This is a genomic window from Tumebacillus lacus, assembly GCF_026410385.1.
GTDB lineage: Bacteria > Bacillota > Bacilli > Tumebacillales > Tumebacillaceae > Tumebacillus > Tumebacillus lacus.
The window spans coordinates 115,343-173,013 of record NZ_JAPMLT010000008.1; the positions used below are offsets into that span (position 1 = coordinate 115,343).

53 protein-coding genes (2 of these 53 running past the window's edge) are annotated in these 57,671 nt (G+C 58.3%); 13 read left to right on the forward strand and 40 right to left on the reverse strand.

Going from position 1 to position 57,671, the window contains the following annotated elements:
- Window positions 1-1,475 carry the 3' portion of a non-ribosomal peptide synthetase/type I polyketide synthase gene (locus OS242_RS14035; RefSeq protein ID WP_267152311.1) on the forward strand. 7,483 nt of this gene lie to the left of the window's left edge, so only the last 1,475 of its 8,958 coding nucleotides appear in the window; its start codon lies off the left edge, out of view; it ends in the stop codon at window positions 1,473-1,475.
- Window positions 1,472-2,233: a thioesterase II family protein gene (locus OS242_RS14040; RefSeq protein WP_267152312.1), complete on the forward strand. Its 762-nt coding sequence runs from the start codon at window positions 1,472-1,474 to the stop codon at window positions 2,231-2,233. Before OS242_RS14035 ends, OS242_RS14040 begins: the two co-directional genes overlap by 4 nt.
- 69 nt (window positions 2,234-2,302) lie before the next feature.
- Here OS242_RS14040 and OS242_RS14045 read toward each other — a convergent pair whose 3' ends face one another.
- The 22 genes from OS242_RS14045 to OS242_RS14150 form a co-directional block, all read right to left on the reverse strand.
- Window positions 2,303-3,067, reverse strand: a complete 765-nt coding sequence (locus OS242_RS14045; protein WP_267152313.1) for a flagellar motor protein MotB — start codon at window positions 3,065-3,067, stop codon at window positions 2,303-2,305.
- Window positions 3,051-3,848: a flagellar motor protein gene (locus tag OS242_RS14050; protein WP_267152314.1), complete on the reverse strand. Its 798-nt coding sequence runs from the start codon at window positions 3,846-3,848 to the stop codon at window positions 3,051-3,053. The genes OS242_RS14045 and OS242_RS14050 overlap by 17 nt, the downstream gene beginning before the upstream one ends.
- A 50-nt stretch (window positions 3,849-3,898) precedes the next feature.
- Window positions 3,899-5,185 (reverse strand): PDZ domain-containing protein, encoded by a 1,287-nt coding sequence (locus OS242_RS14055; protein WP_267152315.1) that lies wholly within the window; start codon window positions 5,183-5,185, stop codon window positions 3,899-3,901.
- 92 nt (window positions 5,186-5,277) lie between these two features.
- Complete coding sequence (locus tag OS242_RS14060) at window positions 5,278-6,690, reverse strand: S41 family peptidase (protein ID WP_267152316.1); 1,413 nt, start codon at window positions 6,688-6,690, stop codon at window positions 5,278-5,280.
- A 79-nt stretch (window positions 6,691-6,769) separates the two neighbouring features.
- Window positions 6,770-7,978: a murein hydrolase activator EnvC family protein gene (locus OS242_RS14065; protein ID WP_267152317.1), complete on the reverse strand. Its 1,209-nt coding sequence runs from the start codon at window positions 7,976-7,978 to the stop codon at window positions 6,770-6,772.
- 47 nt (window positions 7,979-8,025) lie between these two features.
- Window positions 8,026-8,910, reverse strand: a complete 885-nt coding sequence (gene ftsX / locus OS242_RS14070) for a permease-like cell division protein FtsX (RefSeq protein WP_267152318.1) — start codon at window positions 8,908-8,910, stop codon at window positions 8,026-8,028.
- A complete protein-coding gene (gene ftsE / locus OS242_RS14075) occupies window positions 8,900-9,586 on the reverse strand; it encodes a cell division ATP-binding protein FtsE (RefSeq protein ID WP_267152319.1) in 687 nt (228 codons plus the stop codon). Before ftsE ends, ftsX begins: the two co-directional genes overlap by 11 nt.
- 221 nt (window positions 9,587-9,807) lie before the next feature.
- Window positions 9,808-10,986, reverse strand: coding sequence for a copper amine oxidase N-terminal domain-containing protein (locus OS242_RS14080; RefSeq protein WP_267152320.1), 1,179 nt, complete (start codon window positions 10,984-10,986; stop codon window positions 9,808-9,810).
- A gap of 158 nt (window positions 10,987-11,144) precedes the next feature.
- The gene (locus tag OS242_RS14085; RefSeq protein ID WP_267152321.1) at window positions 11,145-12,023 is read right to left on the reverse strand and encodes a metal ABC transporter permease; all 879 of its coding nucleotides are present in this window, start codon (window positions 12,021-12,023) and stop codon (window positions 11,145-11,147) included.
- Window positions 12,024-12,025: 2 nt separating this feature from the next.
- A complete protein-coding gene (locus OS242_RS14090; RefSeq protein ID WP_267152322.1) occupies window positions 12,026-12,835 on the reverse strand; it encodes a metal ABC transporter ATP-binding protein in 810 nt (269 codons plus the stop codon).
- A 60-nt stretch (window positions 12,836-12,895) separates the two neighbouring features.
- A complete protein-coding gene (locus OS242_RS14095) occupies window positions 12,896-13,891 on the reverse strand; it encodes a metal ABC transporter substrate-binding protein (protein WP_267152323.1) in 996 nt (331 codons plus the stop codon).
- A 126-nt stretch (window positions 13,892-14,017) separates the two neighbouring features.
- A complete protein-coding gene (locus tag OS242_RS14100) occupies window positions 14,018-15,004 on the reverse strand; it encodes a metal ABC transporter solute-binding protein, Zn/Mn family (protein WP_267152324.1) in 987 nt (328 codons plus the stop codon).
- Window positions 15,005-15,151: 147 nt separating this feature from the next.
- On the reverse strand, window positions 15,152-15,658 hold the full coding sequence (locus OS242_RS14105; RefSeq protein WP_267152325.1) for a DUF3231 family protein: 507 nt from the start codon (window positions 15,656-15,658) through the stop codon (window positions 15,152-15,154).
- Window positions 15,639-15,803, reverse strand: a complete 165-nt coding sequence (locus tag OS242_RS14110; protein WP_267152326.1) for a hypothetical protein — start codon at window positions 15,801-15,803, stop codon at window positions 15,639-15,641. The genes OS242_RS14105 and OS242_RS14110 overlap by 20 nt, the downstream gene beginning before the upstream one ends.
- Window positions 15,804-15,844: 41 nt before the next feature.
- A complete protein-coding gene (locus tag OS242_RS14115; protein ID WP_267152327.1) occupies window positions 15,845-16,660 on the reverse strand; it encodes a GAF domain-containing protein in 816 nt (271 codons plus the stop codon).
- A gap of 75 nt (window positions 16,661-16,735) precedes the next feature.
- Window positions 16,736-17,473 (reverse strand): 4'-phosphopantetheinyl transferase family protein, encoded by a 738-nt coding sequence (locus tag OS242_RS14120; protein WP_267152328.1) that lies wholly within the window; start codon window positions 17,471-17,473, stop codon window positions 16,736-16,738.
- Between the two features lie 141 nt (window positions 17,474-17,614).
- Window positions 17,615-19,006, reverse strand: coding sequence for an argininosuccinate lyase (gene argH / locus OS242_RS14125; RefSeq protein ID WP_267152329.1), 1,392 nt, complete (start codon window positions 19,004-19,006; stop codon window positions 17,615-17,617).
- Entirely contained in the window at window positions 19,006-20,235 is a 1,230-nt protein-coding gene (locus OS242_RS14130; protein WP_267152330.1) for an argininosuccinate synthase, read from the reverse strand. Before OS242_RS14130 ends, argH begins: the two co-directional genes overlap by 1 nt.
- 23 nt (window positions 20,236-20,258) lie before the next feature.
- A complete protein-coding gene (gene argF / locus OS242_RS14135) occupies window positions 20,259-21,251 on the reverse strand; it encodes an ornithine carbamoyltransferase (RefSeq protein WP_267152331.1) in 993 nt (330 codons plus the stop codon).
- Between the two features lies 1 nt (window position 21,252).
- Window positions 21,253-24,468, reverse strand: a complete 3,216-nt coding sequence (gene carB / locus OS242_RS14140) for a carbamoyl-phosphate synthase large subunit (protein ID WP_267152332.1) — start codon at window positions 24,466-24,468, stop codon at window positions 21,253-21,255.
- A complete protein-coding gene (locus tag OS242_RS14145) occupies window positions 24,449-25,534 on the reverse strand; it encodes a carbamoyl phosphate synthase small subunit (protein ID WP_267152333.1) in 1,086 nt (361 codons plus the stop codon). Before OS242_RS14145 ends, carB begins: the two co-directional genes overlap by 20 nt.
- 334 nt (window positions 25,535-25,868) lie before the next feature.
- The gene (locus OS242_RS14150; RefSeq protein WP_267152334.1) at window positions 25,869-26,063 is read right to left on the reverse strand and encodes a hypothetical protein; all 195 of its coding nucleotides are present in this window, start codon (window positions 26,061-26,063) and stop codon (window positions 25,869-25,871) included.
- A 179-nt stretch (window positions 26,064-26,242) separates the two neighbouring features.
- Between OS242_RS14150 and OS242_RS14155 the strand changes: the two genes are divergently transcribed.
- A complete protein-coding gene (locus OS242_RS14155) occupies window positions 26,243-26,476 on the forward strand; it encodes a hypothetical protein (protein ID WP_267152335.1) in 234 nt (77 codons plus the stop codon).
- 131 nt (window positions 26,477-26,607) lie between these two features.
- Window positions 26,608-27,504 (forward strand): TIGR01777 family oxidoreductase, encoded by an 897-nt coding sequence (locus OS242_RS14160; protein ID WP_267152336.1) that lies wholly within the window; start codon window positions 26,608-26,610, stop codon window positions 27,502-27,504.
- A 39-nt stretch (window positions 27,505-27,543) separates the two neighbouring features.
- On the opposite strand, the gene OS242_RS14165 is transcribed toward OS242_RS14160, so the two are convergent.
- From OS242_RS14165 to OS242_RS14175, 3 genes are all read right to left on the reverse strand, one after another.
- Window positions 27,544-29,187 (reverse strand): glutamine--tRNA ligase/YqeY domain fusion protein, encoded by a 1,644-nt coding sequence (locus OS242_RS14165; protein ID WP_267152337.1) that lies wholly within the window; start codon window positions 29,185-29,187, stop codon window positions 27,544-27,546.
- A gap of 209 nt (window positions 29,188-29,396) precedes the next feature.
- On the reverse strand, window positions 29,397-30,527 hold the full coding sequence (locus tag OS242_RS14170) for an Ada metal-binding domain-containing protein (RefSeq protein WP_323372954.1): 1,131 nt from the start codon (window positions 30,525-30,527) through the stop codon (window positions 29,397-29,399).
- Window positions 30,528-31,211: 684 nt separating this feature from the next.
- Window positions 31,212-31,973 carry a DUF3050 domain-containing protein gene (locus OS242_RS14175; protein ID WP_267152338.1) on the reverse strand — a complete coding sequence of 254 codons (762 nt, stop codon included), beginning with the start codon at window positions 31,971-31,973 and terminating at the stop codon, window positions 31,212-31,214.
- Between the two features lie 208 nt (window positions 31,974-32,181).
- Here OS242_RS14175 and OS242_RS14180 point away from each other — a divergent pair, with 208 nt between their 5' ends.
- Window positions 32,182-33,237: an EAL domain-containing protein gene (locus OS242_RS14180; RefSeq protein WP_267152339.1), complete on the forward strand. Its 1,056-nt coding sequence runs from the start codon at window positions 32,182-32,184 to the stop codon at window positions 33,235-33,237.
- Between the two features lie 72 nt (window positions 33,238-33,309).
- On the opposite strand, the gene OS242_RS14185 is transcribed toward OS242_RS14180, so the two are convergent.
- Window positions 33,310-35,499 carry a hypothetical protein gene (locus OS242_RS14185; protein WP_267152340.1) on the reverse strand — a complete coding sequence of 730 codons (2,190 nt, stop codon included), beginning with the start codon at window positions 35,497-35,499 and terminating at the stop codon, window positions 33,310-33,312.
- A gap of 102 nt (window positions 35,500-35,601) precedes the next feature.
- Between OS242_RS14185 and OS242_RS14190 the strand changes: the two genes are divergently transcribed.
- The 4 genes from OS242_RS14190 (at window position 35,602) to OS242_RS14205 (ending at window position 39,044) form a co-directional block, all read left to right on the forward strand.
- Window positions 35,602-35,916, forward strand: coding sequence for a hypothetical protein (locus tag OS242_RS14190; protein WP_267152341.1), 315 nt, complete (start codon window positions 35,602-35,604; stop codon window positions 35,914-35,916).
- A gap of 462 nt (window positions 35,917-36,378) precedes the next feature.
- The gene (locus OS242_RS14195; protein WP_267152342.1) at window positions 36,379-37,368 is read left to right on the forward strand and encodes a peptidyl-prolyl cis-trans isomerase; all 990 of its coding nucleotides are present in this window, start codon (window positions 36,379-36,381) and stop codon (window positions 37,366-37,368) included.
- A gap of 50 nt (window positions 37,369-37,418) precedes the next feature.
- Window positions 37,419-38,144 (forward strand): N-acetylmuramoyl-L-alanine amidase family protein, encoded by a 726-nt coding sequence (locus tag OS242_RS14200; protein WP_267152343.1) that lies wholly within the window; start codon window positions 37,419-37,421, stop codon window positions 38,142-38,144.
- 168 nt (window positions 38,145-38,312) lie between these two features.
- Window positions 38,313-39,044 carry an N-acetylmuramoyl-L-alanine amidase family protein gene (locus OS242_RS14205; protein ID WP_267152386.1) on the forward strand — a complete coding sequence of 244 codons (732 nt, stop codon included), beginning with the start codon at window positions 38,313-38,315 and terminating at the stop codon, window positions 39,042-39,044.
- A gap of 83 nt (window positions 39,045-39,127) precedes the next feature.
- On the opposite strand, the gene tsaD is transcribed toward OS242_RS14205, so the two are convergent.
- The 10 genes from tsaD to OS242_RS21405 all read right to left on the reverse strand — a co-directional run bounded on the left by tsaD (window position 39,128) and on the right by OS242_RS21405 (window position 45,561).
- Entirely contained in the window at window positions 39,128-40,213 is a 1,086-nt protein-coding gene (gene tsaD / locus OS242_RS14210; protein ID WP_267152344.1) for a tRNA (adenosine(37)-N6)-threonylcarbamoyltransferase complex transferase subunit TsaD, read from the reverse strand.
- 6 nt (window positions 40,214-40,219) lie between these two features.
- Window positions 40,220-40,699 carry a ribosomal protein S18-alanine N-acetyltransferase gene (gene rimI / locus OS242_RS14215; RefSeq protein ID WP_267152345.1) on the reverse strand — a complete coding sequence of 160 codons (480 nt, stop codon included), beginning with the start codon at window positions 40,697-40,699 and terminating at the stop codon, window positions 40,220-40,222.
- The gene (gene tsaB, locus OS242_RS14220) at window positions 40,696-41,463 is read right to left on the reverse strand and encodes a tRNA (adenosine(37)-N6)-threonylcarbamoyltransferase complex dimerization subunit type 1 TsaB (RefSeq protein ID WP_267152346.1); all 768 of its coding nucleotides are present in this window, start codon (window positions 41,461-41,463) and stop codon (window positions 40,696-40,698) included. Before tsaB ends, rimI begins: the two co-directional genes overlap by 4 nt.
- On the reverse strand, window positions 41,445-41,921 hold the full coding sequence (gene tsaE / locus OS242_RS14225; RefSeq protein WP_267152347.1) for a tRNA (adenosine(37)-N6)-threonylcarbamoyltransferase complex ATPase subunit type 1 TsaE: 477 nt from the start codon (window positions 41,919-41,921) through the stop codon (window positions 41,445-41,447). Before tsaE ends, tsaB begins: the two co-directional genes overlap by 19 nt.
- Before the next feature lie 4 nt (window positions 41,922-41,925).
- The gene (thiL, locus tag OS242_RS14230; protein WP_267152348.1) at window positions 41,926-42,936 is read right to left on the reverse strand and encodes a thiamine-phosphate kinase; all 1,011 of its coding nucleotides are present in this window, start codon (window positions 42,934-42,936) and stop codon (window positions 41,926-41,928) included.
- Between the two features lie 648 nt (window positions 42,937-43,584).
- Window positions 43,585-44,019 (reverse strand): hypothetical protein, encoded by a 435-nt coding sequence (locus tag OS242_RS14235; protein WP_267152349.1) that lies wholly within the window; start codon window positions 44,017-44,019, stop codon window positions 43,585-43,587.
- Between the two features lie 4 nt (window positions 44,020-44,023).
- A complete protein-coding gene (locus OS242_RS14240) occupies window positions 44,024-44,437 on the reverse strand; it encodes a hypothetical protein (protein WP_267152350.1) in 414 nt (137 codons plus the stop codon).
- Between the two features lie 101 nt (window positions 44,438-44,538).
- A complete protein-coding gene (locus OS242_RS14245; RefSeq protein ID WP_267152351.1) occupies window positions 44,539-44,949 on the reverse strand; it encodes a hypothetical protein in 411 nt (136 codons plus the stop codon).
- Complete coding sequence (locus OS242_RS14250) at window positions 44,906-45,460, reverse strand: hypothetical protein (RefSeq protein WP_267152352.1); 555 nt, start codon at window positions 45,458-45,460, stop codon at window positions 44,906-44,908. Before OS242_RS14250 ends, OS242_RS14245 begins: the two co-directional genes overlap by 44 nt.
- Entirely contained in the window at window positions 45,421-45,561 is a 141-nt protein-coding gene (locus tag OS242_RS21405) for a DUF2963 domain-containing protein (protein WP_407702115.1), read from the reverse strand. Before OS242_RS21405 ends, OS242_RS14250 begins: the two co-directional genes overlap by 40 nt.
- A gap of 198 nt (window positions 45,562-45,759) precedes the next feature.
- On the opposite strand from OS242_RS21405, the gene OS242_RS14255 reads away from it, so the two are divergent.
- Window positions 45,760-47,457 (forward strand): glycerol-3-phosphate dehydrogenase/oxidase, encoded by a 1,698-nt coding sequence (locus OS242_RS14255; protein ID WP_267152353.1) that lies wholly within the window; start codon window positions 45,760-45,762, stop codon window positions 47,455-47,457.
- A 119-nt stretch (window positions 47,458-47,576) separates the two neighbouring features.
- Window positions 47,577-49,766, forward strand: a complete 2,190-nt coding sequence (locus tag OS242_RS14260; RefSeq protein ID WP_267152354.1) for a YcdB/YcdC domain-containing protein — start codon at window positions 47,577-47,579, stop codon at window positions 49,764-49,766.
- A 266-nt stretch (window positions 49,767-50,032) separates the two neighbouring features.
- On the opposite strand, the gene OS242_RS14265 is transcribed toward OS242_RS14260, so the two are convergent.
- From OS242_RS14265 to OS242_RS14275, 3 genes are all read right to left on the reverse strand, one after another.
- A complete protein-coding gene (locus OS242_RS14265; RefSeq protein WP_267152355.1) occupies window positions 50,033-51,673 on the reverse strand; it encodes a peptide ABC transporter substrate-binding protein in 1,641 nt (546 codons plus the stop codon).
- Between the two features lie 501 nt (window positions 51,674-52,174).
- On the reverse strand, window positions 52,175-53,464 hold the full coding sequence (locus OS242_RS14270) for a tetratricopeptide repeat protein (protein ID WP_267152356.1): 1,290 nt from the start codon (window positions 53,462-53,464) through the stop codon (window positions 52,175-52,177).
- A gap of 509 nt (window positions 53,465-53,973) precedes the next feature.
- Window positions 53,974-56,151 carry a Tex family protein gene (locus OS242_RS14275; protein ID WP_267152357.1) on the reverse strand — a complete coding sequence of 726 codons (2,178 nt, stop codon included), beginning with the start codon at window positions 56,149-56,151 and terminating at the stop codon, window positions 53,974-53,976.
- A 106-nt stretch (window positions 56,152-56,257) separates the two neighbouring features.
- Between OS242_RS14275 and OS242_RS14280 the strand changes: the two genes are divergently transcribed.
- Both OS242_RS14280 and OS242_RS14285 read left to right on the forward strand, forming a co-directional pair.
- Window positions 56,258-56,722, forward strand: a complete 465-nt coding sequence (locus tag OS242_RS14280; RefSeq protein WP_267152358.1) for a CBO0543 family protein — start codon at window positions 56,258-56,260, stop codon at window positions 56,720-56,722.
- Window positions 56,723-56,728: 6 nt separating this feature from the next.
- Entirely contained in the window at window positions 56,729-57,187 is a 459-nt protein-coding gene (locus OS242_RS14285; RefSeq protein ID WP_267152359.1) for a CBO0543 family protein, read from the forward strand.
- Here OS242_RS14285 and OS242_RS14290 read toward each other — a convergent pair.
- Window positions 57,163-57,671, reverse strand: the 3' portion of a protein-coding gene (locus OS242_RS14290) for a phosphatase PAP2 family protein (RefSeq protein WP_267152360.1). 136 nt of this gene lie beyond the right edge of the window; 509 of the gene's 645 nt are visible here — the last part of the coding sequence; its start codon lies off the right edge, out of view; the stop codon is at window positions 57,163-57,165. The genes OS242_RS14285 and OS242_RS14290 overlap by 25 nt on opposite strands.

The following is a 57,671-nucleotide window of genomic DNA, read 5'->3' on the forward strand; positions in this document are numbered from 1 at the left end:
ACAGGGAGCGGATCGGCATCCATGACAACCTGTTCACCCTGGGTGCCCACTCCGTCCACATCATCCAGGCGGTCGTTCGCCTGCGCCGCGCCGGCTACACCGTCCACGCCCAGCAACTCTTCGAGCGGCAAACCATCGCCGCCACCGCCGAGCTGTTGGAAGGAATGGGGGAGGTCGTTCATCAGGCACAGTCGGCGCACATGCCCGACCAAGATTCGGCAACCGATCAAAACTCTCGAACGCCTCTCGCAACATCTGCGGCGTCTGCGGCGTCAAACCCGAGCACCGGCACCCTGCCACAAGGGCCGACCGCCCCGGCCCGCGCTCTGCTGACAGGGGCGACAGGCTATCTGGGCATCTACCTGTTGCGCGAGTTGCTGCTGCATACCGACCTCACCGTCACCTGCCTCGTCCGCGCCGGCGACGAGGCGGCCGCTGCGGTGCGACTGCTCGAGCGGCTGACGTGGTACTTCCCGGACGCGGACTTCGCCGATCACCTCGGCGACCGCCTGCACGTTGTCGTCGGCGACATCGCTCTGCCGCGCTTCGGCCTCTCCGATGCCGACTGGCATCTGCTCGCGGACGAGACCGACCTGATCTACCACGCCGCCGCCTTGGTCGACCACTACGGCGACCCGGCCCTGTTCCAAGCGGTCAACGTCGACGGCACCCGTCACGCCCTCGATCTGCTGACCCTCGGCCGCCCGAAGAGGTTCCAGCACATCTCCACCATCGGCGTGCGCGGCATCGACGCCTCGACCGGGCTCTTCACCGAGACCGACTTCGACCGCGGCCAAACGTTCGACACCCGCTACGCCGAATCGAAATGGCACGCCGAACGCCTCGTCCGCGACGCCCGCGCGTCCGGTGCACAGGCCAACATCTACCGCCTCGGCTTTGTCGCGGCAGACGCGACAGGAAAATACCAGCACAACATCGAAGACAATGCCCTGTACGGCTACTTGCGCACTACCCTGCGCCTAGGAATCGCACCGTACTTGCCGACGCTGAAACTCGACTTCCTGCCTGTCGACTTCATCGCCGCCGCCATCGTCCGACTGTCGCTGACTCCGGCATCGACCGGCGAGACGTTCCACCTGCTCGCCCCCGAACCGATCACGCACTACGATCTGATGCGCCAGTTCCAAGCGCTCGGCTACTCGATTTTGCTGCTCGACCCGGACGAGTTCCACACTACCGTCTTTGACAGCGCCGACGACCACACCTTGACCGAACTCGACGGTCTGGTCGGCTTCACCGACCCGTCGCGCGCTCTGATCTTCGAAGTCGCCACCGACCGCACCGCCGAACGCATCACCGCGCTCGGCTTGACCTTCCCGCCCGTCACCTTCGACTGGGTGCGCAAAATGGTCAACCACGCGGTCGCCGTCGGCCACTTCCCGGCCCCGCCGTTCCACGGCCGAACGAGCCGGACACCCGCTTTGCTCGAACAGACAGGAGGTTTTCCGCTTTGACCATACTCAATCGCCCCACCAAACCAAATCCGTGGCTGACCTGCTTCACGCCGCATCCGACCGCCACCCTGCGCCTCTTCTGCTTCCCGTACGCGGGAGGCGGCGCACCGGTGTTCCGCGAATGGTCCGCCCTGCTGCCAAACGCCGAGATCATCGCGCTCCAATACCCGGGCCGCGGCGCACGCATGATGGAGCCGCCGATGCAATCCCTGCCGGAGCTCGCCGCCGGCATCTACGAAGCGATCCTGCCTCATCTCAACAAACCGTTCGCTTTCTTCGGCCACTCCCTCGGCTCGCTGGTCGCCTTCGAAGTCGCCCGCCTGCTGCGCAAAAACGGCCACCCGTTGCCCCGCCATCTGTTCGTCTCGGCCCGCAAAGCGCCGCACGTGCCGCGTACCGCCGAAAAACAGATGCACAAACTGCCGGAACAGGAGTTCATCGAGGAACTCAAAACATACAACGGCACGCCCAAAGAAATCCTCGAAAACAAAGACTTGATGGAACTGGTGCTCCCGGTGCTTCGCGCCGACTTCCGCGTCAACGAAACGTACGAATACGGCGAAGAACCGGCTCTGCACATACCGCTTACCGCCCTCACCGGCATCGAAGACTCCCGGGCCACCGAAGCGGACATGACGAAATGGAGCCTCCACACTTCGGACGTCTTCACCCAGCAGACATTCCCGGGCGACCACTTCTATCTCAATCCCTTGCAAAAAGAACTCACCGCCTTCCTCGCCAAACAACTGAACCTCTGAGGAAATCAAAAAGGCGCGCTGTCCACACGGACAACGCGCCTTTTTCTTTTCAACTTTTCCGTTTCCACTCTACTCCAGCGGCGAGATCGGCTCCACCGGATGCGCTCGCAACACGATCAGATTCACCCGGCGGTTCGCCGCCCGGTTCGCCTCGCTGTCGTTGGGAGCGAGCGGCTTCGTATCGGCATACCCTTCCGCCGACAGTCGTCCGTGCGGCACACCGGCCGCCTCAAACGCGTGCAACACATTGATCGCCCGCTGCGACGACAGCTCCCAGTTCGAGCGAAACTGCGCATTGCTGATCCCGATCGGCACATCATCCGTGTGACCCTCGACCGCGACAGGATTGCTCACCAATCGCAAAAACGGTGCGAGCCCGTTCAGCAACCGCTCCGCTTCCGGCTTCACATCCGCCTGCCCGGAAGCAAACAGCGCCGCATCGTTCAACGTCAGCTGCACTCCCCGGCTCGTCTCGATCACATGGACTTGCCCGGCCAGCCCTTGCCCTTGCACGTAGTCCTCCAGCCGCTTTTGCAACTCGTCGAGCCGCTGCTGCTCCTCTTCCCGCTTTTGCTGCTCCGATTTGGAACCCGGGTTGCTGTTCGGCAACAGACTCGGCGACCCTTCGAGCTGAATGCGATCGTTCGTCTGCAACGCCGCACTCAGCGACAGAGACAACGTCTGAAATTTGGTCTGGTCCACTTTCGACACCGCATACATCACCACGAAGAAGATCATCAGCAACGTGATCAGATCGGCGTACGTGATCAGCCAGCGATCATGCGTATTTCCGCCGCCGCTCTCCCGCGTCCGTCTGCTACGCCTGCGTGCCATCGGTATCACCCGCCCCCGCTGCAGCGGCCGAACGGCGCTCCGGCGCCAGGAACGCCCGCAGTTTGTGACGCAGGATGTTCGGATTCTCCCCCGCCTGGATCGAGAGCACGCCCTCGATCATCAGCTCGCGGACGATCACCTCATCCTTCGAACGCCGCTTGAGCTTTGCCGCGAGCGGCAGATACAGCACGTTTGCCGACGCGACCCCGTACAACGTCGCGATGAACGCCGTCGCGATCTGCGGCCCCAGCGTGTCCACGTTCGACAGTCCGCCGAGCACGTGCACCAGCCCCATCACCGTCCCGATGATCCCCATCGTCGGCGCATAGCCGCCGGCCGCCTCAAACGGTTGGGCCGCCTTTTCATGACGGTCTTCCAAAAAAGACAGCTCCGTCTCCAAGATGCTGCGCACCAAATCGCTGTCTACCCCGTCGACGACCAAGCGCAGCCCATTGCGCAAAAATTCGTCCTCGTTGGTCTCCACCCGGTCTTCCAGCGCCAGAACGCCTTCACGACGGGCGACCATCGACAGCTCGACCAGTTCGTCAATCGTCTCATTGGCGTCGAGCGTTTGCGGCTTGAACGCGATCTTCAACGCTTTCGGGATCTGCCGCAGTTGCTCACCCGGCGTCGACAGCACCACCGCGCCGAACGTCCCGCCAAATACGATCAGTGCGGCCGTCGGTGACAGCAAGGCCGCGAGATGACCGCCCTCCGCCGCGAAGCCCAGCAACAGCGCTCCGAGGCCCAACAAGAGACCTATTACGGTCGTTCTATCCATCCTTGCATCCTCCTAACTCCTGACTCCTAACTCCTGACTTCCTGTCTCGATCAATGATACGTCGAGGGTGCCTGCTTCCCTCCGCCGACCAATCGGCCCCACAGCCAGCGCCACGGGGAGATCGAATCGAGCCGCACATACTGGCGCGCCTGATCGTCCGGCACGAGAATGATGCCGAGTTGATGATGATCGCCCATATAGATCGGCGTCGAGGCAAAGCGCGGCTCTCCCTCCGGCGTCAACACTTCCAACTTGGCAAACGCCGGATTTTGATTGAGCGCAAAATGCAGGTCATACGGCGTGTTCACCGGCGTCCCGTTCACGCGGACGATCGTCTCGCCGGACGCAAGACCCATCTCCTGAGCCGGGCTCTGCGGCAAAACGCTGAGGATCTTCAGCCCTTGCAGCGGCCGCACATAGATCGGTTGCCCGCTCTGCTCTTCCCGGATCTCGATCAGGATCAGCACCTCATGCGCCACCGTGCAGAACATCGCCGCCACCCACAACAGCGGCGGCCAATACGCGCTGCCGACCGCCAGGCCGAGCAGCACGAGACTGTAGCCGGCCAGATAGCGGGATGTCGTCGCCGCCTTCTTTTTCGGCGTCTGCGTCAGGGCCACGCCGGAATACCCGAGGATCGACGGGAACGGCACCACCATCAGGCTGCCCAGCGCCCCGAGCGGGATCAGCGGCCACCACGACGGCGCGGTCACGCCGCTGCCCGTGCCGACCACGACAAACGCCGCCATCGGCACCACCCAAAACTTTTGCAGGATAAATCCGCCGATCAGTCGCCCGCGCTTGCCTTCCACAAACACCGGCATCGGCTGCTCCGACCCGTTCAGGTACACGAGCAACGCCTCAACCAGATGCAACACCGCCACCAACGCCATCAACTGCGGGATGTGCAGCCCGCGCAGGTCGGTGTAAATCGTCGCCAGAATGCCTGGAGCCAACTGCCACTCCGGGAGCGCCTGCAACACCAGCGAGATCACGCTCAGCAGCCCTCCCGCATAGGCGAAACAAATAAATCGCGCATTGATCAGCGCCAAACAGAGCGCCACCACCCAGACATAGAGCAGATCGCTCGGATTGAGCACCGCGCCGACAGCCGTCAGCAACGCCGTCGCGAGCAGACCGCCCGCGACCCCGTAGCCCAGCGAGCGGAGAAACTGCTCATTTGGCGAATGGACGCGCACGCCGAACATCCGGCGCTCCATCCCGTTCTGTCTGACATACTGCATGTACACGAGCAAGAGAGCAACGTAAAAAAGAGGATGTGCCAATACTTGCATCAGGCCGCGAAGGACTGCCAGCAAAAATGAGAATTCGGTCATGCGCACGATTCCCCTCTCTGAAATACAAAAATACCCGCAAGAGTCGAGACTCCGCGGGTATTTCATTCGACATCGCAACGCGGCAATCCTGCCTATGGCAACATTTTCCTAAGTGTCGCCTGCGCCTTTTCCAACTGCGTGTCGTTCTTTTGAATCTTGTCTTGCAAGAGCTCCATCATCCGGCGCGTCGTCTTGCCTTCGACCACGCCGTTTGCCGGGATGCTCTCCATCTTTTGGAACGCGAGGACCGCTTCCTTGGTCTGCGCGTCAAAGTAGCCGTCTTCGCGGCCCGGCTGGTAGCCGAGCGCTGTCAGCATGCTCTGAACCGCTTTGATCTCGTTGGAGAACTGTTCCGGCTCGAGCTTTTTCTCCGGATCGATATACGGCAGATCCGCATACTTCGGCAGTTCGACCGCAATGTCCGGCTCGATGCCTTTTTTGTGAATCCAGTTGCCGTCCGGGGTCAACCATTTGGCGATGGTGAACTTGATGTTCGAGCCGTCGGTGAAGTCTTTCGCCGTCTGCACCGTGCCTTTGCCAAACGTCTTTTGCCCGATCAACTGATAGCCGCCCGACTCTTTGAGCGCCCCGGCGAGGATCTCCGCCGCGCTGGCACTGCCGCCGTCGATCAGCGCGACGATCGGCACGCCCGGTTTGCCGCCGGACGAGCGGTAGACCTTTTTCTCACCGTTGCGCGACTCGACCTGCAGGATCGGCTCACCCTCCGGCAGCAGCAGATTGCCGATCTCGGTGGTGACGTCGAGCAGACCGCCCGGATTTTGGCGCAGGTCGATGACCAGCCCTTTCATCCCTTGTCCCTTCAGATCGTCAAACGCTTTTTTAAATTCGTCATACGTCGACTCCGAGAACTTGGTGATCTGGATCTTGCCAAGGCCCCCCTCCATCATCTCCGCGTACACCGTCTCCACCGGGATCGTGTCGCGGGTGACGGTGACCGTCAACTCACCCGTGCCCGGACGGTCGATGACCAGTTGCGCCTTGGTGTCCTTTTTGCCGCGGATGTGCGTGACCGCCTCGCCGACCTTCATCCCTTCGAGACTTTTGCCGTCCACGGAAAGGATCTTGTCGTTCGGCTTGAGACCGGCCTTCTCCGCCGGCGAGCCTTTGATCGGAGCGTCGATGACGATCTTGCCTTCCTCTTCGCGGATCGTCGCGCCGATGCCCTCGAACGAGGAGGAGATGTTTTCATGGAACGACGAAGCTTCCGTCTGATCCATATAGGTCGAATACGGATCGTCAAGCGACTTGACCATGCCGTCGATCGCACCGTTGAGCAGTTGGTCGTTCTTGACGTCCTGGTAGTATTCCTGTTTCAGGGTCTTGTACGTGTCGAGCAGTTTGCTGAACTGCGGGTCGTTGACACCGTCTGACGTCGGCAGCGTCAGGCCTGTCCCGGTCAGCTGCAAAGCCCCGAAAGTCGCGGCGCTGCTCACAACAATCGTCAGGATCAACCCGAGAATCAGGGTGCGTCCTCTGATATACATTTTCCTGTAGCACCACCTTTGTCCTGTCTGCTGTAGTATATGACGGCTCAGGAAAGACTATTAACCCCGATTAGGAAAATTAGAGATAGTTGCGCGGCGAGACGACCTGTCCGTTCAGGTACACGCCAAAGTGCAAGTGCGGCCCGGTGGAACGGCCGGTGCTGCCCACCTTGCCGATCGGCGCGCCTTTGACGACCTGCTGGCCTTCCGAGACGTTGATGCCGCCGTTGACAAGATGACCGTACAGCGACCACAGATTGCCGCCGTGGTCGATGATGATGCAGTTGCCAAACCCGTTGACCCAGCCCGCCGTGATCACCGTGCCGGCCTGTGCCGCCACGACCTGCGTGCCGGTCGCCGCCGCGATGTCCATGCCGTTGTGACCGGTGCGCACGCCGGTGAACGGGTCGATCCGGTCGCCAAACTCCGACGTGATGTTCATCGAAGCCGGCACCGGCCACGCCCAGTTGCCGGTCAACGGCTTGGACGGATTGGGCTGGTTTTGCTTGTATCGCTCCGCATCGATCTGCTTGCGGACGTTGAAGATCGCAGCGATCGCAGCTTCCTGCTGCGCCTCCATCTCCGCCTCGATGCGCTCTTGCTCCGCTTTGTTGCCTTCCAGCTTTTCGTTCAGCGCGACCTTTTGCTCTTTCATCGCGTCGAGCTGCCCTTTTTGCGACTCTTGCTCGCCTTTCATCGCCACCAGCGTCTGCTGCTGCGTCTCCAGGTCCTGCTTGAGCAACGCCACCTTTTCGCGGTCCTCTTTGTTTTTGCGCAGGATCACGTTGTCCTGCTCAAAGATCACCTGCAACGCCTCAAACCGGTCGAGAAAATCGGTAAACGACGTTGAGGAGAGCAACACTTCCAAGTATTGCACTTCCCCTTGTTCGTACATCATGCGCAACCGCTGCTTGAGCAGTTTGTCCCGCTCTTCGACGCGCTTTTGCGCCGCTTCGAGCTCTTGGCCAGCCTGATCAATCTCCTGGTTCTTTTGGAAAATGTTGCCCTGCAAGCGTTGGATCTCCAGCTCTTTCGCGCTGATCTCCGCCAACATCTTGTTGATCTCCACGGCGTTGAGGTCGATCTGCTGCTGATACTGCTCCTTTTTCTGCCGAGCGATCTTTTCACGCTCGCGGGCTTGTTGCAACTCTTGCTCTTTTTGCTGTTGCTGTTGCTTGAGGCTTTCGATGTTGGCACCCGCCGTCGTCGGCACCGCCAGCGTCAGAACCAAAGCGGCGGCGAGGCCCATTTTCCAGGATTTTGATGAGCGAGACTTGCGATCTTGCATGAAGTACACTCCCTTCTTCTCCCCTAGCACTGTCAATCAAACATACGTTACACGCGCAGGAATCGCGAGATCGACATCATCGAACCGATCATCCCGATCAATGCGCCAATGCCTACCAAGATCAACGCCACCGAATAGACCAACGGGTCAAACGGAGCGAACGTAAACAGCATCACACCTGCGACCTTGCGCACCAGATAGTCGTAGCCGATGCCCAGCAACAAGATCGGCAGGATCGAGCCGAACAGCCCGATCAACAATCCTTCAAACAAGAACGGCCAGCGGATAAACCAGTTGGTCGCCCCGACCAGCTTCATGATCTCGATCTCACGGCGGCGAGCAAAGATCGTCACCTTGATCGTGTTCGAGATCAGGAACAGCGCGAGGAAGCTCAGCCCGACGACAAACACCGCGCCGGAGTTGCGGACAAACTTCGTCACCGAGAACAATTTTTCCACGGTGTCTTTCGCATAGTTGACCTTTTCCACCAGCGGGAGTGCGGACAGCTTTTCCGCGACGTAGCCGGTGTCGGTCGGATTTTTCGCCTTGACGATAAACTTGTCGGGCAGCGGGTTTTCCGATTCGAGGCCATTGAGCAGCTCTTGGTTGTCCTTGAGCTTTTCCTTCAACTGTTGCAGCCCGTCCTCTTTGGAGACAAACGTCACTTCACCGACGGCGGGCAAACTCTTGATCTGCCGCTCCAACTCCAGCACCTGCGCGCGCTCGGTGCCGTCCTTGACGAGGACGTTCATCTCGACTTGGTCCTCGATCTGCTGCGAGAACAGTTGAACGTTGTACGCGAGAATGAGGAACACGCCCAGGAGCAGCAGCGTGATCGTGACGGACGAGATCGAAGCGAACGTCATCCAGCCGTTGCGGGACAGATTGCGAAACCCTTCGCGGCCGTGGCGGGCAAACGTGCTAATTTTCATAGCCGTACACCCCCCGTCTCTCATCGCGGGCGATTCTGCCGCCCTCGACGGCGAGCACGCGTTTTTTCATCGTGTTGACGATCTCTTTGTTGTGGGTCGCCATCACGATGGTCGTGCCGCGCCGGTTGATCTCCTCAAACAGGTTCATGATGTCCCAGGAGGTCTCCGGGTCGAGGTTGCCCGTCGGTTCGTCGGCGATGATCACCGCCGGATTGTTGATCAGCGCCCGCGCGATCGATACGCGCTGCTGCTGACCGCCGGACAGTTCGTTCGGCAGCGCAGATGCCTTTTCGGAGAGGCCGACCAGTTCCAGCACCTCCGCGGTGCGCTGCTTGATCTTTTTCTTCGGCGCTTCGATGACTTCCAGCGCGAAGGCGATATTTTCTGACACGGTCAGCGTGGGCAGGAGCTTGAAGTCCTGAAAGACCACGCCGATCTGACGGCGGAGCAGCGGGATCTTGCGCTCTTTCAAACGTTCGATGTTAAAGCCGTTGACAAAGATGGACCCTTGGCTCGGGCGTTCTTCTCTATACATCAACTTGATAAAGGTGGACTTCCCGGCACCGCTGGGTCCGACCACGTAAACAAACTCACCTTTGTCGATGCGCACGCTGACACCTTGCAATGCAACGGCACCGTTCGGATAGGTCTTCCAAACGTCATGCATCTCGATCATCGTTTCACACCACTTTCTACTGTCTGATTTGTCGGCCTTGTGACCGAGTATGACGATGTCGAAACAAACGCCAAAAAAGGCGGCATTTTTAATGCCACCTTCTCGTATTCGACGCGGGCTTGTCATTTCCTGTACTAAATTGCTGGAGAATGAGGTTTTTCGCGTCTGATTTGTCAGAAATGTGAAAGCCCCCGCGCGTGATTTCGCAGGGGCGGAAAGACTTACAGCTCGCTCGCGGACTTCGCGTTTTTCGCTTCTTCCGGGATCGTGATCGTCACCGGGCCATAGGACGCCTTGCCTGTGAGGTCCATCTTCATCGTGCCCATCTCCGGCATCTCCATCTCCATGTGCAGCGAGAGGTTGGTTTGCAGGTAGGACGCCTTGTCGATCTCGTAGTAGACTTTCATCGACTGCTTGCCGCCCTCCATCTGGATCGGGTTCATCGGCATGCCCGGTTGACCGGATTCACCAGCCGCTTTCAGCAGTTTGTCCAGCCCTTTTTGGTCGATCTTGAGCGTGAGGTTGTAGGAGTCCGCGTCTTCTGCCATCGTGAAGTACGGCAGCGCGACGTTCTGGGTCGCTTCCGTGTTGGTCGGCACGCCGCCGGTGCGGGTCATGTCGACGATCTCTTTCCAGTCTTCCTCCGGCAGCACCTCTTTGGTCCAGACGCCGGTCGGATCTTTCATGTACATCCGGCCGTCGCCCATGTACATCGTGAAGCTCTGTTTCTGCGTTTGGTTGAACACCTTGCCTTCGATGTCAGCGCCCATCGCCATCAGCAGAGGATTTTTGCTGTATTTCATCCACATCGGGCCTTCCATCTTCATATCGAAAGTCCCGGTCGGGATCGTGCCTTTCAGTTGCAGGTCGAGCGAGGTGTATTCTTGCTTGTTCGTTGCCTCGGTGGACTTGGTCAGCACGTCGAGGATCGTCGTGCGCTTGGCCAGCGTTTTGGCGGTCGGCAGGACGTTAACCGTCGAGGTGGACGCGTCCCACGTCACTTCGTTGCCGAACGCCTCGGAGATGAAGCGCACCGGCACCATCGTGCGGTAGTTGACAAAGCGCGGCGCCGGGTTGATCTCGATCTGCGCCCCGTTCTTCGTCACCACGCCGGTGTTGAAGTTCAGCTTGAGGACGATGTCATCCTTGGAGATCGTCGCGATGTTGGTATTGCTGTCATATTGAACGTCCGCGCCAAGGCCCTCAGAGAGCGAGCGAAGCGGAACGAACGTGCGATTGTCCACGACAAACGGCTGCGGGTCGACCGTCAGTTCTTTATCTTCCACGATCACGTTAAAATTCACGTGGTTCACGTCGGACGCGTTCGCCTGCACAGCCCCCGCCGTTCCGAACACGAGCCCTGCCGCGAGCAGAGCGGTTGCGAACTTCTTGTTCTTCATCAGAAAGTACCCCCATCTTTTGCTGAATTTCAGTTCTACCACTCTATTTACGAAACGATTGGAAAAAGGTTGCAAGATTTTTTCCAGAAAATAAAAAAGGCACCTTCTCTTCCAAGAAGGTGCCTTCATTCATATGCAAATCTATATGCCAATCGCCCTTACCTCTCCCCGAGCGTCCTTACCACGCCATTTCCGTTCTCCGCGTCCTGCTCCGCACCGACGCGCGCTTGGATCATCGACACGATCCGTTTTACGATCAGTGTCACGACGAGGATCGCGAGCAGCAGCAGGACGATCGTGCCGCCCGGCGGGATGTCCAGCGCGTACGAGGCGGACAGTCCGCCGAGCACCGAGGTCAGGCCGACGAGCACCGCCACAAAGATCGTCATCGCAAATCCGCGCGACACGCGCAACGCAATCGACGCGGGCAGTGTCATCAGCGACGACACCAGCAGCACGCCGATGATCGGCATCGATACGGCCACCACGAGACCTGCCAGCAGAGAGAACGACACCGACAGAAGTTTCACCGGGACGCCGCTGACTTGGGCGGTCTCTTCGTCGAAGGTGAGGACGTACATCGGCCGCCACAGGAACCAGAAAAACAGCCCGACCAGCGCGACCACGCCCCCCATCACGTACAGGTCGGTCTCGCTGACGGCGATGATCGAGCCGAACAGATAGGAGGTGAACGAGCGGCTCACCCCTTTGTTCAGGCTCATCAGCACCACCGCCGACGCAAGGCCGCCCGACATCAGGATCGCGATGGACAGTTCGCTGTACGCCTTAAACGACCGTCTCAGCGTATCGACAAACACCGCGCCGATCAGCGCCGCGACCATCGCCGTCAGCATCGGGTACAGACCGAGCAGCGCACCGACCGCCACGCCCGCCAGCGAGACGTGCGAGAGCGTCTCCGCCATCAACGACTGACGGCGCAGCACGAGATACACGCCGATCACCGGAGCGACCAGCGCGATCATGATCCCGGCGAGGAAGGCGTTTTGCAAAAATCCATACTGAAACATCTCCAGCATACTTACCGAACTCCTTCCTCCACGCGATCCACTCGCTCCGACTTGGCGTCGAGCTGCACCAGTTGTTGCGGCTGATGATCGTCATAGCAGCAGTACAGCGGCACCGGAGCCGGACGATCCGCCAGATCCATCCGCTCGCGGAACTGAACCGGCGTGCCGTCGAAGCGAATGCGCTTGTCGAGCACGAGCAAGCGGGTCAGGCGCGGCAACGTCTCCTCCAGATCGTGCGTCACCATCAGGACGGTGCGCCCGTGCGCGCGCACCTGATGCTCCAGCAGGTCGTAAAACAGTGTCCGGGCCGAAGTGTCCATCCCGGTCGTCGGCTCGTCGAGCACGAGCAGATCCGGCTCGGTGACCAGCGCGCGGGCGAGGCAAACGCGCTGCTTTTGGCCGCCGGACAGTTCACCGATCTTGCGCTTTCGGTGCTCCCACATGCCGACTTGCTGGAGGACTTGCTCCACGCGGTCCGACTCCTCTTTTTTCAATCGGGAAAACCAGTGCTTGCGATCATACAGGCCCGAGCGGACCAACTCCCACACCGTGCTCGGAAAACCGGCGTTGAACGAGGCGATCTGTTGCGGCAGATAGCCGATCGTCATGCGGCGGCCATCGGCGCGACGCCCGTTCAAGGACACCTCCCCCCGCTGCGGGGAGAGCAGACCGAGCAACAGCTTTAAAGTGGTCGTCTTTGCCGACCCGTTCGGACCGGTCAGTCCGATAAACTCCGATGTCCCGATGGACAGATTCATCCGTTCGAGCACCGGCGTCGGCCCATACCCAAACGTCACGTCGCGCATCTCCGCCAGCTTCATGATCTCCTCATCCTTTCTCACCTGTAAAAAACGATGCTCCTGCTTCTATCTTAAAGCCCTCTACTCATTCAGAGCTTTTTTCAACGCTTCCAAATTTTGCTCCATCACGCCGATGTAGTCAAGCCCTTTCGCTTGCTCTTCCTCGGTCAGACCTTCCAGCGGGTTGAGCACCGCCGTCTTGGCACCCATCTCGCGTGCCACCGCTTCCGCCACTTTCGGCGAGACCAGCGTCTCGAAGAAGATCGTCTTCACCTGATGCTCCTTCGCCCACGCGACGATCTCCGCCATCTGGGCAGCGCTTGGCTCCTGCTCCGGCGAGAGGCCGGAGATCGGCTCTTGCGTCAGACCGTACCGCTTCGCCAGATAGGCAAACGATTCGTGCGCCGTCACAAACTCCTTCGATTTCGACGAAGCCAGTTCCGCCTTGTACTTCTCATCCAGCGCCTTCAACTTCGCAAGGTACGCATCCGCATTCTTCTTATACTCCGCCGCGCGCGCTTGATCCAATTCGGCCAGAGCCGCCGCGATGTTTTCCACTTCTTTTTGCACCAAGACCGGGTCGGTCCACACATGCGGATCATGCGCGCCTTTCTCCCCGTGCGCCTCTTCCTTGTGCTCGCCTTCTTTATGTTCTTCTTCCTTCTTCTCGCCCTCATGCTCGTCGTGGTCGTGGCCGCCCTCGATCAGTTCGATGCCAGCCGACGCTTCCACCGGCTTCACCTTCGCGCCTTCCAAGTTGTGCAACACATCCTCGACCCAGCCTTCAAAGCCTGCGCCGTTGTAGACAAACAGGTCCGCATCCGCGATGCGCGCCACGTCTTTGGCTGTCGGCTCCCAGTCATGCGGCTCCGTCCCGCCCGGCACGAGCAACGTCGCGTCGACAAAGTCTCCGCCGACCTGCTTCGTAAATTCATACATCGGATAGAACGTGGTCACCACCCGGATCTGACCGCCGCTCGCCTTGTCTTCTTTCGTGCCCAATTTATCGCCACAGCCGGTCAGCAGCAACGAAGCTGCTGCCAAACTGCCCACTGCCAGTTTCCACTTTTTTTGCATCTCTCAAACTCCTTTGCCCTTGATTGTCACACAAATCGTAACTTTTACGATTATACACCGGAACGATTCCGATTAAAAGTATCCGTACCAAAAAAACACCCTGTCGTCAAAGACAGGGTGTTCTGATTATTCATTCAGACCTTGTTCAAGCCGTTGCAAATTTTCTTCCATCATTTGCAGATACGATTTGTACCCGACCTCCTTGTCAAGGCGGCCTTCATACGTGTTCAGGATCCCCGATTTGTAGCCGAGCCCGCCGACAAACTCCTGCACGCGGGGAGCCGCTTCCATCTCGAAGAAGATCGTTTTCACATCATGCGTCGCGAGATCTTTTTGCACCTCCGCGATCTTGTCCGGCTGGTCTTGCGGGAAATCGTTGAGCGCAATGTACGTCGGCACATAGTACTTCAGCCCGTACCGAGCGGCCAGATACTGATAGGCCGGATACGGTGAGACGAGTTCCTTGCGCTTGGCTTTCGAGATCGCGTCTTTGTACTTCTGATCGAGCGCGTCGAGCTTTTGCTTGTACGCGTCGGCATTTTTCTTAAATTCTTCCGCATACGCCGGCGCTTTCTTGCTCAGACCGGCCAGGATGTTGTCGACCTCCGTCTTGGCATGCACCGGGTCGAGGTAGTCATACGGGTCTTGACGCTCCTGTTTCGCGCCTTCCGGGTCATCCGGATTGATGTAGCGAAGCAGCGGCTTCATCTCGATCCCTTTCGCCGGGTCGACGATGACAAGGTCTTTATTTTTCAACTTCAACTGCGCCATCAATTGATCCGCCCAACGCTTTTCCATCACCCCGCCGCCGCTGGTCACATACACATCGGCCGACTCCAAGTCGCGGGTTTCTTTCAATGTCGGAGCAAACTGCCACACGTTGGTGCCAAGCGGCAGCATCGTCTGCACTTCGACTTTATCCTGACCGATCTCGCGGGCAAAATCGGCCTGTGCTTGCAGGAACGTGTGAACTTTCACCTTTTCACCGGACGGGACCTGCTTTGTATTCGTTTCGGTATTTTTTTGAGCATCGGTGCATCCCGCACCTGCCAACGCCAGCGTCAAGGCGAGACCAACTGCGGCGAATTTCTGGATTTGTTTCTGCCAACGCATGATCGTTCCTCCCTTTTTTCTCTGAATATTCATTTTCTTGTAGTGTATATAAAAAACAGTGATACGTCCAGTGAGTTGGCTTAACGAACTTCGAACACTTTTTGTCTAAAGCAAAACCTCCGCCCAAATGACGGAGGCCCGTTTCCTCTATTCTTGATGATTCACATGCAACGGAGGCGGCACCAGCCACCCTTTTTCCTTCATCATGCGGAGGAGGCGCAGCCCGTATCCGGCCGCCTTGGTGTGGTACTTGCCGAACAGGGCGGCAATGTCTTCCCGAACACACTGTCCCATGATCTTGCTGCACATGACGAGACCGGCCGCGTTGTCTTTTGCCTGCGTCGCCGCCACTTCCATGTCGGTGAAGCGGGCACCGGCCGGGATGCTCTCCAGATCCGCATCGGCGCGCTCCGGCGGCGACGGCGGAAGAGCGACGCCGTTCGCCTTGAGCAGCGCGGTCAGCTCCTCGATCACCTCCTGGGAGGACTCCAGCTTGTCTTTGATATAATCGCGCAGGTCCTTGTCGCCGGTGTGGTTCAGCAACGTTTGGTTGCAGGTGCGCAGCGCCAGTTCCCCGTGCAGATACGTCCAGACCATGTACACTTCGCCGTAATGCATCGGCTCATCCTTCGGATTACCGCTGAGAATCCCCATTTTGATCCCCCTCTTCCTCGTTGGATTGCTTGGTCGCGGTGCCTTCTTGGTAGAGGTTTTGCAGTTCTTCTTGGTCGCCTTTGCCGTTGATCGTCTGCAGGACTTCCATCAGACCGTTGGCTTTCGTTTGCTCGCCTTTTTTCATGTTCGCGGCCCCTTTATAAAGAAATACCCTGACTTATTCTGTCAGGGTTGGCTCTGCATTATGCGGGCCGCTTCTTCAAGCGGAGGTTGTTGCAGTTCAATGTACAAAAACAGCGACAACGCATTGGCGACATACGTGAGAAACTCTTGATCCTCATGCACAAAACTGTCCCGTTCCCGTCCGTCCACGCTCAGCACCCCGATCACGTGCGGACCGCAGCGGATCGGCAGGCAGAGCAAGGAATGGTAGCGCTTCGACGCTTTCGGATTGCTGCAAAACCGGCTCCCCGGCGCGGTCACATCGCCGGAGCAGTACGGCTCTCCCGTGCGGCAGACGTAGCCGGCCGCCGAGTCCGGGGGTAGCACCAACTCCTTTTTCCCCTCGGGAGAAAAGCCGATGCCCTCATGCATCCGCATCGTCCCGTCCGCTGCGGGGAGAAACAACGCCACCCGATGCGCGTTGGCACGGTCCGGTTTGGCGAGCAGCGTGAGCAGGCTCGGGAGCACAAAATCATACACCGCCTTGCGATATTCAGCAGACGTATACCCGGCCTGCAGATGGCCGGAGAGCGCCTTGGACGACTCCATGATGATCGCTTGGAGCAAGGCCAGCATCTGTTGCCGCTGCTTGAGGCTCTCCTGCAGCCGCGCCACCTCGCAGAGCCGCTGCCCTGCCGCCTGATTCGGTCGAAACGTCAACAACCCCAGCACCGACACCTCATCGCCCTGCCGGATGCGGCGGACGACATACCACCCCGCCAGCACGGCCATCGCAGCGAAGAGCAACAAAAACAGCCAGGGGCGGCCTGAGAAGATCATGTTCAATTGCTCAGTGATCCAGGTAAACAGTTTGTCCATGCCCATCACTCCTCCGGGTAGGGAGTACCTGCTAGGATGACTATGCGTTTACCTCTGTCGATATGCCGACGTGATTTACGGCCGCCACTCAAAACATTTCAGCTCAAACTCCTGCCCTTCCACGCAGATCGCCGCCCCGTACTCCGGGTGCACGTCGAGTTCCTGCATGCCCCAGCGCCGGACCTCTGCCGGGTCGTCCACGACGTCGAGCAGCCGTGCCGGCTCACCGGGGGCCAACGTGACGGTAAACGAGCCCAGCGGCTGCGCAAGGCCGCTGCCGAGGGCTTTGAGATACGCTTCCTTGCGAGACCAGCATTCATAGAAAGCCGCATGCCGTTGCTCCTGCGGCAGGTTGAGCAGGACATCGATCTCCCCCTGCGAGAAGAACCGCTCGACGATCATCTCCATGTCGGACAGATCGCGCCCGTACTCCAGATCCACCCCGATCTCCCGGTTCAACGTGATCCCGACCAACGCGAGATCCTTGGAATTGGACAGGTTGAACGGCACCGTGCCATGCCGCGCTTCCGGGTCGAGCATCGGCTTCCCGTGCTCGCCGTACACAAACCGCAGTTCGCGAGGCGGCACCTCCAGATACCGACCGAGCAAGATCCGCAACGCCCCGCGTCCCACCGTATAGGCACGGCGATCCTTCTCAAACCGATACCGGTTCGCCTTCGCCAACTCATCGGCCGACAACAGCGAATACAGCCGCTCCACCACAGCATCCGACTGCACCAACTCTATACGCCACACATGCACATCGTCTTCAGACAACAAATATCGCTCCGGCAACGGATGCCACACAGTCATACAAAACCCCTCCGTCTCAGATATAGATTAGTATTCTTATTATATCTGAAAACAGGAAAAAAGAGTTGAGCCCCCAGCCATATATAACTCGATTAAAAAGACCCGCTGCACGATCACGCACAGCGGGTCTTTTCACGATCTCTATTCTGCAAATCCTGCCAACCATTCCTTCACCTGCACCAACTGCCGCTTTACGCTCTCCGTCCCGGTACCACCGAGCGAGTTGCGCACGTTTACGACAGTCCGCACGTCAATCGCCTCGTACAGGTCCGCCTCAAACAGTTCAGACGCGTCCTTGTACTCTTCCATCGTCACATCGGCCAAAAACTTGCCTTCGGTGATGCAGAACAGCACGAGTTTCCCGATCACTTCGTGCGCTTGGCGGAAGGGGAGGCCTTTGCGGACGAGGTAGTCGGCGAGGTCGGTGGCGTTGGAGAAGTCTTCGCGGACCGCTTTCTCCACGTTTTCACGGCGCACGTGCATCGTCTCGATCATGCCCGCAAACAGCAGCAGCGAGGTCTTCAGCGTCTCGACCGTGTCAAACATGCCCTCTTTATCCTCTTGCAGGTCCTTGTTGTATGCGAGCGGCAGTCCCTTTAACACCGTGAGCAGCCCGAACAGATTGCCGTACACGCGCCCCGTCTTGCCGCGGATCAACTCTGCGACGTCGGGGTTTTTCTTTTGCGGCATGATGCTCGACCCGGTGCAGTACGCGTCGTCCAGTTCGACAAAGCCAAACTCGGTCGACGACCACAGCACCAGTTCCTCGCAAAAACGCGACAGGTGCATCATCAAGATCGAGGCCGCCGAAAGGAACTCCAGGATAAAGTCGCGGTCGCTCACCGCGTCCATCGAGTTTTCATACACCCGCGCAAATCCGAGCTCCTCCGCCACAAACTCGCGGTCGACCGGGAACGTCGTGCCCGCCAGCGCGCCGGAGCCGAGCGGCATCATGTCGATGCGCTTCTGCGCGTCGAGCAGCCGCTCCACATCGCGACGAAACATGCCCGCGTACGCCAGCAGGTGATGGGCGAGCAGCACCGGTTGCGCCCGCTGCAGGTGCGTGTAGCCGGGGATGATCACGTCGAGGTGCGACTCCGCTTTCTCCGCCAGCACCTCGACCAGCCGCACCAACAGCCCTGCGATCTCCGCCACTTCTTCTTTCAAATAGAGATGCATATCCAACGCCACCTGATCGTTGCGCGAGCGTCCGGTGTGCAGTTTGCCGCCGACCGGGCCGATCTCGTCGAGGAGGTGCTTTTCCACGTTCATGTGCACGTCTTCATGCTGGACGGAAAATTGCAACTCGCCCTGCATAAGTTTCGCCTGCACCGCCAGCAGACCGTCCGCGATCTTGGCCGCGTCCGCCTCGGGGATGATCCCTTGGCGGCCGAGCATCTTCACGTGAGCCAGCGAGCCCTTGATGTCTTGGGCCGCGAGCTTTTGGTCGAATTGGATCGACGCGGTAAATTCTTCGACGATCTCATTGGTCGGTTTCGTAAAGCGGCCGCCCCAGAGTTTCGTTTCAGCCATTACTTCGCAGCCTCGACTTTCTCAGCCGCTTCGCCCGCTTGGTTGTTCACCTTGGCGTTGACTTTGGTCGGCAGGCCCCACAGCTTGATGAAGCCTTTCGCCGCGTTGTGGTCGAACGCGTCGGCCGGGGAGTAGGTCGCGAGGTCGATGTCATACAGCGAGTTGGTCGATTTGCGGCCGACCGGCTGGTACGTGCCTTTGTGCAGTTTGACGCGGACGGTGCCGTTGACGGTTGCTTGCGTCTCTTCGATAAACGCGTCGATCGCTTTCTTCAGCGGCGAGAACCAGAGGCCGTTGTACACGAGCTCGGTGTATTTCAGCTCCAAGGTCGGTTTGAAATGCGCCACTTCGCGGGTCAGCGTGATCGTCTCCAGCTCGCGGTGAGCGGCGATCAGGACCAGTGCGCCCGGTGCTTCGTACACTTCGCGGGACTTGATGCCGATCAGACGGTTTTCCACGTGGTCGATGCGGCCGACGCCGTGCGCCCCTGCGATCTTGTTCAGCTGCTCGATCAGATCGACCAGACCCATCTCCACCCCGTTCAGCGACACCGGCACACCTTTGACAAATCCGATCTCCACATACTCCGCTTCATTCGGCGCATCGGCCGGGTTGACCGTCCACTCAAACGCTGCTTCCGGCGCTTCTGCCCACGGATCTTCCAGCACGCCCGCCTCGCAGGAGCGGCCCCAGAGGTTTTCGTCGACGGAGAACGGGTTTTCTTTGGTGATCGGGATCGGGATGTTGCGCTCTTTCGCATACTCGATCTCCTCGTCGCGCGACCAGCCCCACTCGCGGACCGGAGCGACGATCTCTAGGTTCGGGTTCAAGGCGGTGACGGAGACGTCAAAGCGGACTTGGTCGTTGCCTTTGCCGGTGCAGCCGTGCGCGACCGCCGTTGCGCCTTCCAGCTCTGCGTATTCGACCAGCAGTTGGGAGATCAGCGGACGGGAGAGCGCGGCGGAGAGCGGGTATTTGTGCTCATACAGCGCGTTCGCCTTCAAAGACGGCAGGATGAACTCTTTCGCAAACAGTTCGCGTGCATCGACCATGTAGGATTTGGATGCGCCGACTTGGAGTGCTTTGTTTTTGACAAATTCGAGGTCTTTGCCTTCGCCTACGTCGGCCGACAGCGCGATCACATCGTAGCCTTGTTCGGTCAGCCAAGTGATGGCGACGGAGGTGTCGAGACCGCCGGAGTATGCGAGTACGAGTTTCTGTTTGGTCATGGTTCTATCCCCTTTTGCTGAAATTAGTTGTTTTTATGATCGTGCGACATCAAAGCGACGAGGATCGCTTTTTGCACATGCAGACGATTTTCCGCTTCTTCAAAGATCACCGAGTTCGGCCCGTCGATCACGTCGGCGCTGACTTCCTCGCCGCGATGGGCGGGCAGGCAGTGCATGAAGAGATAATCGGATTTGGCGTGCCCGGCCAGTTTTGCGTTGACCTGATAGCCGGCAAAATGAGCAAGGCGCTGTTGCTGCTCCTCTTCTTGGCCCATCGATGCCCAGACGTCGGTGTAGATCACGTCGGTATTTTTTACCGCTTCCACCGGATCATGCGTCAGGACGAGATCGGTGCCGTGCAGTTTGGCCAGCCCTTTCGCCTGCTCGACGACGCGGCGGTCGCATTCGTAGCCCGGCGGCGTGGCGATGCGCAGGTTGAGGCCAAACTTCGGAGCGGCGATCAGCCAGGAGTTCGCCATGTTGTTGCCATCGCCGATGTAGGTCACCGTGCGGCCTTTCAGCGAGCCTTTTTGCTCCCACAAGGTCAGGATGTCGGCCAGCACTTGGCACGGGTGATGCAGATCGGTCAGCGCGTTGATGACCGGCACCGTCGAGTAGCGGGCGTATTCGATGATGCTCTCATGACCAAACGTGCGGATCATCACACCGTCCACATAGCGGGACAGCACGCGAGCCGTGTCGCAGACCGGCTCGCCGCGGCCGATCTGCGTGTCGTGGCCGGACAGGAACAGCGCGTGACCGCCCAGTTGGAACATCGCGACTTCAAACGAAACGCGGGTGCGGGTCGACGCTTTTTCAAAGATCATGCCGAGCGTTTTGCCGACGAGCGGCTGGTAGGCGATGCCCTTTTGCTGCTTTTCTTTGATTTCAATCGCGAGTGTCAGCAGATCTTGCAGCTCCAGCGGCGTAAAGTCGGCAAAGTCGAGAAAATCACGTCCGTACAGCGGGTTTTCCATTTGCGGTTGCGGTTTCAACGGGACAGCTGGCTGAGCCATGTCAACAGACCTCCTTGTGAGTGGCAGAATAAATTGCTTCTATTGATTCGAGCCATGCGCTCGCCGTGTCCAGCGAGGTCAGGCAGGGTATTTTCATCTCCATCGTGTAGCGGCGCATCCGGTAGCCGAGGCTTTCCGGGTCGCCCGGCTGCGTCGGAATGTTCAGTGCCGCCTTGATCTCGCCGGAGCGAAGCAAGGTCAGCACCTGTTCCGGCTCGCGAGAGACGGCGGTGACGGAAAGGCCGTTGCTTGCTAAAAAGAGTGCCGTGCCCTCCGTCGCATACAGTTTGTTGCCCATGCTCGCGAACCGTTGCAGGAGCGGCAACGCCTCCTCCTTGCTGCGGTCGCTCAGCGAGACCAGCACACCGCCTCCGTCCGCAGGCGACGGCAGCGGGATGCCTGCTCCGATGAACGATTTGGCCAGAGCTTGTGCGTAGGTCGCGCCCACGCCGAGCACCTCGCCCGTCGACTTCATCTCCGGGCCGAGCGGGATGTCGAGCCCGGTCAGTTTGCCAAAGGAAAACACCGGCGCTTTGACCACCACATGACCGATCTCCGGGTAGAGGCCCGTGCCGTAGCCCAGATCCGGCAGTTTCTCGCCAGTCTGCACGCGAATCGCCAGTTCCACCAGCGGCACGCCGGTCACCTTCGAGATGATCGGGACGGTGCGCGAGGAACGCGGGTTGACTTCCAGCACGTACACGACCCCGTCCGCGATCACAAACTGGATGTTCAACAGCCCCACGACCGGCAGCCCGGCCGCGATTTTCTCCGTGTACAGGGCGATGGTCGCCTGCTCCGCATCGGTCAGCCCTTGCGGCGGATAGACGGCCATCGAGTCGCCGGAATGAACACCCGCCCGCTCGATGTGTTCAAAGATACCTGGGATCAGCACGTTCTCGCCGTCGCACACCGCGTCGACCTCCGCTTCCCGCCCCATGAGATAGCGGTCGATCAGGATCGGGTGCCCGGCGGCGACGTCGGTCGCCTGCTCCATGTAGCGTTGCAGTTCCTGTGCATCGTGGACGACCGCCATCGCCCGGCCGCCGATCACGTAGGACGGGCGCACCATCACCGGATAGCCGATCTCCGCCGCCACCGCGAGTGCCCCCGCCGTGTCGTGAGCGGAGCCGCCCAGCGACTGCGGGATGCCCAGCCGGTCGAGAAACTGGCGAAACTCCTCGCGATCCTCCGCCCGGTCGATCGCCTGGATCGTCGTCCCGGCGATGAGCAGCCCGCGCTCTGCCAGCGCTGCGGCCAGATTGATCGCCGTCTGCCCACCGTACTGGACAAAGCACAGTTCCGCCCCCTCGCGATGCGCCACTTCCAGCACATCCTCGACGGTCAGCGGTTCAAAGTAGAGCCGGTCGGCCGTGTCGAAGTCGGTGGACACCGTCTCCGGGTTGTTGTTGATGATCACCGTCTCGTACCCGAGCTTTTTGAGCGCCCACACCGCATGCACCGAGCAATAGTCAAACTCGATGCCTTGCCCGATGCGGATCGGACCCGAGCCGAGCACCAGCGCTTTTTTCTTGCTCGCGTCGCCGTGCAGCCCTTCGTCCTCGCCACGATACGTCGAGAAAAAGTACGGCGTCGCCGACTCAAACTCCGCCGCACAGGTATCGACCAGCGTAAACGCCGGCCGGACCCCGTGCTTGTGACGAGTTTCACGCACAAGATCAGCATTTGTATGCAACAGGCGGGCGAGGTAGGTATCGGCAAATCCCTGCTTCTTCAGTTCGATCAGCTCTTCGGCGCTCAGTTCCTCAAGGCTCTTCCCCGCAAGCGAACGCTCCGCCTGAACCAACGCGTCCAACTTATATAAAAACCACTCATCCACCGCCGTCCACGCATGCAACTCTGCGACGGATACCTGCCGGCGCAACGCTTCTGCCAGAACAAACAAACGACGGTCGTCCGGTTCTTTTTTCAAATAGCTCTCCAACTCATCGGCACTCCACTGCGCCACCTCGGGCAGCCAGATGCCGTCCACCCCGATCTCCAGCGAGCGCAACGCTTTTTGCAACGCTTCGCCAAAGTTGCGCCCGAGCGCCATCACTTCGCCGGTCGCCTTCATCTGCGTGCCGAGCGTGCGAGTCGCTTTCGGGAATTTATCAAACGGCCAGCGCGGCACTTTCGCCACCACATAGTCGAGCGCCGGTTCGAACGACGCATACGTGCGGCCCGTCACCGGGTTGAGCATCTGATCGAGGCGGCCGCCCACGGCGATCTTGGCTGCGATCTTGGCGATCGGATACCCGGTCGCCTTGGAAGCCAACGCCGACGAGCGCGACACCCGCGGGTTGACCTCGATCACGCAGTAGCGGTTGCTGTGCGGATCGAGCGCAAACTGCACGTTGCACCCGCCCTCGATCTTGAGCGCCCGGATGATGTCCAGCGCCGCCGTGCGCAGCATCTGGTACTCGCGGTCGGTCAGCGTTTGCGACGGCGCCACGACGATGGAGTCGCCGGTGTGCACGCCGACCGGATCGAGATTTTCCATGTTGCAGATCGTGATGCAGGTGTCGTTCGCATCGCGCATCACCTCATACTCGATCTCTTTCCAGCCCCGGATGCTCCGCTCCACCAGCACTTGCGAGATCGGGGACTGCTTCAACCCGCGCTGGAGGATCGCCACAAAGTCGTCATGCGTCTCCGCGATGCCGCCGCCCGTGCCGCCCAGCGTATACGCCGGACGCAGGATCACCGGCAGGCCGATCTTTTCCAAAAAGGCCAGACCCTCCGCCATCGAATGCACGATCTCGCTCTCCGGAATCGGCTGGTCGAGGAGTTCCATCAAGTCTTTAAACAATTGCCGGTCCTCCGCCCGCTGGATCGACTCCAGCGGCGTGCCGAGCAGTTTCACTCCGCACTCGGCCAGCACCCCGCTCTCTGCCAGCTCGACGGCGAGGTTCAACGCGGTCTGCCCGCCGAGCGTCGCCAGCAGTCCGTCGGGCCGCTCCGCCCGGATGATCGCCGACACCGCCTCCACCGTCAACGGTTCGAGGCAGACCTTGTCGGCGACGCCTTGGTCGGTCATGATCGTCGCCGGATTGGAGTTGACGAGTACCACTTCGTAGCCCTCTTCCCGCAACGCTTTGCAAGCCTGCGTCCCGGCATAATCAAACTCGGCCGCTTGGCCGATCACGATCGGGCCGGAGCCGATCACGAGCAGTTTTCCTTTAGACGGTTGTGGTTCAGACAGTTGTGGTGACAAGATGCTGACCCTTCCTTTCCTTCATCAAGCTCAAGAAATCTTCAAACAACACCTGCGCATCCTGCGGTCCAGGACACGCTTCCGGGTGGAACTGCACAGAAAAGACAGCGAGGTCGCGGTGCTTCAGCCCTTCCACCGAACCGTCGTTCACGTTGCGGTGCGTCACGATCAGGTCGTCAGGCAGACCCGCGTCCGCCACCGTGTAGCCGTGATTTTGCGACGTGATCCAGATCTTGTCGCTCTGCAGGTCGCGCACCGGATGATTGCTCCCGCGATGACCGAACCGCATCTTCTCCGTCCGCGCCCCAAACGCGAGGGCGAGCAGTTGATGCCCGAGGCAGATGCCAAACGTCGGGAACTCCTCCGCCAACTCTTTCACCGTCGGCAGCAAGTCCGCGCAGTCCAGCGGATCGCCCGGTCCGTTCGAGAGCATGATCCCGTCGGGCCGCATCGCCCGCACCTGCTCGGCCGTCGACGTCGCCGGCATCACCGTCACACGGCAGCCGGCAGTTGTCAGCGACCGGGCGATATTTTCCTTCGCCCCAAAGTCCAGCAAGACCACGTGATACTCCCCCTCCGCGCTGAAGGAATAGGAGATCGGCGTCGACACCTTCTTCACCAGATCGCGGGGCAGCGCGGAAAAGTCCGGCTCCTCCGTCGCGGCTTCCACCGGCACGATGTATCCTTTGAGCGACCCGTGCTCCCGGATCACCCGCACCAACGCCCTCGTGTCCACATCGGTCAGCAGCGGCACCTCATGGTGCGCCAGATATTCGTGGAGCGTCTTCTCCTGCAAATAATGATTTGGCAGGCTGCAGGCTTCCCCGGTTACAAATCCGGCCAGCCACGGCCGTTTCGCTTCCGCATCCTGAGCGTTCAGCCCGTAGTTTCCGATCAGCGGGTACGTCATCACCACGATCTGCCCTGCATAGGAAGGGTCGGTGAGGATCTCCTGATACCCGGTCATTCCGGTATGAAACACCACTTCGCCCGCTTTCATCCCCTCGCCGCCAGCGAGGAGACCCGGGAATCTCCGCCCGTTCTCGAGAACGAGAACACCTTTCATCAATAACCCCTCCTTCGTGTGCATGGGCACGTGTGATCCGTTACCCTCAAGCTACGTGTTATTATACGGTTCTATGCATAACTATTCAAGCTAAATTTTTTGCCCTTTTTTTCGTGCCGTGATACGCACCCATTTTTGGCCCCCGACATACTCTACAGTACGAATCGCCCACCAAGAGAGCCGCGCTCCCGTCGTCAGAGAGAAAAGCGAGGTGGCAGAGCACACGGCGACGGTACGCGATGACATAGATTCGTCCCGGCTGCAGACGGGACACCCGCTCTCCTCATACAAAAAGGACGGATGCCGCGCAGGCACCCGTCCCTTTTTTTGCCCGTTACCAAAACAACCCGCCTGCGCCGCCCATCAACGGCCCGACGATTGGCCCGACCGTGCTCCACACCCACCAGAACACGATGGCGATGATAAAGATCACGGCAAACGTGATCGCCCACCCGCCAAAGCCAAACCCGGCGACCACACCCGGCCCGATGCCTTGCGCCGCACCAAACGGAAATCCGACCCCTGCCATCCGTCTCCCCCTTTCGCACAGAACTTCTTGTTCCCAGCGTATGCGCGGGAAGGCGATGGCGTATGAGCATCTGTCCCGACTCTATGAATCAAAATAATTTCTCGTTCTGGGAGGAGTTAATTACACACTTGAAGAATTAAATTACGCAACTGAATAATCAAAGTCCCGGAGGTGTGGAGATGAGATATGACGATCCGCTGTGGCAACAGGTCGAGAACGACCCGGAGATCCTCGCCCTGAAAGCCAAGATGCGCGGGGTGGAACAGCAGCTCCGAGCCGCCGTCGCAGACGGCCCGTGGGCGATTTTTTTGGACTGGGAAGCGCTCTGGGCGCAGTACCTCACCCTCTATGTCGAGCGACTGTACCCGCTTGTCTATGAGAGAGGGCGAGTCTCACAGTTGGAGAAAAAATAGACACAGCATGGCGAGCGAGGGCTTTTGGCCCTCCTTTTTTGTTGGGATTCCAAATTTTCCTATGACTCCTGTGCTACACTGAAGAGGTGAACCGGATTTGATCATCTGATCTCAAAGGAGAGATGACATACATGAAACTCGCCATCGCAGGCGGCAGCGGCTTTATCGGCCAACACCTGATCCACGACTGGTTGCAGAGCCATCACGAAGTGTTTCTCATCTCGCGCTCCCGGCAACCGACCCATGACCCGAAGCTGACCTCCGTGACCTGGAACCAGTTGCAGGAAGACCCGCAGCTCCTCGAAGGCATCGACGCCCTCGTCAACCTCGCCGGGGAGTCGATCAACCAACGCTGGACCGCCGCGGCCAAACACCGCATCATCCAGTCCCGCCTCGACACGACCGGCCGGATCGCCGACCTCGTATCCCGTTTGGAGCACAAACCGTCCGTCGTCGTCAACGCATCCGGCATGTCGATCTACGGCCTCTCGGAGACGCAAACATTCGTCGAGGAGAGCCCCCACGTCCACGACCACTTCCTCTCCGACGTCGTCGAGGAATGGGAGCGGGCAGCCGACCAGATCCCGGTGGACCGCCTGGTCAAACTCCGCGTCGGCATCGTCCTCGGCATGGACGGGGGCGCGTTCCCGAAAATGTACATGCCCTACCGCCTCTTCGTCGGCGGCAAAGTCGGCTCCGGCCGCCAATGGCTCTCCTGGATTCATGCCGAAGACATGGTCCGCCTCATCAACTTCTGCATCGAACATCCCGCGATAAAAGGCCCCGTCAACGGCACCGCCCCGAACCCCCTCACCAACGACCAATTCGGCCGCGTGGTAGGCAAAGTGGCAGGCAGACCGCATTGGATGCCGGTGCCGTCGTTCGTGATGAAGACATTGTTCGGCGAGCTGTCCGTGCTGTTGCTGGAAGGGCAAAAGGTGCTGCCGAAGAAAGTGCTCGATCACGGGTTCGAGTTCAAGTATCCGACGCTGGATGTGGCGTTGAAAGAGTTGCTGCGAAACGAATAAAAGGGAGCCCCGCCATCGGGCTCCCTTTTTGCGTACTCTTTACTTAAACGAACTCTTCAGCGACACGATTAAGTTAAACACTTTTTTCTCATCCGTGCTGTGCTTCGGATCCACGTTGAAGTACCCGTGGCGGAAGAATTGGAACTTATCCTGTGCCTTTGCGTCTTTCAGGTCTGCTGCCACGTATCCGTGCACGACTTCCAGCGAGTTCGGGTTGATCCGGTCGATCAGGTCGCCGTCCGCCGGTTCGCCGGTCAGCAGGCTGTCGTACAGGCGGTACTCGGCCGGGACCGCGCTCTTGGCATCGACCCAGTGGATCGTGCCTTTGACTTTGCGGCCGGTAAAGCCGCTGCCGCTCTTCGTCTCCGAGTCGTAGGTGCAGTGCAGTTCCACAACGTTGCCGTTTTCGTCCTTCACCACATCGTTGCATTTGATGAAGTACGCATGCTTCAGACGCACTTCATTGCCCGGATACAGACGGTGGTACTTCGCAGGCGGCTCTTCCATAAAGTCGTCCTGCTCGATATACAGTTCCCGCGAGAACGGGATTTGCTTCATGCCCATCTCCGGCACTTCCGCATTGACTTCCGCGTCGAGCATCTCCACTTGGTCCTCCGGGTAGTTGGTGATCACCACTTTCAGCGGACGAACCACACCCATCGTGCGCGGGGCCTTGAGCTTGAGGTCTTCGCGGATGAAGTGTTCGAGCTGGCGGTAATCCACATCGCCGCCGCCGACCGTCACGCCCAGTTCACGCACAAACGCCCGGATCGCCTCCGGAGTAAAGCCGCGACGACGTAGACCGGAGATCGTCGGCATGCGCGGGTCGTCCCAGCCGTCGACCACTTTCTCGTCGACCAGTTTCTTCAGATAGCGCTTGCTCATGATCGTATCGGTCAGGCTCAGTCGGCCAAATTCATACTGATGCGACACATGCGGCATCTCGCACTCGCGGATCACCCAGTCGTACAGCGGACGCTGATCCTTGAACTCCAGCGTGCACAGCGAATGGGAGACCCCCTCGATCGCGTCTTCCAGCGGGTGTGCGTACGCGTACATCGGGTAGATGCACCATTTGTCGCCCGTGTTGTGATGCGTCGCATGCGAGATGCGGTAGATGACCGGGTCGCGCAGGTTGATGTTCGGGGACGCCATGTCGATCTTCGCGCGCAGGACTTTTTCGCCGTCTTTAAACTCGCCTTTGCGCATGCGGTCAAACAGATCGAGGTTCTCCTCGACCGAGCGGTCCCGGAACGGCGAGTTTTGGCCCGGTTCGGTCAGGGAGCCGCGGGTTTGACGGATCTCCTCGGCGGACAGATCGTCGACAAACGCGAGCCCCTTTTTGATCAGCAGCACCGCACGATCATACATCTCCTCGAAATAATCGGAAGCAAAGAACAGTCCGTTCCATTCAAAGCCGAGCCATGCGACATCCTCTTTGATCGCGTTGACGTACTCGACATCTTCCTTGAGCGGATTCGTGTCGTCAAAGCGAAGGTTGGTTTTGCCGTTAAAATCCTTGGCGATCTCAAAGTTGATGCAGATCGATTTGGCATGACCAATATGTAAATACCCGTTCGGCTCCGGCGGGAATCGGGTCACGACTTGATTGACCCGGCCGGCTGCCAGATCCTCTTTGATGATCTCCCGAATAAAGTCGGAAGAGTTTGTTGTGTTTCCCATAAGACACACCTTTCGACATCATAATGAGTCCAGTTATTCCTTCTATCATACAAAAAAAGCGCGATCAGGGAAACTCCACCGACCGACAACGCCTCTGCGACCCCAGATACGTATAGAATATCCAATTCTGACAATGTCCAGCCAGCAAGTAAAAACAGACCGACTGCCCGGCAGCATCGCCCACCGCGACCCGAATTCCAGACAAAGTATCAATTCCCTTCAGCCAGACTTCTCCACAAGTAAAACGTCGCGTAGGCTTGCCACCCTTCCCAGCCCTGTGCGAGCGACATCATCTCTTCTCTTGTCGGTTTTCGGTCCATGCCGAGTTGCTTTTTGATCGCATTTTGCAGTCCCGCATCCCCGACCGGAAAAGCCGACGCATCTCCCAAGCACCGCATCGCCACATAGCTCGCCGTCCACGGCCCGATGCCCCGGATCTTCAACATCGCCTGTTCAGCTTCCGAGCCGGAGAGAGCCAGCAGCCCCTCTTTGGTCAGGCTCTTCGTTGCGATCTGCCGGGCGACCTCGATGAGATACTCCGCCTTTTTCCCGGTGAACTGCAACGCTCTCAGTTCGTCCATCGTCAGCTCCGCGATCCGCTCCGGCACCGGGAACAGCCAATAGGTCTCGCCTTCCCACTCCATCCGCTCACCGTACCTCTCGACGAGCCGCTTTTTCAGCGTATAGGCAAAGACCAGATTGATCTGCTGCCCGATCACCGCCCAACATAACGCTTCAAATAAATCGGGAATCCGCACGATTCGAAGTCCGCGATGCGCGTCGACCACTTTTTTCAACAACGGATCATCCCCCGCCATCCGATAAAAAGGCGCCAAATCCCGCTCCAGATCGAGCCACTCCCACACATAATGAGCCGCCGCCATGCGAATCGACTCTTTTGGAATGCCGTTTCGAAAGCGAATTTCAACCGTTTCACCGTCGGCGTCCGGCTTGCTCCCGACCTCGATCAACACCCGCTCTCCGTCGATCTCCAACAACTTCAACAGCGTGTCCCCCACGACTCGGTGCAGACATTCCTCCGACGACCTCGTCAAATACATCAACGCTTCCGATAAAGAAAACTCCCCCTCCACCGAGAGCCGCATCGTGCCTTTCTCATACGTCCACCGTTCCTCCGGCATCTGCGGAAAACACACCTTGCAAGCACGATATCCCGCCCGCTCCGCCTCTCGTCTGGACCGCACATAGACCACATTCTTCAAGTCTGGCCTCTTCGCCCGGCAAGACGGCCGACAATAGATATTCGTCGTCTTCACACACGTGTAAAAGACACCATCGAATTTTGCGTCATTTTGCATCCATGCTTCATTCAAGGTCATTGATCATACGCCCCCTCTCCTTATTAATAAAAAAGCTTCCGCGACGGGAAAGCCTATAGGAAGTAGATCTAGTTTTCAAAAAGCATTTCCAAAGCCATCCCAACACACCTTTTAAAGCATAAAGAACAACTGTTCCTTGTTTCTTTTCACTATGGTAGAATACGAATAACACAATTGAATAGGCTCCTCAAGGGCGGTCGGCTCATCCCCTCGTGAAAGGGGGTGAGATCGGTATGACTGATTTTCAAATGCTCACTGTTATGATTGCTTTCGGAACACTTGTGGCTGCGATCATTATTGGTTTGCTGAACGTGATCATCGGCATACTAAACCTGATAAAAAAGAAGTAGACCTCCCTTGAGCTTCGCGGCTTAGAGGTCTACTTCCTTTTCCGTATGAGCCGACACCCTTGTTGGGTATCAGTTGTGCCAGTCGACTGTAGGTGTGTCCAGCACCTGCAGTCTTCTTTTTATTGTACACCACATTTATACGTTTATTCTAACACACGAATCAAGAAGCTATCAACGTGCCCCAGTGTCGGAATCCAACCCAGCAATTGTACTACGATGCGTTTCGCAATTTGTTAAAGATTCTCTCTTTCCAATCCTTCATCTCAAGAAATGTTTTCTTCTCTTCGAGTTTCGTCATGAACACAGATAAAATATCCCATAATTCTTTATACTCCTACCTTCCTTCCACCTCCCCCAACACCCCGCCCCACAGTTCAATTCGCTTCTCCAGACACTCCTCCGCCGTCCGCTCCGCTTCTGCGATCTTCTGCGGGTCGCCGCCGCAGAGGTGGTCGAGCAACTGCTCGGCCAGCGGTCCGTGCGAATCGCCGTCCAACTCGATGTGCCGCTTCAAATAATACACGAGCCGATCCACTTCGCCGCCTCGCTGCTCGATCTCGCCCACGAGGTGTCCAAACATGTCCGGGATGATGTCCTCCCGCCCAAAGAAGAACGCAGCCGCCACTTCATGCGGTTTACCGTTCATCGCGATGTCCATCGTGAACGAAACGAACTGATGCACCGACTCCGGCATCCCCGCTTTCTCCAGCGCGTGCTCCACGCTCGCCCCCTGCTCCAGCGCAGCGAGGAACTCCTTGACCGGCTCGGTATCCGCCCCGCATTGCTCCATCGCTTGCAGATACAGATCGAAGTGGGAGATGTACCCGCCTTCGCCGTCTTCGTCGGTCTCCTCACCGAGCACAATCTCATTGATAAACCGGGCATACCGGGTCTCTTTGCCCGGCATCCACGGCACGGTCGTCACGGTCAGCAGTTGTTGCAGCCGCTTTAACAGACTCATAAAATCCCAAACGGCGAAGACGTGGTGCTTCATAAAAACGCGCACCTTCTCCGGCGTGTTCAACTCTTTGTAAATCGGGTGCCCGAGCAAGCGGTCGCGCACGCTCGTCAGCCGTTGTGTATCCACAGATTGCATCACTAGCTCCTCCTTCTGTCTTCCCTGTGCAAGTTTTCCCTGTGTTAGTATACCCGATCCGGCAGGTACCAAATGTGACAGGATTCGCACGTTCCTTGTCGGATTTTGCAAGATTATTTCCCTGGTAATCTGTAGGAAATTCAAAGGAATGACCGAAAGTTTTCACGAATAGTTTTGTAAGGGAATTGATGGGGAAGGTGGGAACAGATTGAACGCTCCAAACGAGCAATGCCAGGCCTGCCAGACGGCGGCCGACGGCTATTTTCTGCGATTCGCCGGGGAAGCGAATCTGCAAGCCCTGAACGAATGGCTCACGGGGGACAAGTTCTCTCCCGTTCACCGCATAGAGACCGACATCGTCTGGGCGGCGACGCACGCCGTGCCCGACATGCTTGACTATTTTACCGCACACATGGACGCCGCGCAGATCACCGCTGCACCCGCGCCGGACAAGACATCGCTGCCGACCGCTGCCGAGGCTTGGTTCCCGCTCGCAGACCTGCGCGCGCACCAAGCGGCGCACTGGATCGACGACGTGATCGCCGAGGAACGCGTCCGCACCGTCTACCAGCCGATCGTGTCCGGCTACGGCGAACAGGTGCAGATCGAGGCGTACGAGTTTCTCTCCCGCGCCCTCGACGAGGACGGCACCCTGATCCCGCCTTACAAAATGTTCGACGCAGCCCGCACACGCGGCCGTCTGTTTGCGCTCGACCGCGTCTGCCGCCTTCAAGCGGTGCGCAACGCATCGCGAGTCGGGGACCGACTCGTCTTCGTCAACTTCATCCCGACGGCGATCTACACGCCCGAGCACTGCCTGCAGAGCACGCTGGCCAAGGCGTGGGCATCGGGTGCCGACCCGCACCAGATCGTCTTTGAAGTGGTCGAGACGGAGGAGATCAAAGACCTCGACCACCTGGAAAATATCCTGCTCTTCTACCGCAAACACGGCTTCCGCTACGCCCTCGACGATGTGGGCAGCGGATACTCCACCGTGGAAAACGTGATTCGTCTCAAGCCGGACTTCGTCAAGTTGGACATGCACTACGTCCAAGGCGTCGCCGACGACCCGGACAAACAGCAGGTCGCCATCGCCCTGCTGGAAGCAGCGCGCACCGTCGGCTCCCGCACCCTCGCAGAAGGCGTGGAGACGGAGCGTGACTGGGCTTGGCTCTCGAAGGCGGGCTATGAGCTGTTCCAAGGCTATCTCTTTGGCAAGCCGGAGTTGGAACCGGCACAGAACGTCTTGACCCTCTCCAAATAAAGACAAACAGGCGCGTCTCCCGGAGTCTCCTTCCGAGAAACGCGCCTGTATTTTTATTCACTTTATACATCTTTATGCACTCTGTCTCCAAGCCCCCATCGACCGATGGGCCCCGCTGTCCAGCCACAGCAAAAGCCCGGGAAACGCCGTGTACAGAAACATCAACGCCGCCACCACGATCCCCGAATCGTTGGTCACAAGGCCGATACCCGCCCCGCCCAGCAGCGCGGCGAATGTGCGCATAAACGGAGCATACGGCCCCTTCCACCGCGTCTCGCGTGCGCTCGGGAGAAACAGCCGCCACGCAAACCCCGCGATCAAGACCAGCAGCACCGTTGGCCAGATCGTCGCCGTGAACAACCGCCGCACCATGTCGGTCTTGCGGGCGAGGATGCGCAGCACCTCGTCCCCGCCGCCGTTGATCACCTGATGCGTCGCGGCCGCGATGTGCGACGGCGCGTGACCGCCTCCCATGACGTTCAGCGCCCACAGCGAGGCCAACGCCACGCCGAGCCCCCACAGCATCTTGCCCACCGACTGCCGCCATGACCAGCCGCGCTGCAGGGCGTACGCCAGCGACGCCGTGCCGGCCGCCGTCAGGGCCCCTCCCGTATTTGTGCCGAGCTCCGGCGACGCAAAGAACAGCGTCAACAGCAGGCTCCCGATCAGAAACGCGATCTCCGCCCGCCGCCTGTTCACCCCGATCTGCAACGCGGCCGCATACAGCAAGACGCCCGCGGCGACCAGCACACCCATGTACTCATTGCCGACTCCGTAGTACCGGGCCCCGACGATGGGATCGTAGCTGAGCAGACTTGCCTTCGCCAGCGTCCCGCCCGCCCACACATCGGCGACCACCGCGCAAAGCGTCCACCCCGTCAGCCAGAGCAGACGCACCGGGATGCTCTTGCACAGCCAGCGAAACGGCGCCGCGATCACGAGCAACCACACCGTCAGCACGCCTCCCGCCACATCCCACAGACTCTCCGGCCGCAACAGCGGGAGCAGATACAAACAGAGCGGCATCGAGAGCGTCGCCCAGAGCAACCCTTTCACAACCGGCAGACGGACCGCCACACTCGGCCACGACTGGGACACCGCCCCCCACAGTGCCAACGCTGCGAGCACGCCGACACCGGTCAGCACCGCCGCACGATTCGTGTAGTTCCACACCGTCACCCGGAGCAGGTCAGGCAGTTGCCCCTGCGCGATCTCCTCGGTCTGCCGCAGCGGATACCCGATCATCTCACGAGGGATCTGCGCTCCGAGAAAGTGCAACACCGTCGGCATCACGTCCAGATTGGCCACGATGCCCGCCCGTCGTGTCGTCGCCGATGTCAGCACTTTCCCCGCTTGCCAGCCCCCGCCCGCGACTGCGAGCGGGGCCAGCAGTTCCCCGCGCGCCCTCGCCTCCTTCGACACCTGCGGCGACACGAACACCACCAGCCGACTCGGCCCGGACTCCGCCTGCACGCGGGTGAGAAACTGATCGGTCTCCGCCAGCACCTGCCTCTTCAACGCCCCGTAGCGCTCCTCCGTCAAAGACTCCCGATACGCCGCGAGCCGCCCGAGGTCGCCCAGATCAAACACCACCAGCGACGCGTCGCCTTTCACCCGCTGATACCCGCTCCACATCGCCTCATAGTCGGTGCGCACCCCGTACGGCCGCTCAGTGGCAGCGACCAGCATCCGGTTGCTGACATCGCCGTACGCCGTGCTCCCGAGCCGGTCTGCCGTCAACAACGCGGCAGGTCGCCATTGCACAGGCGCCCGGTCCCCGTTGCCAAACACCGCCGCCGACAGCCCCGCCGTCCGCAGCGCATCGCCCGCGCCGCCGAACTGCCCGGAAAACTCGCGCTGGCTGCGGCTGCGGTTCAACTCGGCCATCGACAGCACCAGCACCTCGCCCTGCGAGGGCACGCCCATCCATCGCTCATACCGCTCTGCCGCCGATCCGTCCGCCGCCCGCTCCCACGAGTTTTGCACATCGAGCGTCGCCTTTAGCTCTCCTGGCACGCCCATCGCCAGCGTCGCGTACGCCGCCTCTTTTCTGCGCGATTCGCCTGTGCTCCCGTTCATCCACCCGGCAGCGCCCCCCTGCGCCAACCGCTGCCACGCCGGGAGTTGTGCCAATTCCTCCGTGCCGACCCGATTCACCAGCACGACGATCGCCTGCCGCGACTCCTTCGCCTGTGCGACCTCGACGCTGCCGAAAACACCTGCCAGCAACCCGCAGAGCAAGAAACAAATCACACCCCGCATCCGAACACCTCCTTTTGCCAATCAGCATGCCCAAATGTCCCGACCGATGCATCATCTTGCCCTCGATGCGGAAAAATAGGCAGGAAAAGGAGGCGTTCCCTCATGAACCGGAACGGTCAACAAAACCAAAAGCCGCTCAACCCCGGCCTCTCCGAACGCGAGATCGAAGAGATCCTCGCCAGCAGCGGCGTGATCAACGGCCAAGTCACCAACGGCGTCAAACTCGGCCTCGCCATCGCCGACATCATCGTCAAAAACAACCAACTGCTGATGGAAGCCGTCCAATCCGGCAACCTCAACAAACCCGCCTTCGACGACAAAAACGGCGAGCACCAAACCGCCCAACCCACCGAAATGTGGGAAGCCGGCACCCGCCCCCAAGCGGGCATGGCCGGCCCCGACGACAACGTCTACTAAACGAGCGACCCCGGCGGTCGCTTTTTTTATGTCCTTTCATCGATTCGACTTGATCCATCAAAATCAGACACATAAATAAATCGACTCGCACAAACAAAAATTCAATTCATCCACACTATCCACATACATATCCACAGGGTAAAATGCTGATTTCTCTACAGAAATCTACAAATTAACATGGTTATCCCCAATCTCCGCCGACACTTTACATAATGGACTGTGGAATTTTGTCGAGAGAAAAAAGCGTTGTTTTCAACAGGTTTCCACGTTATTCACAGACCCTTGTGCATAACTTTTCCAAACTGTTTATAACCCTGTTGATAACCTCAAAAAAAGCCTCTCCGCTCTCCTTTTAAAAATTCTCTGAAAAAAGGCATAAAGTCCTGCCGAATCCAATTGATTCTTCACTAACTATCATCTATCATTATTTATATAAACTTCTAGAAACACGGTGATCAACTCATGAACAAGCCAAAAAAAGCTCTCCTCGCCACCCTCGCCGTGCTCGTACTCGGCGGCGGCGGCACGGTCGCATATGCGGCGACCTCGTATCAACCGCTCCTGTTCTCCGTCGGCGACCAAGTCGTCCGCACCGATGACTGGGCCGTTCTGCGGCCGATCGTGATGAACGGCATGCCCAACTACACGCCGGCCGAAGAGATGGACATGCTCGATCAGCGCAGCAAAGAAGAACTCGTGCTCGCCCAAGCCAAGCGAATCGGCGTTACAGCTGACGAATCGCTTGTGGAAAAACAGTTGGAACAGCTCGGCACCACCCCGGAAGCACAGGCAGAAGCCGCCAAACAGACCGGCCTGACCATCGACCAGATCAAAAACAACTACCGTCGCGCCATGACCTCCTTCCAACTGAAAACACAGGTTACCAAAGACGTGACGGTCACCGAGCCGGAGATCCGTCAGTATTACGAGGACAACAAAACGACGCTTTTCTACGCGCCTGAATTTCGCTCCATCTACTACCTCCGTGCCAAATCGGACGACATCTTACTGAAAAATGTCATGCAAAATGTCTCCAAAGAAGACTTCCCGACGCTGGTCAGTCAGTACAACAGCGAGGAAAAATCTCGCGTCGGCGCTTGGCATGAACTGGTCGGCATCGACCATCTCGCCAGCCACACCACCGCAAACGTTGCCAAAGAGGTGTACAAGACCGGCCTGCATCAGGTCGTCGGCCCGATTGAAGAAGGCGAGTGGACGTTCTGGTTCATGGTCAACGAGATCACAGAGCCCAAGCAGTTCACCTTCGAAGAGTCGCGCCAAAAGATCCTCCAGATCCTGACCAACGAAAAAACCACCGCCCTCTACCGCAGCTATCTGGATCAACACAAAGATGAGCTCAACTACTACGTCGATCCGGAAAATCTCAAACGCAAACCCTTCGAAGCTTTCTGGACCGATCTGCCGCAAAATATTCGCCTTCTGTTTTCCTAATCTTCACAATACACAAATATTTCTTAACACACTCAAGGAGAGATGACACCATGACACTCAAAACCACCCTGCTCGCAACCCTGGCGCTCACCACCCTGTTCACGGCCCCCGCGATGGCGGCCAACCCGCAAAAACAACCAGAGATCGCGCCAGAAGCGCTCTCCACCGCCGAACAACCCCCGTCCAACTACGACGCTGCCGCCAAATCGGCCCGCTCCTCCCTCGAGATCAAAAACGGCAATCCTGTCGCCGTGCTTGATCCGGGACACGGCGGCTCCGATCCGGGCGCGGTCGGTTACAGCCTGCAAGAAAAAGACATCACCCTCGACATCGCACTGCGCACTCGCGCCTACATCTGGGCCAACTACCCGATGTGGGTCTATATGACCCGCGAGACGGACGTCTACAAATCGCTGAACGAGCGCACTTCGTTTGCCAACGCGCAATATGCGGACCTGTTCGTCTCCATGCACATCAACTCGTACTCCACCAGCGCAGCCAGCGGATTGGAAACGTACGGCTACCCGGGCGCGGCTGACAGCATCTCGCTGGCGACCCGCATCTACGACAAACTCAAGCCCTCGTTCTCCGTCCATCGCGGCGTCAAAACGGCCGAATTCTACGTCTTGAAGTACACCAACATGACGTCGATGCTCGGCGAGACCGGTTTTATCTCGAACGGAACCGATGCCGGCAACCTCGCCAAAGACACGTTCCGTCAACAGTTGGCGGTGCAATACGCCCAAGGCATGCACACCTACTGGTGGGGGTACTAATCAATCATCCGGTCATCCGATCAATTTTATTGTGAAATAAACAAATACGTAATTGAAATCTTCATAAAATAGTATTATCATATGGTTATCAACCACTTGTCATTGATGTTTCCGTACCATTTATGACTTGTGGCATTATTCAAACAAAGGGAGAGATTATCTGTGAAAATGACCAAAACTTTGGTTGCAACCCTCGTCGGCGCAGCAATGCTGACCACCCCGGCTCTGGCTGCGAAGCCGACCGGCACCACCACCGACATCGCTCCGGAAGCTATGGCGACCGAAGCACCGGCACCGGCAAACTACGATGCCAACCTGAAAGCTCTGAACGAAAAGACGAACTCGATCGGCATCGAAGTCGCAAACCCGATCATCGTTATCGACCCGGGTCATGGCGGCACCGACTCCGGCGCTGTGGGCAACGGTCTGTATGAGAAAAACCTGACCCTCGACATCGCAAACCGCACCACTGCGTACATCCGTGCCAACTACCCGGCTACCGTGTACCAAACCCGCACCTCCGACGTGACCATGTCGCTGGACGCGCGCACCTCCTTCGCAAACAGCAAAGGCGCGAACTTCTTCGTGTCCCAGCACATCAACTCCTACAGCACCTCCACGCCGAACGGTCTGGAAACCTACTACTACCCGGGTTCCACCAGCGGCTCCAGCCTGGCGACCAACATCTACAACAAACTCAAAGCGTCCTACACCACCCTGCGTGGCGTCAAGACCGCTGAGTTCTACGTCCTGAAGTACACCAACATGCCGGCATCCCTCGGCGAAACCGGCTTCATCTCCAACCCGACCGACGCTTCCAAGCTCGGCACCACCACCTTCCGCCAACAACTGGCGACCCAGTACGCGCAAGGTATGCACGTCTACTGGTGGGGCTACTAAGACCGGACTTGCTCCGGCAACGCAAAAAAGAGCACCTTCTCACGAAGGGGCTCTTTTTTGTGTGTTCGTTGTTCGCCTTTGACTCAAATCGTCGGCGTATCCTTCCACTTTGTCAGACTCAAACTCGCGATTGCGTTCAGGTCCAAGTCGTGGAACCGTCCGTATTCATACATCGGAAACGCGGCCGCTGCGATCATCGCCGCGTTGTCGGTGCACAGGTCGAGGGTCGGGAAATGCACGCCAAATCCTTCTTTGGCCGCCCGCTCCGTCAACCGGGCACGCAGCCCTTTGTTGGCTGCGACTCCGCCTGCGACGACGACGTTTTGCACGCCCGTCTGCTTCACGGCACGGACCGTCTTTTCCACCAGCACGTCGACGACCGCCGCTTGGAACGAAGCGGCCACGTCTTCTTTGTTGACCTCTTCGCCTCGCTGCTCCGCGTTGTGCAGGGCGTTGAGCACCGCCGATTTGAGACCGGAGAACGAAAAGTCCATCGACTCGTCATCGATCCACGCCCGCGGGAACTGGAACGCCTCCGGGTTGCCCGACTGCGCCATCCGGTCGATCTGCGGGCCGCCCGGGTAGTCGAGCCCCATCGCGCGGGCCACTTTGTCGTACGCTTCCCCCGCCGCGTCATCGCGGGTGCGACCGAGAAACTCGAACACGCCGTGCGCGGGCATGTACACGATCTCCGTGTGCCCGCCCGACACGACCAGCGCGATCAACGGCGGTTCGCCGCCGCCGGAGAGAAAATTGGCATAGATGTGCCCGGCGATATGCTGCACCCCGATCAGCGGAATCCCCTTGGCATAGCTCAGCGCCTTCGCCCACGCCACACCGACCAGCAGAGCCCCGACGAGGCCCGGCCCGTAGGTGACGCCGATCGCGTCGATGTCATCGAGCGTCACGCCCGCCTGTTTCAACGCTTCGTCGACCACGCCGTTGACGTTTTCCACATGGCGGCGCGACGCCACTTCCGGCACGACACCGCCAAAGCGCTTGTGGATCTCGATCTGCGACGAGATCACGTTGGAGAGGATCTCCTTGCCGCCACGGATCACCGCCGCCGACGTCTCATCGCAGCTCGTCTCGATGCCGAGGATCGTCACCGGTCTCGTGCCTTGCCGATCCCGCTCGTATTTTGCCAGCACTCGCTGTCTGTACCCCATGCTCTCTTACTCCAATCCCGAAGCCCCGCCCAGCGCAGGCAGCTCCACCCACATGATCATGGCGTCTTCGTTGTTGTCCGTATAATAGCCTTTGCGAATGCCGTGCGAGACAAATCCCATTTTTTCATAGAGTCGGATCGCCGGCAGATTGGACACCCGCACCTCCAGCGTCATTCGCTCCGCTCCGTGCGCGATGGCGAGCGCCATCATCCGGCGCATCAATTCCTCGCCGAGCTTTTTGCCGCGCTGGCTCGGGTCGATGGCAATGTTGGTGATGTGCCCTTCGTCGATGATCACCCACATCCCGGCATAGCCGACCACCTCGTCCCCCACCTCGGCGACGAGATATTTCGCAAAATGGTTCTGCGTCAGTTCCATCAGATACGCATCCCGCGACCACGGTACCGTAAACGACTTCAGCTCGATCTCCATCACGCGGTCGAGATCGCTCAGCGTCATGTTTCGCGTATGCAGGGTTTCGATCATGTGACGGCGCCCCCTTGGGCTTCCGCTTGCTTGGCGAGCCATTTCACTTCCGCTTCCACCAGTTGCAGATACTCCGGGGCAAACGTCTCCACGTCGTGCGACTCGCCCGCCAGAAGGAGCGGCACACCGACTTCCAACAGATGAGCGGCCCGCACGAAGTCCTGCGTCGGCGTGACAAACCGCGCTTTCTCCCCGAGCTTTTCCTCCAACTCCGCCCGATGCAGATGAGCGGCGTCGCCGAGCAGGAGCACCTGCGCCGGCTTCTTGTCGAGGCGGCGCACGATCATCCGCGAGTTGATCTGCTTGATGATCTCATCGAGCGTCGTCAGTCGGTCGTCCGCGATTTTCAAAAACTGCCCGGCCGTCTGCTCATAAAACGCCGTGTACGCCTGCCGACGTCTGGCATCGATCATCGGCACGACCAGCGCGTCGGTCACCTGACCAGCGCGCGCCATGCCGTCCAGCGACGACACGCCGATCAGCGGGATGTTCAGCGCATAGGCGAGCGCCTTCGCCGCGGTTACCGCGATCCGCACCCCGGTATACGAGCCGGGACCGCGGCCGATAACCAGCCCTTTGAGCTGTTCCGGCTGCAGGTCGAGATTGTCCAGCAGACCCTCCAACAGCGGCATCATCTTCACCGAATGATTGCGTGATAGCATCGTCGTCGCTTCACCGAGCAAGCGCACCGGCCGGCCCGGCTCTCCGTCGCCGACCGCGACAGACAGCGATTGTGTGGACGTATCTAGTGCGAGGTAGGGCACGATTCACTCAACTCCTTTAGCCGGGCTGCCGCAACGGGTCCGGTCGACGCAAACGTCAGCGTGCGCCCGCCGTCCTCGCGGTTGCGGATCGTGATCACGAGGCGGTCTTCCGGCAGCAGCTCTGCCAGATACTCCGACCACTCGATCACACTCACACCCGCGCCGTAAAAATAATCCTCGTACCCGAGGTCTTCCTGTACCGCCGCCTCTGCCAGGCGGTAGATGTCCATATGATAGAGCGGCACGCGGCCGTCGTCATATTCCTTGATAATGGTAAACGTCGGGCTCGACACCGGTTCCTCGATGCCAAGTCCCTTTGCCAGCCCCTGCGTAAACGTCGTCTTGCCCGCGCCGAGATCCCCGGCGAGACAGATCACGTCGCCTGGCTGGACCAATTTTCCGAGCGCCTGAGCCACCGCCTGCGTCTCGTCTACCGTCGTCGTCTCGTATGTTGTCATGAGTTCACTCCGCAAAATGATTATATCCCTTCGGCGAGATCTCCCGCTCGCCGCCGTCCGGTGCCGCAAGCGTCACGCCGCGTCCCTCGACCACCCGACCGATGATCGTGAGCGGCAGACCTTCTTTGGCAAATAAATTCTGTACATCTCCCGCCTTGGCCGGATCGAGCGTGCCGACCAACTGGTAGTCTTCCCCGCCAAACAACGCCCAATCAAGCGGATCTCGCCCGCGCTGTTTCGCATAGCTCACCGCCGCGTGGTGCATCGGGATCTGTTCGGCCTGCACGACCAGCCGCACGCCGCTCATCTTGGCGATCTCGTTCAGCTCGCTGGCGAGGCCGTCCGACACATCGTTTGCCGACGTGCAGCCTCCCGACGCCAGCAGCCACCGCCCGGCCCGCACCTGCGGCTCCGGCCGTTGGTGGCAGCGCAGCAGGTGATCGGATGTGTCGGGCGACACATCCAGTCCTTTGCCGTGCTCGATATAGTCGAGTCCTGCCGCCGACCCGCCGACCGTACCCGTGACAAACACCAGATCCCCCGGCCGCGCGGTCGAACGCAGCAACGCGCGACCCGTCTCCACCTCGCCGAGCAACGTCACCGAGATCACAAACGGCCCGTCCGTTTTCACCACATCGCCGCCGATCACGTGCGTGTCATAGGCGACGCAGACATCTCGGACGCCTTCGTAGAGGGCCTCCAGCCGCTCCACATCGATGGCGACCGGCAGGGCCAGCGAGATCACCGCATGGCGGGGTCGTCCGCCCATCGCGGCGATGTCGCTGATCGACACGGCGAGCGATTTGTAGCCGAGCGAGCGGTCGTCGATCGTATCGGTGCGAAAATGCACGCCTTCGACCAGCATGTCTGTCGTCGTCACGACGTGATGGCCCGGTGCATACGCTGTAACTGCCGCATCGTCCCCGATGCCGACGATGACACTCGTGTCGGGCGGCTGCAAGCGCTGTGTCAGCCGGTCGATCAGGCCAAACTCGCCGATCTCATGTATGCGCATGGGATTCCGCTCCTTCTTTCAGACCTTTTTCCTATTATACCTATCCTTCCCGCATAAAAAAACAGCGCTCTCCAAGCTTCACCTGTAACTTCCGACACATTTTTTAAAAATTGCACAAAATCCCCATTTTATTTTCACGCGGAATGGAGTACTCTATAGTTAGATTCGTACACACACAAGAGGTGAACATATTTTGGGCAGTATAGGGATGTTTCTTGCGGAGTTGTTCTTCATGGGAATCATTTTTGTCGGGGTTGGCCTGCTTTTGCGTAACATCCTCAGACAGTCGGCGCCGTCGTCCACCAACGCCGCCGTGGTTTCACCGCGACTGAGCACGTTCCTTCCGCGCTTCGGGAAACACCAAGACGACCAAAAACCGAGATCGTAACTCATCGTCGTTCCAGACAGTGAACCATATCGAAAAACAGCCACCCGGTGGGGGTGGCTGTTTTTTTATAGGTGGATGATTTGCTTATGTTGTCCCGGTACCAGTTCGAATCCCATGAGCGGTTCAAACTCATACCAAGCCTCATCGATTTGATTTATCGTGCTTCACCGGGATCTCATTCATGATTGATCCCCCTTTCCTTCGGTGCAACAAATTTCCTTTCAGAGCATCCTTGTACCCGCGCTTCTTTGTCTATTGAATTACAACTCGATCTTTTGGATGCGCTGTTCGTCCGGGATCTCAAAGTTGAACATCGGGTCATACCGATACCAGATCGATTCCACCTCAGAAAGAGATACTTTTTTCACATATTCGTTGCGGTCTTCATGAGTAAAATCGTGCGATTTTGCCTTTTCGTAATCGAGGACGTAGTACAGTTCAATCTGCCCGTTCTCAAAACTCGTAACAGAGCAGATGATTTCTTTGTACCGTGCATGAGTGGTGCAATGATAGGCCGCATCCAGTTCAGAGACTTGCACTTGCCGGATGTACTTTGTCTCGTTATATGCTTCAAACCCGTTAGCTAGATCATGGGGATCTTTCGAGACGAGCAGAAGATGAGACTCGCGATCTACAAACGTATACTCCACTCCTTGAAAGACAACGAAAAAGTCATTTTTCACTTTGAAATTCATCGACTTATGTCCCTTCAACGATCCACACTTTGCGCTCGTTCTCCTGTAAATCAAACCCCTTCATCGGCGTCCGTTCCTCCCAAACTTTTTGTATAGATGCCTTCTCAACACGCTTCTCAAAGATCGTCGGCTCGATTGCGGTAAAGCCCAATTTTTCCGCAATCAGATAGTTATCGTAAAACTGAAGCAACACTTCATCGCCCTGTACATCTAGGATGCTGCATTCAACGTCTTGATAGAATCCTTTGGTGGTAACCGTGTATGCCGACTCCAGATCCTGCGGTGAGACCATTTTGAAGATCTGATCCGACTTGTGTTTCTGAAAGCCGTTCTCCAAGTCTGCCTCGTCCGTTGAAAAAATGACGACATGACCTCCCGGCAACGAGCCAGATGAATACTCCTTGCCTCGATAGATCACATACTCCCCTCGTCTGATCGACACCAACTTTACCCTACCGCCCACGTAGAACCACTCCCTTGGAAAACTAGGAAACAACCCAATACTATTTATCTAACATTTTACATTTTTATCGTTTTGACCCTTTCCTCATCCGGAATCACAAAGCCCATTGTCGGATCGTATTGATACCAAGCCTCCTCAATTTCCGACAGAGAGACTGATTTGACATAAACGGAACGATCAACCTCAGTAAAGCCGTGCTCTTCTGCTTTCCGATAACTGTACGTGTACAGCAGTTTGACTTGACCATTTTTGCAATCGGTGATCAAACATTCGATATCTTTGTATCGCGCGTATGTCGAGCAATGATAGGCGGTGTCCAATTCACTCCGTTGCACCTGAAGTGTGTATATGGCGTCTTCCGGTTTAAATCCTTTTCCAACTGATTTGGATTCCTCTGAAATGAGCAGGATGTAAGAAGTCTGGTCAATAAACTCGTATTCCTCCCCTTTGATAAACGGCGAAATCATCATTTTTCACCTTGAGGTCCATTACTTCTGAATCATTGGCCAATACATTTTCGCCATTCACGATCCAATAACGTTTGCCTTCCGGGATCTTCACAGTAAAATCCGCATACGATCCAGACCAGTCAAAAGGAACGAACACTTCATAAGAAGCAGGTTCCGGGTAGAGCGATATCAATTCTTTCTCATCAAAGTTCACATACAAAGCGGGCTGCATATCGAGGATACCCTCGTATTCCTCAAGCAACAACATGTTCGACAATTCCTGTGCATCAACCCGATACTCTTTAATCTGCTCAAAAAAGATAGCGGCCGTTTCCTGATCTAGCACGCCGATGCCAAATCGTTCGGAGAAGTCACTATTGCTTGTTTCGTATCCTTTTGCCGCAAATGCATCCTCATATTTGACTAGGTCCATAAACCATAGATCCTGATCCGTCACATACCATTGCCAACTTCCTTTGTACACGGTACCTACAATGATGTTTTCCGCATATGCCGGTTTGAGTCGCAAGAACCGTCCCTCCTATATCTAGTCGGCTTGATCACTTTGCCGTTCTTCCCGTATTCTTCGATCCACTCAACTTGCCCGGCGTGGTCGAAACCAACTCCCATTATAATCCAGATTCATTCCATTTTCAAAATTTGTTACAATCAAAAAATTCAGTTCAGCAGACAACCTTTTTGTGCTATACTTACATACAACAAGTGCTGACCAGATGTAGCAAAGACACAAGGGAGCTACCGGTATCTCGCGCCATGTCTCATGGTCGCAGGTACGGTGTTCCCTTTTTCTATAGGAGGAGAGACGAGATGGCACAGCAGAGCGGATGGATGGGACACCCGCGCTCCCATTGGCGGGCGCAACTGGAGCAGGAAACGTTTGACCTGATCGTGATCGGCGGTGGTATCACCGGTGCGGGCATCGCCCGGGAGGCCAGCCTGGCCGGGCTGAAAACGGCGGTGCTGGAGGCGTCCGACTTTGCATCCGGCACGTCGAGCCGCTCGACCAAATTGATCCACGGCGGACTGCGCTATCTGGCGCAAGGTCATGTCCGGCTGGTGCGCGAGGCCGGGTCGGAGCGGGCGGTGCTGCGGCGGTTGGCCCCGCATCTGGTCGAGCCCAAACCGTTTTTGCTCCCGATCTACAAAGGGATGCAGCACGGCCTGATCGCGATGTCGTTCGCCGTCTGGCTCTACGACCGGCTGGCCGGCGTGGACCGGTCCGAACGCCGCCGCGTGCTGAACGCAAAAGCCCTGCTCGCCCGCCATCCTGATCTTGCCGCATCCGGTCTGCGCGGCGGGGTGCTCTATCATGAATACGTCACCGACGATGCCCGCCTCACCCTCGCCACGTTGCAAAGCGCCACCGAACAAGGGGCGGTGGTGCTGAACGCCGCCAAAGTCGAGGGCCTGCTGACCGAGCAGGGCAAAACCTGCGGCGTATGGGCGGTAGACGGCGTGACAGGCGAGTCCTTCCTCGTCCGCGGGCAGGTCGTCGTCAACGCGGCCGGGCCATGGATCGAGGACGTGCTGGGTCTGGAAGCGAGCGAGACCCGCACCGCTCCCTCCCCCTCCCGCGTCACGCACAGCCGGGGCATCCACCTCTCGTTCGCGGCAGACCGTCTGCCGCTGCCCCATGCGCTGGCGGTGCAGACCCGGGACGGGCGGCTCGTTTTCCTGATTCCCAAACGCGACGTCACCTACGTCGGCACCACCGACAAACGCTACGACGGCGACCTGCTCCACCCGACCGCGCCAGATGACGAGATCGCCTATCTGCTCGACATCGCCAACGGCCTGTTGCCGGACGCACAGCTCACCGAGTCAGACATCGTCGGCGTCTGGTCGGGCGTGCGTCCGCTCGTCCAGTCGGGCAAAGGAAACGACGGCCAAGACACCAAAGACGTCTCCCGCGAAGACGAGATCTGGGTCTCCGAGCACGGTCTGATCACCATCGCCGGCGGCAAACTGACCGCCTACCGCAAAATGGCCGAGCGCATCCTCACCCACGTCCGCGCCGCCCTGCCTGCCGGAACGGGCGACTGGGCGCGCCGCGAGCAGCTCTCCCACGCCTTGCCCCTGTATGGCGCGGCCGCGATCCCGGCGACCGACAGCGACGGCTGGCTGCGACGGGAAGCGGCACGCCTGTGCGACCTCCACCCGCTGCTCACCGAGAGCAACGCCCTTACCCTGCTCTACCGCTACGGCGACCAAGCAGCGTCGGTGCTCGCCTCCGCCCCGCCCGATCTGGAGTGCCCCGCCGCCCCGATCCTCCCCGGCATCCCGCTGCTGGAAGCGGAGATCCCGCACATGATCGGCCGTGAGTCGGCACTTCGCCTCGTCGACCTGATCGCCCGCCGCACCGAGCTCGGCCGCTTCCGCGGCCGCGAGCTGTCCGACCTGCTGAACGCGGTGGCCGACCGGATGCAGCGCACACTCGGTTGGAGCGATGCAAAGCGTGCGGATGAGATCGCGATCTGCCGCCGGGATTGCCATCTCACTTACTGAAAAAAATTTTTTAAACATGTAACATTTCCATCCTTTTCCACGTCTAAGTAAGAGGGGAGTCCAAGCCCGGACTCTCCTCTTTTCTTTTTCTACTTGTATTGGGAGAGGGAGGAACACCGATGAAACGTCTGACCAAATCCACTGCCGTCGCCCTCGCGCTCGGCATGCTCTTCACAGCGTACCCGGCTGTCACACTGGCGGAAAAACCGACAGCCGCAGCCACTTTAACGCAAGAGCAAGCGTTAGAAAAGATCAAGTCGATCACCACGATCCCGGACGGTTACCAGTTCCAAAACGCCGCCTACCAAGAAGGCAGCGGCCAGACCGTCTGGTCGATCTCCTATCTCAACGACAACCCGTTCCACACCGGCTGGATCAACATCTCACTCGATGCCAAGACCGGCCAACTGCTGCGCTTCAGCCACGAAGAACGCGACCTGAAACAGGCCGCCCACCCGATCTCGCGCGACAAAGCCAGAGAGATCGCCCAATCGCTGCTCCGGCAGCATGCAGGCGACAAAGTCGGCCAATTGCAGGAGATCGAGGCGCCTGCGAGAGATTTCATGAAAGGCATCCCGAACGAATTGCTTCAATCGTTCCGCTTTGTGCGCCTCGTCAACGGTTTGCCGTTCCACTACGACGGCGTGACCATCCGCGTGGACGGCGAAGGCAAGCTGCGCGAATACAGCTCCAACTGGACCCACAACATCCAGTTCCCGGACGCCAAACCGGCGCTGACATCCGGTGAAGCGCAACTCGCCTTCGAGAAGGCGCTCGACATCAAGCTCCAATACCAGCGCATCTACAAAATGTACGAGGAGAACGAGTACAACCTGGTCTACGGCACCTGGCCATCACACTTGCCGCTGATCGACGCACAAGACGGCACATCATTCGACTTGCAAGGAAAGACGATCAAAAGCGGACCCACCACCTTCCAAGCGTTGACGGAAAAGCCCGGCACTCCGCTCGCCACCGAGGATCTCGACAAAGAACAAGCTCTGGCGATGATCAAGGTCCACAAGATCAACACCGAAGGCTATACCTTAAACAACGCCGTTTACCAAAACCATCGCGACTCCGCTTCGAAGCACGTCTGGCGCTTTGAATACGTCATCCCGAGCACCGACAAAGCGGGTCAGTTTCTCTCCGTATTGATCGACGCCAAAACAGGCGAACTGCGCGAGGTCTACCGCAGCACGTTCGACAAGTCACCCGACTCCTTCCCGGATCATCCGGCCTTGACCCTCGACCAAGCTCGCGACAAGGCGATCGAAGCGATCAAACAGTCCATCCCGACCGAAACGGCCGGACTTGCGCTCGATCCGACGTTCGCGAGGGAAACCGACTACAAATTCGGCGGTCATCTGTACCGCTTCCGCTTCGTCCAACTCGTCAACGGAGTCCCGGTGCACAACTCGGGCTACATCGTCGGCATCGACCCGATGACAGGCCAGATCGACGATTTCCGTCCAGACGGACCGTCCCTGACCGGTGACACCGCGCACCCGGACCCGAAGCAAGCGATCAGCCAACAGGATGCCCTCCAGAAATTTGTAAAAAAATACAGCCTGACCTTGCAGTACACCCCGATTTACGGCACCTCGACAAATCCGTACGAACCGTCCCCGATCACGGGAGCCAAACTCGCCTATGCACCGACGGTCGACCTGCAACCTCAGACCATCCACGCCATCACCGGCGAGTGGCTGGACCCGTGGGGTATCGCGCCGCCAGGGTCGACCAAACTGCTCGACATCGAAGGGCACTGGGCGGAGGAACAACTCCGCCACATGGTCGGCAAAGGCATCTTCCAAGTGGACAAAGGCTACGTCAAACCGGATGAACTCATTACCCGCGGCGATATGATCCGCTACCTCGTGCTGAGCTTGCCGGGCGGCGGCCGCGTCCCGAAAGAAGACAAAAACTTCTACAACGACGTTCCGCGCGACAACCCGCACTACAAATTTATCCAAGAGGCAGCCCTGCGCAAATGGCTGACCGCTGACAATGCAAACTTCCGCCCGAACGACCCGATCACCCGTGCCGAGTTGGCCGGCATCCTCGTGCGAGCGCTCGGCTATCAAAGGCTGGCCCAATCAACCGGCACCTTCATCGACAAATTTGACGACGTCAACGCGGGCGACCGCTACTTTGGCGACATCGCGGTCGTCAACTCGCTGGGCCTGATCACCGTCCAGAACGGCCTGTTCTCGCCGAACACCGCGGTCAACAAAGCGCAGGCAGCCGTCATCCTGCTGCGCGCCCAAGACGAGATGCAAGACAAAAACCCGATCTACTACTACTAAACCGATGCACGCCAAACAGGCAGGGGCCGCCTACGCCCCTGCCTGTTCTCTTTTGAAACCAATCCTCGCCCGCTTCCGTCAGACGATATGAAAGGATGTGGATGCCGATGCACAAGACAGGCCCGCCCCCGTCCCGTTCCCTTCTCCCCTCGCTGTCGGTGATCCGTCGCACCGTTCAGATCAACCGCTGGCGAATCCGCTTCCGCCGCTGGCTCAGAGGCACATAAAAAAGCCACTCCCGAAGGAGTGGCTTTTTCTGACATCGACTACTCGATGGTTACGTGCTTCAGTTCGTACTCGCCACCGGTTACCAGGAAGTACAGGCCCTTGACGGACGGACGCTTCAGGTAAGCCATGGTGCGGAAGTACATCGGAGCGACCGGCATGTCGTCCATGAGGATCTTCTCCGCGTCTACCAGCATTTGGGTACGCTTCTTCGGATCTGCTTCGATTTGTGCATCTTTGATCAGTTGATCGTATTTCGGGTTGTTGTAGCCAACTTCGTTGAAGTCGGAGGTCGACAGCCACAGGTCGAGGAAGGTCATCGGGTCGTTGTAGTCAGCGCCCCACAGCGACATTACCATGTCGAAGTCGCCATTCTTGGAACGGTCCAGACGGATCTTGTGCGGAACCGGCTCCGGAGTCATGTCGACGCCGAGGTTTTGCTTCAGCTGTGCTTGGATGAACTCGAGGGTCTTACGAGCGGTTTCGGTGTCGTCGCCGATCATCTTGTAGTTCGGCATTGCGGACAGGCCGAGCTCTTTCAGACCTTCAGCCAGCAGCTTCTTCGCTTCTTCGGAAGAGAACTTCGGCTGGGTGTCGCCAGCAGTTTTACGGAACTCGCCGTTGTTGCCGTCGTTGGTACCAACCGGTACGAAGCCGGTGGACGGAACGGAACCGTTGCCGAGAACGACGTCTACGAATGCTTGGCGGTCGATCGCCATCGAGAACGCTTTGCGGATCTTCGCGTTTTCGAATGCCGGTGCTTTGCCTTTGTTGAACTGGATGTAAGCGTTGGTCAGCTCCGGGTTCGGAGTGAAGTCCGGCTTATCTTTCCAAGCGACAACTTGGTCACGGGAGATGGTGGTCAGGTCAACTTGCTCGGTTTCGTACAGGTTGACTGCGGAGTTTTGGTCCTTCACGATGTTGAAGGTGATGGTCTCCAGCTTGACGCTCTTCGCATCCCAGTACTTGTCGTTTTTCTTGAGGGTCAGAGATTGCTCATGATCCCACTTCTCGAGGATGTACGGGCCGTTGTACGCGAGTTTGTCAGCGTCAGCGCCGTATTTGCCCGGGAATTTCTCAACGAGGTCTTGACGCTCCGGGAAGAACAGCGGGAAAGCCATCAGTTGGGTGAAGAACGCAACCGGAGCTTTCAGCTTGACTTCGAGGGTCTTGTCGTCGAGAGCTTTTACGCCGACTTGGTCAGCGGTGCCCTTGTCGGAGTTGAACTCTTCAGCGCCAACGATCCATTGGTTGAACATGAACGCGTATTGGGACTTGGATTTCGGGTCGATGGTGCGCTTCCAGGAGAACTCGAAGTCTTTCGCGGTTACCGGCTTGCCGTCGTTCCAGGTCACGCCGTCGCGGATGGTGAAGGTGTAGGTCTTGCCGTCTTCGGAGATCTTCGGCAGTTCTGCTGCCATTGCAGCTTCCGGCTTCGCGTCTTTGTTCAGACGGATCAGACCTTCTTGGGTTGCGCCCATGATGGTGAAGGAAGCGTTTGCAGTCGTGGTGGACGGGTCAAGCGCCGGCGGTTCAGCGGTGAAAGCGATTTTCAGTTCTTGCGGCTTGGAGCCGCCAGCATCGGTGGAGCCGCCTTCTTCTTTGGAGGAGCAGCCAGCCATTACAGTTGCTACCATTGCCATTGCGAGGCCGGTAGCCATCCATTTTTTGGAGGTCATCATATTCATCCCTTCTGATCTGAAAATAATTAGTTGTTTCAGACTTCTTGAAACAAAATAGAATTTCCATCCCCCTGACCCCACCCCTTTATGCCTTGCATCCGGGTACCAGGGAATCTTTCCATCGTTCTGAATGTTTCAGGCGACGTGAAAGACGTGGACAGTTTGCTATTAGTAATATAACGCCTTTGTAATCATTTGGAAAGTTTTTGTTTTCTTCCAAAGATTCTGTAAAAATCGAGACAGGCGGACAGCGGTCATGGGGTATGCCGTCATCCTTACGTACCCTAGTGTAATGATTCTGTAACAATTTTTCAATACCTAAAAGTTTGGAAATGATGAACAATTGCGTAAAACAGAAAAAACGGGGTGCTTTTCAGCACCCCACAGCCGCTGTTTAGAGCGGGTCCGGCCAGAATACGTCGGTACCGCTTGCCGCCATCGACATGTCAAAGGACACAGCGACCGCCAGCGCGATCACACTGAGGACAAGACCCCATTTTTTCATAGCACAATCCCCCTTTTCTCCAAGATCTGTCGGCTGTACGTGCGGATGTCATCCATGATGCCGAGCGCGCGGGTGATGTCATCCTCCTCCACGTACAGCCGAGACAACTCATACATCGTGTCGTCCCACTCGCTGATCTCCTCCAGCCGCTTAAAACCGTCCGCCGCCATCCGCAGACGGCGGATCGCCTCTTCGCGCTGCCCCCGCTTTTTCGCGGTCTGCCCGTAGATGCGGTTGACCCATGCTTGGTGCAGGTGCAGTTCTGGTAACAGCGAGCGCGCCTGACGGCACGCTTCCTCGGTTTCATCCAGCCGATCCATGCGAAGATACAGCCGGGCCAACTCCACGAAGGCGATGCCTTCCTCTTCGCGGTTGCCGAGGTGTTGCAATTGCGTGATGGCCGCCTTGATCATGTCTTCCGCTTCCACTTCGCGGCCGGTCTGGCCGTAAAGCACGGCGCAGGTGACTTTGTTTTTGATCGTCATCAGCAGGTTTTCGAGCCCTTCGAAAATCGAACCGGCCCGCTCCGAATACTCGGCCGCCTTCTCCAGATCCCTGATCATCTTGTACGACATGCCAAGTCCCATGTAGACATGCCCCATCTCATAAAGGCTCTCAGCGCCTTCATAGAGCGAAGCGGCCCGGCCGTAGTATTCGAGCGCTTCGAACACTTGCCCCATCCGCGAATACGTCAAGCCGAGATTGTACAGGACGCTCGCCTTCAGGTAGACGTCCTGCTCTTCCATCTTTTCCGCCTCTTCGATCGCCTTTTGCCACTGATAGACAGCGAGCTGGTATCGCTTGCGGCGAAACTCGATCAGACCGATGTTTTTCAGAACGAGCGAGAGCAACTGGTGATCCTGACGCAGGATCGCCAACTCCTGTACTTGCGAGAACAGTTTCTCCGACTCTTCGAGTTGGCCCGTATGCAGCGAGCATTCCGCGAGGTCGAACAGGATGTCCATCGTCGAGATCTGCGCCCGCGGTGTCTCCAGCAGGTCGCGCAGCAGCGGGATCGCCGACGCGTACTCTTTGGCAGCGACCATCGCACGCGCCATTTTGTACGAAGAGACATACTCGAGATTGAGATCGACATCCACGAGCAACTTCTCCAATGGAACACTCAAACGTTCCGCAATTGCGAAAAGCATTTTGTACGAAGGCCTCGCTCGATCCGATTCGATCTGCGAGATCATGCTGGGGGTGCAGAGACCGTTGGCCAGGTCGATCTGCGTCAGCCCCTTTTTCAGACGAAGTTCCCGGATGCGTTGTCCAAGAGAAAACATTTGGCGTAACACCTACCTCCAATAGTACTAGGATCACGCAAATTATACAATAGGAGAATTAATAAGTCTATAACGTGTTTACCCAAATTATATTATTAAAACCGAAACGTCGTTCTACACAACATTTTTTAAGGGCATTTCATATGGGCATTGGATCAGAATCGTCTGATAATGAAGCTGATGTTCTACAATCGTATAAAGAAATTCTAACAGATCAGCAACCTCCTTACGAAAATGCGAACAGATCATAACTAAGCAGAATGATCACTTATTGTATATCTTCCTTAATAAGTAGGTCATTCTATTGAAATGCTGTCCAAAAAAAAGACGCCCCAGGCAAGTAGCCTCGGGCGTTTGCAAAAGATGGCCGTGCTGCCCGCTGACAGCAGGCCTTTGCAACAGGAAAGTAGTGGTGTGATTCCGTCTTCTTTATCGTACGACAGAGCTTTCGACAAGTCAATCATTTATCAGAAAATTTTTGTTTATTACGTGAAGATTTCACGAAGATGTCAATCCGATTTCAAGCCCTTGCGTGTCAAGGAAATGCGGCCTTTCTTCAGATCGACCCCGAGCACCTTCACTTCGACGATGTCGCCGACGGCCAGCACATCCATCGGATGGCGGACCCGGCGATCGGCCAGCTCGGAGATGTGGATCAGCCCGTCCTGTTTGACCCCGATGTCGACAAACGCGCCAAAGTCGACGACGTTGCGCACCGTGCCTTTCATCACCATGCCCGCCTCCAGATCTTCCATCTTCAACACGTCGGTGCGGAACAGCGGCGGCGGCAGTTCGTCGCGCGGGTCGCGACCGGGGCGTTGCAGCGCGTCCACGATGTCGCGCAAGGTCGGCACCCCGACCCCGAGCCCCTCCGCTGCGGCGGTCAGATCGAGGGCCGCCAGCTTTTCTCGCACCTCGGCACGCTTCTTCGGATCGGTGACGTCCTTCACCTTGAGCCCGAGCTCCGCCAGCAGCCGTTCGGCCGCGTCGTAGGACTCCGGGTGGATCGGCGTGTTGTCGAGCGGGTTTTTCCCCTCTGCGATGCGCAGAAATCCGACCGCTTGCTGATACGTCTTGGGCCCGAGTCGCGGCACTTTGCCGAGCTGTTTGCGCGAGGTAAACTTGCCGACCTCCTCGCGGTAGAGCACGACGTTTTTCGCCACCGTCGCCGACAGCCCGGACACATAGGACAAAAGCGACGGCGAGGCGGTGTTGAGATCAACGCCGACCGAGTTGACAGCCGATTCGACGACGGCTGTCAGTTGCTCCTCCAGCCGCTTTTGCGACACGTCATGCTGATATTGACCGACCCCGACCGACTTCGGATCGATCTTGACCAGTTCGGCCAGCGGGTCCTGCAGACGGCGGCCGATGGAGATCGCCGACCGCTCGGCGACGTCCAGTTCGGGAAACTCCTCGCCCGCCAGCTTCGATGCCGAATAGACAGACGCGCCCGCCTCGTTGACGATCAGATAGACCAGTTCACGGCGATGCTCGCCGATCAACTCGGCGATAAACTGCTCCGTCTCCCGCGAGGCGGTGCCGTTGCCGATGGCGATCACATCGACACCGTGCTTGTCGATCAGGCCGTTGATGATCTTTTTCGCTTCGATCGTTTTGTTCAACGGCGGCGTCGGATAAGTCACCGCGATGTCCAACACTTTGCCCGTGTCATCGATCACCGCCACCTTGCAACCGGTGCGGTACGCCGGGTCGACGGCGAGCACCGTCTTGCCTTTGATCGGCGGCTGCAAGAGCAGATTTTTCAGATTGGAAGCAAAGATCTTGATCGCTTGCTCCTCCGCTTTTTCGGTCAGCACGGTGCGCACTTCCCGCTCGATGGACGGCGCGATCAATCGCTTGTAACTGTCTTCCAACGCGCCTTTCAGGTACTCGGTGGCACTCGTGTGCTTTTTCGGCAGATGCATCGTCTCCAGCACGCGCACGATCTCATCGGCCGGAGCTCCCAGTGACACGCGCAGGGCATCTTCCCGCTCGCCCCGGTTGATCGCCAAGATGCGATGAGGCACGATCCGCGACACCGGCTCCTCGTAGTCGGCGTAGACCGCGTAGACGTCCGTCTCCTCGTCCGCCTTGCCGGTGGCCACGCTCTTCACCGTGCCTTTGCGCAAGGTCAGATCGCGGATCTTCGTCCGCGTCTTGGCATCGTCCGCCACTTCTTCCGCGTAGATGTCCAGCGCCCCTTGCAGCGCGTCCTCGGCGGTCACCACGCCTTTGTCCTCGCTTATGTACGTCGCCGCTTCCTGCAGCGGATCGCCCGGCTGACCGCTCGTCAGCCATTTGGTCAACGGTTCCAGCCCTCTCTCCCGTGCCACGCTCGCCCGGGTCTTGCGCTTGGGGCGGTACGGGCGGTAGATGTCGTCCAGTTCGGTCAGCGTCTTGGCCGCCGAGATCGCTTGCTCCAACTCCGGCGTGAGCTTGTCCTGCTCGGCGATCAGGCGTTGCACCTCTTCCCGTCGTGCGGCCAGATTGCGCAGCGACGTGAGGCGGTCCTGCAGATCGCGCAGTTGGTTCTCATCCATCTCGCCGGTCATCTCTTTGCGATACCGGGCGATAAACGGGATCGTGTTCCCTTCATCGAGCAGCGTGATCGCCGCTTCCGCCTGCTTCTCCCGCAGGCTCAGTTCTGTCGCGATCTGTTTTGCAAACGCGTGCGCGTCCTTCATCCCATTCCCACCTTCAAAAAAGATTCCTCCACAAGAGTGTGGCCGCAACCAACTACGCATACTACGGGTATTAGACTGGCTCTTGAAAGCGAGGGTCGTCCCGACAATGTCCTACATTCTGTTATTCTTTCTCTCTTGGGCGGTCTTCTACCTCTTCATCGACTTTGAACGGATGCCTGAGTTGTATCCCAGCGGCCTGTTGTCGAGCACGCTCGGCATCTGGACCGACCTGATCATGATCCGCTTCAAGCTCTGGGACTATAACGGCGCTCCGCTAGACGCTCTGTCCATTCCGCTGGTGCTCGATTTTTCGATCTATCCGGTCGTCGCCATGCTCTATGTGCAGTATTTCCCGCACCGAAAGCCCATTCTCCGCAAAACGGTCTATATCCTGTTCTGGGTCTTGCCCGCGATCTTTCTGGAGTGGATCTATCTGATGCGCGGTGAGATGCAACACCACAAATGGTGGTCGCTCTGGCTGTCTTTTATCTCGGACTGGATCATCTACGCGATCCTCATCGGCGCCTACATGATCGTGCGAAACCACTTGAAACAGAATCAGGCGAGGTGACCTACTATGCACATCTGGCTGCTCACAGCGACAGGCGTGCTCAGCTTTTTGTTGCTCGCTGACAAATCACGGTTTCGGGAGTTGTACCCCGGCCTTCTTTTTATGGTCTATTTTCGATTTACCGGGCAGTACATCTTTGTCGAGATCCTGCACGTATGGACCTATAAAAAATTGTCGACGCCCTTCTCCCAGATCATGAACATTCCGGTCTTCGTCGATCTGTTTTTCTATCCGGCGATGGGGTATCTCTATATCCAATATTATCCGAAGACAAGGCCAGCCCGCCTGTTCTATGCGATCACCTGGGCGACGGCGTTCACGATCAATGAACAGATCGCCGTCCGAGGCGGTATCATCGAACAACAGGCGGGCTGGCACCCGTTTCTCTCGTTTCTCTTTTTCATGCTGATGTTGATCTTGCTGATCGTCCAACACAGATTTTACAGCCGGCGCCGCCAAACGTAGCGGTTGTAGGCGATCGTCAGCGCGACCAAGCAACTCCCGGCCAAAAATCCGCCGATCACATCGCTTGGATAATGCACGCCGAGATATACCCGCGAAAAGCCGATGCACACGATCATCACCGCACTGAACAACAGCCACAGACTGCGCTCCACGAGGCCGGCAAACTGCCGCCGCAGCAGATACGCGAGCAGCCCGTAAAGGGCGAACGCGCCCATCGAGTGTCCGCTCGGGAACGAAAACCCGCCCGCCTCGATCAGCCCAAGCTCCGGCCGCGGACGTTGGAACCAGTGCTTCAGCAACAGATTGAACAGCCCCGCACCGGCGACTGCACTCATAAACAACAACGCCTCACGCCGGTTGTTCAAGCGTCTGCGTATCCAAAACATCGCCAGCAGCACAATCACCGCCGCAGCCTCCGTCGAGCCGACGAACGTGAAAAATTTCATCACCGCCGTCAGCCAATCGGCGTGCCAAACCCGCACCC

Coding starts and splice junctions, on each gene's coding strand:
- OS242_RS14265 (WP_267152355.1), bottom strand. CDS start 51,673: ATGATGACCTCCAAAAAATGGATGGCTACCGGCCTCGCAATGGCAATG.
- OS242_RS14245 (WP_267152351.1), bottom strand. CDS start 44,949: ATGATTTCGCCGTTTATCAAAGGGGAGGAATACGAGTTTATTGACCAG.
- OS242_RS14270 (WP_267152356.1), bottom strand. CDS start 53,464: ATGTTTTCTCTTGGACAACGCATCCGGGAACTTCGTCTGAAAAAGGGG.
- OS242_RS14185 (WP_267152340.1), bottom strand. CDS start 35,499: ATGCGGGGTGTGATTTGTTTCTTGCTCTGCGGGTTGCTGGCAGGTGTT.
- OS242_RS14190 (WP_267152341.1), top strand. CDS start 35,602: ATGAACCGGAACGGTCAACAAAACCAAAAGCCGCTCAACCCCGGCCTC.
- OS242_RS14060 (WP_267152316.1), bottom strand. CDS start 6,690: ATGTATATCAGAGGACGCACCCTGATTCTCGGGTTGATCCTGACGATT.
- OS242_RS14285 (WP_267152359.1), top strand. CDS start 56,729: ATGCACATCTGGCTGCTCACAGCGACAGGCGTGCTCAGCTTTTTGTTG.
- OS242_RS14200 (WP_267152343.1), top strand. CDS start 37,419: ATGACACTCAAAACCACCCTGCTCGCAACCCTGGCGCTCACCACCCTG.
- OS242_RS14065 (WP_267152317.1), bottom strand. CDS start 7,978: ATGCAAGATCGCAAGTCTCGCTCATCAAAATCCTGGAAAATGGGCCTC.
- OS242_RS14095 (WP_267152323.1), bottom strand. CDS start 13,891: ATGCAAAAAAAGTGGAAACTGGCAGTGGGCAGTTTGGCAGCAGCTTCG.
- OS242_RS14195 (WP_267152342.1), top strand. CDS start 36,379: ATGAACAAGCCAAAAAAAGCTCTCCTCGCCACCCTCGCCGTGCTCGTA.
- OS242_RS14170 (WP_323372954.1), bottom strand. CDS start 30,527: ATGACCTTGAATGAAGCATGGATGCAAAATGACGCAAAATTCGATGGT.
- OS242_RS14105 (WP_267152325.1), bottom strand. CDS start 15,658: ATGGGGATTCTCAGCGGTAATCCGAAGGATGAGCCGATGCATTACGGC.
- OS242_RS14160 (WP_267152336.1), top strand. CDS start 26,608: ATGAAACTCGCCATCGCAGGCGGCAGCGGCTTTATCGGCCAACACCTG.
- tsaD (WP_267152344.1), bottom strand. CDS start 40,213: ATGGGGTACAGACAGCGAGTGCTGGCAAAATACGAGCGGGATCGGCAA.
- ftsX (WP_267152318.1), bottom strand. CDS start 8,910: ATGAAAATTAGCACGTTTGCCCGCCACGGCCGCGAAGGGTTTCGCAAT.
- OS242_RS14115 (WP_267152327.1), bottom strand. CDS start 16,660: ATGGACAAACTGTTTACCTGGATCACTGAGCAATTGAACATGATCTTC.
- OS242_RS14175 (WP_267152338.1), bottom strand. CDS start 31,973: ATGCAATCTGTGGATACACAACGGCTGACGAGCGTGCGCGACCGCTTG.
- OS242_RS14260 (WP_267152354.1), top strand. CDS start 47,577: ATGAAACGTCTGACCAAATCCACTGCCGTCGCCCTCGCGCTCGGCATG.
- OS242_RS14090 (WP_267152322.1), bottom strand. CDS start 12,835: ATGAAGCTGGCGGAGATGCGCGACGTGACGTTTGGGTATGGGCCGACG.
- OS242_RS14235 (WP_267152349.1), bottom strand. CDS start 44,019: ATGAATTTCAAAGTGAAAAATGACTTTTTCGTTGTCTTTCAAGGAGTG.
- rimI (WP_267152345.1), bottom strand. CDS start 40,699: ATGATCGAAACCCTGCATACGCGAAACATGACGCTGAGCGATCTCGAC.
- OS242_RS14055 (WP_267152315.1), bottom strand. CDS start 5,185: ATGACCGAATTCTCATTTTTGCTGGCAGTCCTTCGCGGCCTGATGCAA.
- OS242_RS21405 (WP_407702115.1), bottom strand. CDS start 45,561: ATGGGAGTTGGTTTCGACCACGCCGGGCAAGTTGAGTGGATCGAAGAA.
- OS242_RS14165 (WP_267152337.1), bottom strand. CDS start 29,187: ATGGGAAACACAACAAACTCTTCCGACTTTATTCGGGAGATCATCAAA.
- OS242_RS14110 (WP_267152326.1), bottom strand. CDS start 15,803: ATGAAAAAAGGCGAGCAAACGAAAGCCAACGGTCTGATGGAAGTCCTG.
- OS242_RS14275 (WP_267152357.1), bottom strand. CDS start 56,151: ATGAAGGACGCGCACGCGTTTGCAAAACAGATCGCGACAGAACTGAGC.
- argH (WP_267152329.1), bottom strand. CDS start 19,006: ATGGCTGAAACGAAACTCTGGGGCGGCCGCTTTACGAAACCGACCAAT.
- OS242_RS14120 (WP_267152328.1), bottom strand. CDS start 17,473: ATGACTGTGTGGCATCCGTTGCCGGAGCGATATTTGTTGTCTGAAGAC.
- OS242_RS14255 (WP_267152353.1), top strand. CDS start 45,760: ATGGCACAGCAGAGCGGATGGATGGGACACCCGCGCTCCCATTGGCGG.
- OS242_RS14085 (WP_267152321.1), bottom strand. CDS start 12,023: ATGCTGGAGATGTTTCAGTATGGATTTTTGCAAAACGCCTTCCTCGCC.
- OS242_RS14050 (WP_267152314.1), bottom strand. CDS start 3,848: ATGGATAGAACGACCGTAATAGGTCTCTTGTTGGGCCTCGGAGCGCTG.
- tsaE (WP_267152347.1), bottom strand. CDS start 41,921: ATGACAACATACGAGACGACGACGGTAGACGAGACGCAGGCGGTGGCT.
- OS242_RS14080 (WP_267152320.1), bottom strand. CDS start 10,986: ATGAAGAACAAGAAGTTCGCAACCGCTCTGCTCGCGGCAGGGCTCGTG.
- OS242_RS14145 (WP_267152333.1), bottom strand. CDS start 25,534: ATGAAAGGTGTTCTCGTTCTCGAGAACGGGCGGAGATTCCCGGGTCTC.
- OS242_RS14280 (WP_267152358.1), top strand. CDS start 56,258: ATGTCCTACATTCTGTTATTCTTTCTCTCTTGGGCGGTCTTCTACCTC.
- OS242_RS14045 (WP_267152313.1), bottom strand. CDS start 3,067: ATGGCACGCAGGCGTAGCAGACGGACGCGGGAGAGCGGCGGCGGAAAT.
- thiL (WP_267152348.1), bottom strand. CDS start 42,936: ATGCGCATACATGAGATCGGCGAGTTTGGCCTGATCGACCGGCTGACA.
- ftsE (WP_267152319.1), bottom strand. CDS start 9,586: ATGATCGAGATGCATGACGTTTGGAAGACCTATCCGAACGGTGCCGTT.
- OS242_RS14205 (WP_267152386.1), top strand. CDS start 38,313: ATGACCAAAACTTTGGTTGCAACCCTCGTCGGCGCAGCAATGCTGACC.
- OS242_RS14155 (WP_267152335.1), top strand. CDS start 26,243: ATGAGATATGACGATCCGCTGTGGCAACAGGTCGAGAACGACCCGGAG.
- OS242_RS14100 (WP_267152324.1), bottom strand. CDS start 15,004: ATGCGTTGGCAGAAACAAATCCAGAAATTCGCCGCAGTTGGTCTCGCC.
- OS242_RS14150 (WP_267152334.1), bottom strand. CDS start 26,063: ATGGCAGGGGTCGGATTTCCGTTTGGTGCGGCGCAAGGCATCGGGCCG.
- OS242_RS14130 (WP_267152330.1), bottom strand. CDS start 20,235: ATGACCAAACAGAAACTCGTACTCGCATACTCCGGCGGTCTCGACACC.
- argF (WP_267152331.1), bottom strand. CDS start 21,251: ATGGCTCAGCCAGCTGTCCCGTTGAAACCGCAACCGCAAATGGAAAAC.